Raw genomic sequence first — 56,181 nt, forward strand, 5'->3', positions numbered from 1 at the left:
ACGTCGATTTCTCCTGATCGTATTTCTACGAAATTTCCTCTCACAACCTAGGGTTTCCCTTGCCGCGTTATGAAATCCTATTTTGCGGGCGCGAATATACACTCGAATCGTTCGTCGCTGGCAGGGATGGCGCACCGATGTCGGGAATATCGCATCTTTTTGCCGCGCAGACGACTCAGCATTTCCACGATATCTGCAATATCCGGGCCTAATCTCGCGCCAGGCCCGAAATAAAATTTCCTCGTGACCGCCCCATGACCAATCTCGCCGAGCAAACCACCATGACGGACCTCTTTGATAACCCGATGCAGCTGATGGGATTCGAGTTCGTCGAATTCGCGTCGCCGATGCCCAACGTGCTCGAGCCGCTGTTCGAGAAGATGGGCTTTACGCTGGTGGCGCGACATCGGTCGAAGGACGTGCTGCTGTATCGTCAGGGCGACGTCAATTTCATCGTGAACCGCGAGCCGAACAGCCACGCCGCGTACTTCGCGGCCGAGCATGGTCCGAGCGCATGCGGCCTGGCATTCCGCGTCAAGGATTCGCACCGCGCCTATGCGCGCGCGCTGGAGCTCGGCGCGCAGCCGGTGGAGATCCCGACCGGTCCGATGGAGTTGCGTCTGCCCGCAATCAAGGGCATCGGCGGCGCGCCGCTCTACCTGATCGACCGCTTCGAGGACGGCAAATCGATCTATGACATCGACTTCGAGTTTCTGGAAGGCGTGGAGCGTCGTCCCGAGGGCCATGGCCTGCGCGTGATCGACCACCTGACGCACAACGTCTACCGCGGCCGCATGACGTACTGGGCGAACTTCTACGAACGTCTGTTCAACTTCCGCGAAATCCGCTATTTCGACATTCAAGGCGAGTACACGGGCCTGACCTCGAAGGCGATGACCGCGCCCGACGGCCGCATCCGCATTCCGCTCAACGAGGAGTCGTCGAAGGGCAGCGGCCAGATCGAGGAGTTCCTGATGGCCTTCAATGGCGAGGGCATCCAGCACATCGCGTTCCACACCGACAACCTGCTCGATGTCATCGACCGCCTGCAGCTGGCCGGCGTCGAGCTCATGACCGCGCCGAACGACTACTACTACGAGGCGCTCGAGACGCGTCTGCCCGGCCATGGCCAGCCTGTGGACCAGTTGAAGGCGCGCGGCATCCTGCTGGACGGCACGACGGCCGACAACAAGCCGCGGCTGCTGCTGCAGATCTTCTCCAAGAGCGCGCTGGGGCCGGTGTTCTTCGAATTCATCCAGCGCCGCGGCGACGATGGCTTTGGCGAAGGCAATTTCAAGGCGCTGTTCGAGTCGCTCGAGCGCGACCAGATCGCGCGCGGCACCTTGAAAGTCTGAACGATTTTCGGACGTTGGCACGATCGAGACGGCGAGCGTGCCGGCATTCGGAGTCAGGCGGGGCCCGCGAGACCGGGTAATTCCGGCCTCGCGGGCCGTTCTTGGCGTAAGCTAACGGTTTTTGGCGCTTTCCGGTTACCCATCCCATGTTCGAACATATCGAAGCCTTTCCGGGCGATCCCATCCTCTCGCTCAACGAAGACTTTCAGCAAGACCCGCGCACCAACAAGGTCAACCTGAGCATCGGCATCTACTTCGATGACAACGGCCGCCTGCCCGTCATGAAGTCAGTCGCCGAGGCGGAAGCCGCGCTGCTGGCGGACATGGGCCCGCGCTCGTATCTGCCGATGTCAGGCCTGGTTGCCTACCGTCAGGCTGTGCAGGCGCTGGTGTTCGGCGAGAACAGCCCCGCCCGCGTGGAAGGCCGCATCGCCACGCTGCAAACGCTCGGTGGCTCTGGCGCGCTGCGCGTGGGCGCGGACTTCCTCAAGCGCTCCTTCCCCAATACCGAACTGTGGCTCAGCGATCCCAGCTGGGAGAACCACCGCGTGGTGTTCGAGCGCGCCGGCTTTACCGTCAACAGCTATCCGTACTACGACGCGGCCACTGGCGGCCTGAAGTTCGACGAGATGCTCGCGGCGATCAAGCAGATTCCGCAGGGCGGCATCGTGCTGCTGCATGCGTGCTGCCACAACCCGACCGGCGTAGATCTGAACAAGGAACAGTGGCTGCAGGTCATCGACGTGGTCAAGCAGCGCAAGCTGCTGCCGTTTGTCGATATGGCCTACCAGGGCTTCGGCACCGACCTCGATGACGATGCGTTCGTCGTGCGCGAACTCGCGCGCCAGGGCGTGTCCGCACTGGTCGCCAATTCGTTCTCGAAGAACTTCTCGCTGTATGGCGAACGCGTCGGTGGCCTGAGCGTGATCTGCCAGAGCGCCGACGAGGCCAGCCGCGTGCTGGGCCAGTTGACCGGTGCCGTGCGCGCCAACTACAGCAACCCGCCGACGCATGGCGCGCGCGTGGTGGCTCGCGTGCTGACCTCGCCCGAACTGCGTGCCGACTGGCAAAAGGAACTGGCCTCGATGTGCGATCGCATCGCACGCATGCGTCAGGCGATTCACGATCAGCTGCGCGCGCACGTGACTGGCGAAAAGCTGTCGCGCTACATCACGCAGCGCGGCATGTTCACGTACACCGGGCTGACGGCCGATCAGGTCGATCGCCTCAAGAACGAACACGGCGTTTATCTGCTGCGCTCGGGCCGCATGTGCGTGGCGGGCCTCAACGAACGCAACGTTGGCGTGGTCGCCAATGCGATCGGGCAAGTATTGAAGGGTTGATCACCTTTAGTCACCCTATGGTCACCCTATGGCCGAGGGGAGCTTCATTCGCTGAATTTCCCCTCGCCAGCAAGTCCGTGCGGAACGGTTTACCATCTCGGCCATTCCTTTTCGCATCCGCACGGAGTTTTCATGGCATCAGACCTGGCCTCGCATCCGATTTCCGGCAAGTGGCCCGCCTCGCATCCTGACCGACTGCAGCTTTACTCGCTGCCAACGCCCAACGGCATCAAGGTGTCGCTGATGCTCGAGGAGACCGGTCTCCCGTACGAACCGCACGCGGTGCGCTTCGACAGCAACGACCAGCTCACGCCCGAGTTCATCGCGCTCAATCCCAACAACAAGATCCCGGCAATCATCGATCCCGATGGCCCCGGCGGCAAGCCGCTCGCGCTGTTTGAATCGGGCGCGATCCTGATCTATCTGGCCGAGAAGACCGGCAAGTTCATGTCGGCGGACCCCGCCACGCGCTACGAAACCATCCAGTGGGTGATGTTCCAGATGGGCGGCATCGGCCCGATGTTTGGGCAGCTCGGCTTCTTCCACAAGTTCGCGGGCAAGGACTACGAAGACAAGCGTCCGCGCGACCGCTATGCAGCGGAGTCGCGCCGACTGCTGAACGTGCTGAACGAACGCCTCAAGGGTCGCGCGTGGATCATGGGCGACGACTACACGATCGCCGATATCGCAACGTTCCCCTGGGTGCGCAATCTGTTGGGCTTCTATGAGGCTGGCGATATCGTCGGCATCAAGGACTTCCCCGAAGTCTCGCGCGTGCTGGAAGCGTTCGTGGCACGTCCAACGGTACAACGCGCAGTGAATATTCCGCGCCGCGATTGAGTCGTTTATTCAGCCACCTGCCCCGCCTCGATCCTGGCGATCTTGGTTAGAATCAAAACAAGGCCAAACCATCAACCGGCTTTCTGATCCTTTCACGCACAGCGCCGAGGGACGTTCATGACAAAAGTCAAAGTTGCCGGGTTCGGCGTCTCGTTTGATGGCTTCGGTGCGGGCACCGCTCAAAGCCTGGAGCATCCGCTTGGTGTGCGAGGCGAGGAGCTCTTTCAATGGTTTTTCCCCACGCGGACTTTTCTTCAGATGCTGGGAAAAGAGGGAGGCGAAACGGGCGTTGATGACCGTTTCGCCCGGCGCGCCATGGAAGGTTTTGGTGCCTTCATCCTCGGCCGCAACATGTTCGGGCCTATTCGCGGCGAATGGCCGGATGATCAGTGGAAAGGCTGGTGGGGTGACACGCCGCCCTATCACGCGCCAACCTTCGTACTCACACATCATCCAAGGCCATCAATCGAGATGCTAGGCGGAACGACATTTCATTTTGTTTCCGATGGCATCGAGGCCGCGCTCGAAAAGGCGCGCGAAGCGGCGAGCGGCAAGGACGTCAAGATCGGCGGCGGTGTCGAGACCGTGAAGCAATACGTTCAGGCCGGCTACGTCGATGAGATTCACCTCGCCGTTGCTCCCATTGCGCTTGGGCAAGGCGAAGCGCTCTTCAGCGGCCTGGATCTCCGCGCGCTGGGATATCGGACAGTCGAGCACGTAACGACGGATCGAGCCACGCATATTGTTCTCGCGAAATAGCATTCGCGGTCAGATAAGGAGGCATGATGTCCAACGTTTTCCGGCAAGTTTGCAAAGCAAATCTCACTGTCCTCTGCATCGCGGGCCTGCTCGCTTCCTGTGCCTCAACGAGGGTAGCGGCTCCGCCCGAATTGCAGCCCGCCGACGCGCGTGGAACGATCGCGGTGATGCACGCGTCGGGTGTACAGATTTACCAATGCAAGCGCGCGAGCGACGGTCGGTTGTTATGGACCTTCCTCGCCCCGGAAGCAACGCTCAAAGATGACTTCGGGCAAATCATCGTCAAGCACTACGCTGGGCCGACATGGGAAGCGCCCGATGGCAGCAAGGTGACCGGCAAGGTGTTGAAGCAGGCGCCGAACACACAAAACGCGCAAAACGCGCAGGAGCCGGACAGCATTCCGCTCTTGCTGCTGCAGGCAACGAGCACCGGCGGACCCGGTCTGCTTTCAAACACGCGTTACGTGCAGCGGCTGAATACCCAGGGTGGTCAGGCTCTCCCTCAGGCCTGCACACAGGAGGGACTGGAGAATCGCATGCCGTATCGGGCGGACTACGTTTTTCTGGAATAGCCATGCTTCCCGACAGCGACACTCTGCTACTCCTCGTTTCCCGCGAGATGCCATATGGCAAACATAAGGGGACATTGATCGCCGATCTTCCGGGCAACTATCTGAACTGGTTTGCCCGGGAAGGCTTTCCCCCAGGCGAGATTGGCCGCCTGCTTGCCCTCATGCACGAACTCGATCACAACGGACTTGGGCATCTGCTGACGCCGCTGCGCAAGCGGCGATAGGACATTCGCACGACTGCTGATATATTACATATCTGGTTGAACTGACTGAGGAAGTACAGCCGATATGACAACTACGATCGTCTACACCCACACCGCCTGCCTCGAGCACCGCCCCGGACCGCACCACCCAGAGTCGCCCGAACGACTGACTGCCGTCGTGGAGGCATTGCGAACGCCGGAGTTCGCTTCGCTGGAATGGCGCGATGCGCCGATGGGCACCGTCGAGCAGGTGCAGCTGATCCACGATGCGGACTATATCGACGAGATCGCACAGGGCGCGCCCACCAAGGGCTACGTAGCACTGGACGCGGGCGATACGATCATGTCGCCGGGCTCATGGGAAGCCGTCATGCGCTGCGTCGGCGCGGCTTGTGCGGGTGTCGATGCGGTGATGGACGGCCACGCGCGCAACGTGTTCTGCGCGACACGGCCATGCGGCCATCACGCGGAACCGGCGAAGGCGATGGGCTTTTGCATTTTTAACCAAGCCGCAATCGCGGCAGCCTACGCGTATGAAGTCCACAAGCTCGAGCGCGTCGCTGTGGTCGATTTCGACGTGCATCACGGCAATGGCACTCAGGAAGCGTTCTTCAACCGTCCCGAGTTGTTCTACGCCTCTAGCCACCAGTCGCCCTTCTATCCCGGTACGGGCGCGCGTTCCGAGACAGGGGTGAACCACAATATCGTCAACGTGCCGTTGCCTCGCGGCTGTGACTCGGCGCAGTTCCGTGCTGCGATTTCTGCTCAGATACTTCCCGCATTAAGGGCCTTCGCTCCGGAGATCCTTATTCTCTCCACTGGATTCGACGCGCATCGCTCGGATCCCCTCGCTGGCATGAACCTGGAGGACAGCGACTTCCAGTGGATCACCGAGGAACTGATGCAGATTGCCGACGAGACGTGCGACGGCCGCATCGTGTCGATTCTGGAGGGTGGCTATAGCCTCAACGCATTGGCCACGAGTACCGTGGCGCATGTCAGTGCGCTGATGCAGGCCGAGGGGTCGTCTCCCGCCTGACGCGACGTGCAGTGGGCCACTTACTTTTTTGGAAGTAGCGATCGCCGGCCGCGACTGCGCGGCTTGGCTTCGACGCCAATACGCGGATCGCGCTGGAGAACCAGAGCGACGGCGGCCGCGGCAGTGTCCTCGAACGCGGGGTCGTCTTGCGAGACGTATAGCCACTTGCCGAGCACAGGGTGAGGACGTAACGCGGGCAATTCCTCGACGAGACTCGCATGCTGGTCCCGCGCGGTGCATACCAACAGCCCATTCCACGGCGCGTCGCGATCCGCGGCAACCAGGGATAAGCGGCCGTCGATATACGCGGCATCGCAGCCGAACATCTGCTTTCGGATATAAGTTTGATCCTGATCGAACGCTTCGAAGAGCCAGAGGAGCGAGTTGCGAACGGTGGATGGCATCGCGCTTGAATGAATGAGCAATGCCCGCCATTCTGCTCCTTTGGCAGCAGCACCGCCCCGTCTTACGTCTCGCGCGTTAGCGCTTCTTTAAGCCTCGACGTGAGCGTTTCGTATTTCTGTTGCGAAGTATCTGCCAACGCCTCGTCGCGAGTGGACGGTGTGTCGTCATACGGCACCGGCTCCGCGAACTGGCTCACGGTCAAGTCCCATTTCTTCCCGTCGATCAGATTGTAGAAGTGCGTGCCACCTGAGGTCCGAGTAGTAAGAATCTCCCCACCGAAATGATCCTGGACCACGAGCGAGGTGATGCTGCAATGATTCTGCGCTGGATTCGATGGCGACCAAACGCCTGCCGGGCTAGACGTGTCTCCGGCCCAAACGCGTGAAATCGCTCTGTACAGGTCGAGCGGTGTCGCAAAGGTTCTCGATACAGAAGTCATCTGATTTTGCTCTTTAGGTGAGCCGACGACCGATGGGACATCCAAAAACAAAAGCCCCGTCGTCGCCGGCGGGGCTTCGAAGCGCATGTCGCTTCAATTCCTAGCGTATGCACGTCCCCAGCGGCAGTCCCGAGTGGGAATGCCAATGAAGATGAGTCGCGATGGCGAAGGACGTGTGGGCTTGCACGACAGGAAGTCTGCCTTCAACTTTACAACTCGTCAACGAGTGTCTTGTTGCGCCTGGTCGCTTCGCCTGGGCCGCTTTCGAGCAGAGCTGCTTTGCCGAACAGGGTTGATCAGTGCTGCCCGGCGCAGGTCGAGATATGGCGCCAGGTGGAAGGGGCGGTACGACGCAATACCGCATCGTCAGGAATCCAGTTGTCCGTCTCTAAGGGCTTCGTCACATGCCACACTAATGTGTTGTTCTTCCGGGTCAACATCGCGCGACCCGCCCCGCTTTCGCGTCCGCTGCGAAATTCCACCTGGGCATCGTTCTCTTGCAACAGCGGGCACGACCACGATTCTCACGGATCAAATGAATATCCGTCTGGTAAATGCTTGAACGTCTTCTTCAGATCAAACGTCATGGCGCATTCCCTTGTTCCCGCATAGAGGCGGTTGTCCGTCGTATCGTCCTCCCATTGCACCTGGTATCGCCAGTACTCTGGGACGTTGAAAGGTGGCTGGGAGGACTGATTGACGGACCTCTCGAGAGGTCGGGCTACATCTTCAAGGGTGACGCACGCGTCTTTCGGAAGGACCGATATCTGTACCCACTGAGAGGGTTGCGCGCGAGAGAGAGGACGAATCGTGAAGTTTAGAACTGGACCAGTCCCCTCAGGTCTCCTGAAGTACGATGACCTTCGCTCGCGTTGGCTTTCATCGGAGAATTCATCCAGATGAATACTGAGAGCTTGTACCAAATCTTCCCGCGAGATCGGATGGTCTTGCTTGGCAAGCTTCTCGAGCCCTTGGGCCAGCACTGCTGCGACTTTGCTTGCAGGACTACCTGCCCCTGGGATAAGCCGCTTGCTTACTGTGAATGGGTTCCCACAATTCTTTCCGTCTGCTCGAAGGTTGCTCACCATCGTGGACGTAGCAACGCGGTAGTTATTTGCCCAGTGCTCGGGAATATCAAATATCGGCCGGTAGTACCACCGCTCGAACGTTAGACCGGCATCGCTCGATAGCTGATCTAAGTCCGCGCACATAGAGGCGTTTAGCCTGATCGAGACGAATTGTTCGCTCTGAACCGGTCTGCCAAGAATAATTTCACGGACAATAGAATCTGATTTTGCGCTTCGCCGCAGGCGTAGTATTCCTGGGCGGTCCATCGACCGCGGCTTCTCCAGCTCATAGTCCGCCAGGGAGAAATGGAGTTCTCTGGCGATGTCCTCGAGGGATAGGAAGTGCTGGAGCTTCGTCAGCCGGACGGCTCCGACGCCAACCTGCTCCGTTGGCGACGGGGGCCGTTCCGCTGTGAGATTTGCCTGAGGCTTGGTGTTCGCACATCCTGCTAGACAAGCGGACAGCAACAAAGCCGGCAGCAAGCAGATCGATTTGACTTGCTTAGGCCTGCCCCGGTAACTCTGTCTAAAACCCGCCGATGGCATGTCCACTCCTTGTTACTCTGAGGTAACTGCCTTACTTCGGGAAATCTATCAGCAAAGTTCCGGGTAGATGCCTGTTTTGAAGTTGGGTGTCTAAGCCGTACGACAGAAGTACCCAGCCCTCAAGAGGTAGCGGTTTTCCAGGGTGCGTCTGCGCGGACGCCGATCGCCCGTGTGGAATGAATTCAGGTGGTCAAGAAGCGAGTGACTTCGGCCCAATTGTTGGAGGACAGGGCGACGTCTTCGAAGTCGCCTGCTTCCTCGTCGTAGCGCGAGACGCAGAAGCGCTGGGTCCTGCCGGACTCGCGGTCTGCGTAGTTGGCGTAGTCGACATACACCTTCAAGCCGCGCTCCTCGTTCTCGAACGACGGCGCTGCATCGATGTACTTCGATGTGTCGAAGTAACCTTCGGGCAGGGTCGGCAGAGTGGTGATGTCGTAGTCGGGAAATTCGCGACGCAGTCGTTCGAGGTTCATAAAGAAAGCATGTTGGGGCTAGGAGGCCCGACATTTTACGCTGTTCTGTATCGGCCGCCTATTTGCCTCAGATGCGCCAATAAGACGTATGCATGATCGCCTCAATCCTGAGGATTCTTTTCTGTTGCTCGGTCTTCGACAACAATCAGCGTGCATGTGCGGTATCCCCCGCTTAAATACCAAATAGTATTCGGATACTATGAAGTATGTTACTGTGCGTCTTTTCATTGCCGCTGTCTCCCATGTCTGTGAATCTGCATCTGCGAGCCGCCTGTTACGCGCTGGCGCTGACAGGGCTTGGCGCTTGCGCCGTCGGCCCGGACTTTGAAGCGCCCTCGATGGCACCGCCGGCGCAGTTGCTCGCAACACCCGTTGCCGCGGATATATCCGGATTCTCGAACGCACCCGTGGAGTCTGATTGGTGGGCGTTGTTCAACGATCCGTTGCTGTCGTCGCTCGAGGCGCGTGTTGCGGCCCAGAATCTCGAACTGCAAGCGGCCGAGGCACGGGTCGGACAGAGCCGTGCACGCTTGCGAGTAGTGGGCGCCGACGCTTATCCCACGTTCTCGGCCAATGGCTCCGAGTTACGTGAGCGAGCGAGTCCGAACGGCATTCTCAAATTGACCGGGACGTCTGGCGCGGTCAGCGCCACCGCCGCCAATGGCGCGGATCCGTTCGGCACAAGCGCGCTTAAGGGTGAGATGGGCTCACCGCCGTATAGCTTGTGGCAGTACGGCATTGACGCCAGCTGGGAGATCGATATCTGGGGAAAGGTCCGGCGCGCGAAGGAGTCGGCCAAGGCGACGTCTGATGCCGCGGTCTTTGACAGAGAGGCCGTGCGCGTGCTGGTTTCTGCTGAGGTTGCGCGCACATACCTCGCATTGCGCGGTGTGCAGGCAATGCTGGCGATCGCCCGAAAGAACCAGGACATCGCGCAAACCAGCCTACGGCTCGCCACCCGCCGGCAGGAACAGGGGGTGGCTACGAGCTACGACCCGGCCAGCGCGGGTGCCCAGCTCGCTACTGTTACGGCGTCCATTCCCGAACTCGAGCGCCAGCGCGCAGAGCTTATGAACGCGTTGGCCCTACTGCTCGGCGAAGCCCCGCACGCCCTCGACGACGAGCTTGGCGGAGAAGCGGGTATTCCGGCGCCACCAGCCATAGTTCCTCTAGGCCTCCCGTCGGATCTCGCACGCCGGCGTCCTGACATTCTGCGCGTCGAAGCCGAATTGCATGCGGCGACTGCGGCAATTGGCGTTGCGAAAGCAAACTTCTATCCCAGTGTGAGTCTGACCGGCAGCTTCGGCTTTCAGGCGCTCAAGTTCACCGAAGCAGGTGACTGGAGCGCGCGCCAGTTTGCGATTGGTCCCGTCCTGCACTTGCCGATCTTCGAAGGCGGTCGCCTGATGGGCACGCTCGCCTTGACTAAAGCTCGCCAGCAGGAGGCCGCGATTCGTTATCGGCAGACTGTATTGGCGTCATGGCACGAGGTGGATGACGCCATGACTGCATATCGCGCCGAACAGGCGCGCGACATGCAGCTCGGCGCCGCCGTGGAGAGCAACCGGATCGCGTTCCGAACAGCTCAGCAGCGCTATGCCCAAGGTGCAACAACATTCCTGTCGGTGTTGATCGCACAACGGGATCTACTGGCCAGCGAGAACGCTCTTGCACGCAGCCGTACTGACGTATCCATCTCGATGGTGAAGCTCTACAAGGTGTTGGGTGGTGGCTGGTCGCCCGGCGTGATCAGCGACGCTACCGAATAGAAAACCTGCGAACTCCTGCGGGATACATCGCAGCATATAAATACTATTTGGTATGCAAAATACGATAGCCGACTTTGTGCCGACCGCGGTGCAAACACCAGCGCCCGCCCCGACGGCCGCTACGCCACAACCGTTTAACGCCCGGATCTTTGTCGGTGTGCTCGGGGTATTCGTTGCGGCCATGATGTCCGGGCTGAACAATCGCATCGGGGGGCTTTCCCTTATCGACCTCAGAGGTGCCGCGGGAATCGGCGCGGACGAAGGCAGCTGGATCGTTAGCCTGTACTCGGCATTCGAGCTTGCAGCGATGCCTTTCGCTGCCTGGTTCGCTGTCACGCTGTCATTCCGGCGCTTTCATCTCGGCGTGGTCATGATATTTGCTGCGTTGGGACTGCTGACGCCATACGCAAGCGATATGACGACGTTGCTCGTACTGCGGAGTCTGCAGGGCTTTTCCGGAGGTCTGCTGATTCCTGTGTTGATGGCCGCCGCATTGCGATTCTTTCCGCTGCCATTGCGCCTCTATGGGCTTGCACTGTATGCGATGACAGCCACGTTCTCGCCGAACCTCGCCACATGGCTGTCGGCCACCTATACCGATACGCTGGGAAACTGGCATCTCGCCTACTGGCAGGTGATTCCTCTTGCCATCTTCTCAATCTGGGCCGTGGCGTGGGGCGTGCCACAAGATCCAGTCAGACTCGATCGCTTTCGGCAGATCAATCTTCCAGGCCTTGTGACGGGTGTCGCAGGGCTCGTGATGCTGGGCCTGGGCCTGACGCAGGGCGAGCGGTACGACTGGTTCCACGACACGCGAATCTGCTGGCTGTTCAGCGCTGGCATCGCGTTGACGGTTGTGTTCCTGCTGACTGAATGGTTTCACCCACTGCCGTTTATCAAGCTGCAATTGCTGAGTCGACGCAACCTGGGTCTGGGGTTTTCGGTCTTTTACGTCCTGATCGTGGTGCTTCTGTCCGGGTCACTACTGCCTTCGGCATTCCTCACTCACATCCATGGCTTTCGCACACCGTACATAGCGGTGCTCGGCTTGACCGTCGGCATTCCTCAACTCGTGTTGGGACCGTTCGTCTCGTTCCTGCTTTACAAGCGTTGGATGGATGCACGCTATATGTTTGCGGCCGGACTGCTTTGTATGGCGATGGCGTGCCTGATAGGTTCGCAAGTCACATCCGCATGGATGGCCTCGGAATTCCTTGCAGTGCAAATCCTTCAGGCGATCGGTCAGCCCATGGCGGTCATCTCCACGCTGTTCCTCGCCACGAGCGTGGTTCAGCCCATGGAAGGCCCAGTCATTTCTGGCATCGTCAATGTTCTGCGCGCATTGGGGACCGTTAGCGGCGCGGCAATCGTCGAGCGACTGATCGTCGTGCGGGAGCACGTCCACGCCAATGTCCTGCTCGATCGCGCCGTCCGCGTAGGTGCGGGTGTTGAACCGCTACACGGGGGTGCCAATGGGTCTTTGCCTCATCTCGCGGAACGCATCGTGCACCAGGCGTTTGTGCTGTCGATCGCCGATGCCTACCTTGTGCTCGGTCTGCTGGCGGTTGCTCTGGTCCCGTTCGTCCTGAATCTGCAGTACATCAAGCCGCCAGCACTAAACAAGCCTTCCAACTGAATCATCATGACTCTTCCCCGCCCCGCAAAGATCGCCGCATCCGTAGTCATCAGCTGCGCGATTGGCGCCACAGCCTATCTCTATTTCCGCGATGCGGGTCGTGCCTCGACCCAAACCACCACGGACGCATACGTACGTGCCGACACCACATTCGTTGCGCCCCGCGTCGCTGGGCAGATCGCTCAGGTGCTGGTGGAAGACAACCAAACCGTGAGGCAGGGACAACTCCTGGCCGTGATCGATGATCGAGATTTCGTCGTCGCGGTAGCGAGCGCAACGGCCGATGTAGACAACGCGCGTGCCGATATTCTCCGCCTCAAAGCTTCGCTGCAGCAACAGGGCAGCACGATCAAGCAATCCATCGCGACAATTTCTGCCGACGATGCGGCGATCAACTTCGCTGAGGCCGACGCCAAACGCTACGCCAACCTCGCGCAGGACGGCTCCGGCACTGTGCAGGAGCGGCAGCAGTCTCAGTCGCAACTGCAGGTTGCCATAGCGCGTCGCACCGAACACACCGCCGCACGCGATGCAGCGCAGCATCAAATCGGGGTACTGGAGGCGCAGGAGAAGCAGGCGGAGGCGCGTCTCGAGAAAGCCGTGGCGGCGCTCGCAGCGGCGAAGCTGAATCTGTCCTACACCAAGATCACGGCTCCAATCGACGGCACCGTTGGACAGCGAACACTGCGCGTTGGGGGCTATGTTCACATCGGCGCCCCGCTGCTCGCCGTGGTCCCACTTGGGCAGGCGTATATCGAGGCCAACTTCCGTGAAACGCAGCTCGAACGCGTGCGGCCCGGCCAAGTCGTTACAATCACCGTGGACATGCTGCCAGGGCTTGAACTCCGCGGGCATGTGGAGAGCGTGGCGCCTGCAAGCGGCATCGCGTTCTCCCCAATCGCCCCGGACAACGCCACCGGCAATTTTACGAAGGTGGTGCAGCGCTTGCCCGTAAAGATCAACATCGACAGCGGGCAGGACGCGGCTCGAAGCCTGCGCATCGGCATGTCCGTGGTTCCTACCGTGCACGTGAAGTCGTGACCGTCGGGAGAATGACGCAACACTGAGGCCCCAGGGAAAGAGACTGCATTGATGGCACGATTGACTAGACAGGAAAGCCGGGCGCTAACGCGCCAAAGGCTGATGGCCGCAGCCGGAAAGGTGTTTGCACGCGAAGGCCTTGGTGGCGCATCTATCGATCGAATCGTGGAAGAGGCGGGCTTCACCAAGGGGGCCTTCTATTCGAACTTCGCGTCGAAAGAGGACATTTTCCTGCAGTACGTTGAGGACGTCAGCTTTCGTGATGCAGCCGAACTCGAACACGTGACACTCGGTATCGAGGAGCCCGAGGCGCTGATCACCGCAATCTGTAACTGGGCTACGGCAACCTCACGCGAGCCCGGACCGCGCTCGCTCATCCTTGATCTGATTCGGCATGCCAAGCAGGATGCGGCCCTGACCAAACGTCACACCGAGATGTTCACGTATCAGTGGACCAAAGTCGGCACGGTGGTGTCGCGGATATTTCCAGAAGGGCAAGCACCGGCCACTCCGCTCGAGCTTGGCGCGCTCGTTATGGAGTTGACGTTCGGGATCGCGCTGCAATTCCACGCCGGCCCGTCCGCCGGCGACCTGATCGGCCTGTCGTTGCGAGCATTGCAGCGGGCGTCCGCGCACGGCCAGTTGGAAAAGCGGGACGCCCAGCGTCTTTAGTCGTCCATAAACGATACGAATTCGCTTAGATCGAGCTTGGCAATCGGCAGATTGTTCTCCGGAATACTGTTGTCGGCATAACCAAGCGACATGCCTGCGATGACCATTTCACCCTCCGGGATGCCAAGTTCATCGTGCAACACGGCCGACTGCAGTGACCAGATCTGTTGCGGACAGGTGTCGAGCCCTTCCGCGCGCGCGGCCAGCATGATGTTCTGCAGAAAGCAGCCGTAGCAAAGAAAGCTGGCCCACTCGAGTCGCCGGTCCATCGTGAAAATCAGTCCCACGGGCGCATCGAAGAAGCGGAACTGACGCTCCACGTCGCGCCGACGGCCCGCGATATCACTGCGGTGAACCCCCTGCGCATCGCCCAGCATGCCGCGAAACGTATTGAAGCGCGTCGAGAACGGCGCCGGCAGATCTTTTGGAAAGAACGGGTACTGCAATGGCAGGGTGTCAGGGGTGGCGCGATACGCCGCAACTGCAGCGTCAACAATCGCGTTGCGCCGATTGCCGGTGAGCACGTAGCAGCGCCACGGCTGTGTGTTGCTTGAGCTCGGCGCATGACTAGCGGCCGACAGAATGCGTTGCAATGTGGCAAGCGGAACCGGACGTGGATGAAATCCGCGCTTGCTGTGGCGGCCCCGCATGAGTGCTGCAACCAGCGCGCCCGCATCGGTTTGCATCTCGGGGACTACGTCGTGCTCCGTCCGGCTCTCCATCTCCAGTGTCTCCATGTCACCGCTCTCCGTGTGATGTTGTGTTGATGTACTCGTGAAAAATCATAGACACAACGATGCGGCTGCGGCGTTCAGATTCATGGACGAAACGTTCGCAAAAGCGGCGCGCACGGACAAAGCTGAATGACCTATCTTCTCCTTCACGATAATTGGAGACAGACAGATGGATCAGTTGACATGCCTGCCACAGGAGCATGTGGTGTGGGGCCGCGACATTCTCGCGCATGTGGCCGCTTCGCTCGGCGACTACAGCATCACGCGTCCGATCACCTTCACGGTGAGCTTCCTCGAGGGATTGCATGGAGAGTACCTCCTCCCCAACATGACCGACAGCGCTGGCATCTTTACCGACCTGCCACCGCATGTGCCGGACTTCGCGGTGCAGGCCGGACTGCGGGCCTGCCTGGCGTCGCGTGCGGAATCGATCGTGGCGCTTGGCGGAGGCTCGGTGCTCGATGCCGCGAAGGCCGTCTCCGCGCAACACTTTCGGGAGACTGGCCGCTATCTGCCGATCGCCGCCCTTCCGACCACGCTGTCTGGGTCCGAGTTCTCGCACTACTTCGGCGTCACCGAGACCAGCGGCACGCGCAAGTTCAAACGCAGCTACGCGGTGCGCGAGACGGTGCCGAAGCTCGTGGCGATCGATCCACAGCTGATCGCTGGCACTCCGCGCGAGCTGCTGCTGAGTTCGGCCATCAAAGGCATCGATCATGCCGTCGAAGGTATGCGACGCGTTGGCATCGACCATCCGCACGCGATACTCGCGGCACGTGGCGTGGAGCGCTTCCTTGACGTGCTCGAACGCTGGCCGAAGGGGCTCGAGACGCGTGCCGCCATCGAGCAGGATCTGATTTCCTTCGATGACTTGCTGCAACTCCAGCTAGCCGCCTGGCAGTGCTACTTCTATCCTGCCTCGGTGATCTACGGGCTGAGTCATCGCATCGGCCATATCCTCGGCGGTACCTTTGGCCTGCCGCATAGCATGACCTCCTGCGTCACGCTCGCACCCGTTATTCGTGCATGCGCCGGGACCTATGGCGACAAGCTTGGCATCTTCGGTAAAGATGCCGGCCATGCCAGCGCGGCGAATACGCTGGCCGACCGCATCGAGAGGGCGATCGAGGCACTGGAGCTGCCGAGCCGTCTGCGCGCCTTCGACCTGCCACGTGAGGTCTTGCCCGAGGTGGCGGCCATGTTGATGCAGCACTATCCGGACGAAGTCGCTGACCTCGGCGACGCGCCGGAACCGAAGCTCGCGGCGCTGCTGGAGGGACTGTGGTGATGGCGACTGCGATCGATCGACTGCCCGCCACCGCAAGTCTGCGCGAGTTGCGTCACGCGCTGATGACTGGAGCGCTCTCTGCTACCGCGCTCACGGAGCAGACACTGGAAGCCGCGGAAGCCAGCAAGCGTGACGTCAACGCATTCGCGGCCATCGACTGGGATCGTGCGCTCAGGGCTGCCGCCGATAGCGATCGGCGCTACGCCAATGGCACCGCGCGCGCGCTCGAGGGGTTGCCAATTGCCATCAAGGATCTGATCGACACCAGAGGCATCGATACCAGCTACGGCTCGGCCGCCTACCTTGACCATCGTCCCGACGCCGATGCCGATATCGTGCGATCGCTGGTGGAGCGTGGCGCGATCGTCATCGGCAAGACCACCACGCACGAGTTCGCGTGGGGCGTTACCACCGCAAGCGCGCGTCTGGGCGACACCCGCAATCCACGCGATTTGTCCCGCATTCCCGGCGGATCGAGCGGCGGCGCGGCCGCGGCAATTGCACATGGCGCAGTCACGGTGGGCGTGGGCACCGACACCGGCGGCTCGGTACGGATTCCGGCGGCGCTATGCGGCGTGGTCGGCTTCAAGCCCACGCGCGACACCCTGTCGACGCGCGGAGTGTTCCCGCTAGCCCCCACCTGCGACCACGTCGGCCTGCTCGGTAGGCAGGTCGATGATGTGCTGTGGCTCGCCAACGCGCTGCATATCGACGTGCCCGAAAGCGACGCCTGGCTCTCGGCACGGCTGGGCGTGGTGCGCACGATCGCTCCGGTGCCACTGGCGGCCGAGGTTGCCGCAGCCTTCGACAATGCAACGCGGCGCCTCTCGCACACGTTCGCGAGCATGGAAATCGGCGACCACGGGCTGTTCGACGATGCATTCCAGGCGTTCGCGACCATCGTGCTCGTCGAAGGCGGTATCGAACATTTCCGGCGCAATGACTGGGATCGCATCGCCACGCATTACAGCCCCGAGACCGTGGACCGCCTCGAACGTGCGCAGGGTATGGACCTCGCCAGGTATCTCGCCGCTCAAGATGCGCGCCGCCGTTTGACGGCTGGCCTCCAGGCTGTGATGGCCTCGGTCGACTACCTCGTGCTGCCCACCTGTCCGTGCACGGCGCCGCCGCTCGGTGCGGACAACGTCCGCATCGGCGACTGGACCGGCACCGTGCGCGAGGCGCTGATGACGTATACCGCGCCATTCAACCTTGCCGGCTTTCCGGCCATATCGCTGCCGCTGCCATCCAGTACTACCGATCTGCCAACCGCATTACAGATCGTGGCGCGCCCCGGCGACGACGGCGCACTACTGCAGATTTCGCAGCAGATCGAAGCCCTGCTGCACGATGGCATCGCGCGACAGGCCTGATTACGACCCCCACCCACGAGGAGACCATGATGAGCGACACCGAGCCGGGAATCACGCCCGCAGGGCATACACCTTACAGCGCGTGGATACAGACGGACGTGCTGCACACATTGCAACGCCCTGTCAGCAATCACCCCGGAGAGCACGCGTGGATCACGTCCGTGCAGGTATCCGAGCTGTACTGGATGCTGATCATTCGGGAGATCGAGACCGCGCAACGGCAGTTGCGCGCCGACGATCTGCCGCAGGCCTGTCGCACGCTGGAGCGTATCGTTGCGCATCACGTGCCGCTCAACGCCACGTGGAAGTCGATCGCATGGATGACACCGACCGACCTGTTGTCGATTCTGTCGCGCGCGGTGGAAACCTACGGCAAGGACACCGCGCTACAAGGGTGGACCTACCGCCAGATGGTCTATCTGCTGGGCATTCGGCAAGAGGAACACCTGCAGCACTTTACGCCGCAGCCCGCACGCTGGCAGCAACTGAACCAGGTGCTGAGCGAACCAAGCCTCTATGACGATGTGCTCGCGTACCTCGATCGCGCGGGCTTCGCGGTTCCCGCCGCCGTGCGCGTGCGCGATTACCGGCAGCCGTACGTACCGACCACAGCCGTTGAGCAAGTATGGCGCGATATTTACGGGAACGCCGCGCTCTCTCCCGACCTCCGCCGGCTCGGCGAGACGCTCGCCGATATCGCCGAGGGCTTTGCGGAATGGAAGCATCTGCATCTGATGGCGACTCGGCGCACATTTGGACATCGTGCCGCGTACTTCGGCACCGAGGGCATTGCCTGGCTGCGACCAACGCTGGACGAGCTACCGTTTCCGGAACTGTGGAGCGCCCGCGGAATGATCGGCGATCCGCCCGCCGCCTGTCCGCATATGCACAAACGGGAGCGCACATGAATACGAACGAGTTGAATGCACTGACCGCGCGGGCCCGCGCGGCGATGGCGGATAGCCGGCGTAGCACAGTCGTTGGTGACGACCATGCCCCGCGCTTCGAGCTGTTCCACGCGGCAAGCTCGCTGTGCTCGCAGAAAGTGCGTACGGTGCTGGCGGAGAAGGCGCTGGGATATCGCTCGAATGACATGCTCATTCTCAGTGCGATGGATGGCGACCGCATTGTGCCGGCTGAGCACTACTCGCCGTCCTATGTCAAGCTGAGGCTCTACGCGGGTCGCGAGATCGGCACCACATTCGTCGATGGCTACAGCGGGCGCACATCGGTGGAGACCGAAGGGTTCGACCCGTGCGTAGTGCCGTTGTTGATCGACTATGAAGCCGGGCGCGTTATCGCCGATTCGCTGCGCATCTGCTGCTACCTGGATTCGGTGTCATCCGAGCCGATCCGTCTGGTGCCGGAGGACGCCGATGCGCGTGCCCTAGTCATGCAACAGGCGGCCATCGTCGATCGCATTCCCAACGGCGCGTTGTTGTATGGTTTTCATCCCGATGCCGATCGGCGCCCCGAGGCGCTCAAATCCGTTATGGCTACCGTCTATGATGCCAAGATTCTCGCGCTCGAAGCGATGATCGATATCAATGCATCGGATGCGGATCTCGTGGCCGCTTATCGGGCCAAGATCTCGAAGGAGCAAGGCGGCAAGGCCGTCTGTCATGACGCGGGATTTCAGCGCAGTACGCGCCAGCATGTCATGGATCTGCTTCGCGAGCTCGAGCGCACGCTGGCTGGCCGCGCCGCACCCTGGATCACGGGCCCTTCCTTCTCGCTCGCGGATGTGATGTGGGGCGTCAATCTGACGCGACTCGCCTATCTGGGCCTGGCATCGATGTGGGATGAGCTGCCTGCGGTGAGCCGCTATATGGGCACGCTGCTGAAGCGGCCATCGCTGCGCGAAGAAGTCGTGCAGGCCACGCTCGATTCTCTGCCGCCTTCGTCGTACATGGATGCGCTGAGCGGAGGCGTGCGCTTGCACGTGGCTTGAGTCGTGGCTTGAGTCGCTTCCGGGCTCTCTCCCGCATCCGGGAGAGAGCCTTTTTTATTGCAGATCTACATTCAGGCCGCGACGGCCTCCGGGTGTCCATGCAGCGCGTGCGCGACCTGTGTCACACGACGCCCCTGGAAGCGAGCGACGGCAAGATGATCCGCATCTGGCTTCAGCGAATCCTGCCGCGACACGTGGGTGGCGCCGTAGGGCGTGCCCGCCTTGAACATCGCCGCGTCTGCATAACCCAGCGGCACAATGACCAGACCCAGATGCGCCATGGGCGCATAGATCGACAGCAGCGTTGATTCGTTACCGCCGTGCAGTGACGACGTCGAGCCGAACACCGAACCGACCTTGCCGTTGAGCTTGCCCTGGAACCACAGCCCACCGAGGCCATCGATGAACGCCTTGAGCTCAGAAGTAATCGAACCAAAGCGCGTGGGCGTACCGAACACGATGGCATCGGCCCATTCGACATCGGCTTCGGTCGGCGCCTCGTACTTCGCGTTCATGGCATTGGCGTTATCGAGCCAGCCGGGTACCTGCTGCATGACGTCGGCGCCAACGAGTTCGCGCACGCGGCGCAGTCGTACTTCCGCGCCTGCTTCGATGGCACCCTCGGCAACGGCTCTTGCCAGTTGCTCGGTGGACTGGTTGCGCGAATAGAAGGCGATCAGGACTTTAGGTTTGTTCATAGTCGTCGGGAAAGGAGTTGGACGGGTTCAGACGGAAATTGGCTCGAGACGCGAGAGCAGTTCGTCCTTGCGATCGACTAGCCAGGGCGGCAGCTGGAACTCTTCGCCGAAATGGCCGGGGTCTTCGTCGATCGCAAAGCCAATATCGGTGGTGGCGGCCTCGAAGATCACGCCGCCGGGCATCTTGAAATACATCGAGCGGAAGTAGTTACGGTTCACGGACTCCGAGGTATCGATGTAGCCGAGTCCCATGAACTTGTCCTTTAGCGTCATCTGCTGCTCGATCGTATCCACCGCGAACGCGACGTGGTGGATGGTGCCTTCGCCGTACACCGAGGAACCCTGCAGACGATCCGGCTCATGGAAGAACTCGACGACCATGCCTGGGCCGCCCGTATGCGTCTCGAAACGATGGTAGGGACCCTCGTCGCCGACGAGGCGGAAGCCAATCGCCTCGCTCATAAAGCGCACCGACTCCTCCACCTCGCGCAGCGACAGCGTGATGCTGTGCACGCCGCGCACCGCGTAAGCCTCGGGCACATTGTTCTCCACGCACGGCGGTCGCTGGTCGAGGTCTGACTCCACGAGGTCGAACTCGATGCCGCACGGATGGTAGAAGCGCTGACGCCGCTCGCCAAAGCGCGCGACGATATCGGCGTCATATCGAATGTTCATGGCATCGAAGCGCGCACGCCAGAATTCGAGCGAGCCATTCGGTACCGAGTAGTTGATCACGCGCACCTGTCCAGAGCCAGGACGTGCCACCACGCCGCGCTGCCGAAACGGGAACGACGTCACTAGCGTGCCGGGATCACCGTTCGCATTGCCGTAATAGAGATGGTAGATCGGATCCTCGCCATCGAGCAGGACGGTCTTCTTGACGAGGCTCTGGCCGAGCAGCTTCACGTAGAAATCCACGTCTTCCTGTGCGTGTCGAACGCCGGCAGTGAGGTGGTGAAATCCCTTGATCATGGACATCGTCTTCTCCAGATTGATGTGTTGTACCGGGACAGCCATTGAACTCTCCCTCGTGCAACAGCTTAAGCGCTCGATTTCGTTTGAGAAGCGTCAGAACGTGTACGCAGGGTTCGGCAAAGTCGAACGATGAGCAAGGTATTTCCCGATGCGTCACACGCCTGTCATGGAGTAACATCGATCTGGTTGTTCCCCCTAAAAGACATGGACGCCCCCACAATGCCATGCTGGATTTGAAGGATGTGTATTTCTTCGTTCAGGTTGTCGACCGCGGTGGCTTCACCTCGGCTGGCGATGCATTGCGACTGCCTAAGTCGACGCTCAGCCATCGTGTGAAGGAACTGGAAGCGGCACTGGGCGTGAGGCTGATCAATCGGACCTCGCGCCAGTTCGCGATGACCGAGGTCGGCAAGGAGTTCTATCAGTACGCCATGGCGCTGCTGCGCAGTGCGGAGGTGGCCGAGGAAGCGATGCGGCAACGGCTGGCGGAGCCAAGCGGCGTGATTCGCGTGACGACCGCCGCGGAGATCGCCCAGTTCGCTCTGCGTCATGTGCTGCCGACATTCCTGACTGACCATCCCAAGGTGAAGATCGTCGAGACTGCCACGGATCGTGTGCTCGATATCGTCGGCGACGGTTTCGACCTCGCCATCCGTGGACACAACGGTCTGCTGCAGGACTCGGATCTCGTACAGCATCCGCTGGCACGCGCCCCGTGGTACTTGTTTGCCGGCGCCGAATATCTGCAGCGCATGCCGGCGCCGCGGGAACCAGAAGAGCTGGCGGCGCATTCGATCATCGCGCTAACCGGCAAGTCGGCACAACATTGGAATCTCCAGGGGCCGGACAAGCGTGTGGTGTCGATCCCGTTGGACCCGCGCTTCCAAAGCAACAGCCTGATCTCGCTGAAGGAGGCAGCCTGCGCGAACATTGGCATCGCGGCCCTGCCCGGCTACATCTGCCAGACGGAGCTCAGGGCGGGCGAGTTGCGTCAGATCCTGCCCGATTGGATTGCGGCCGATGCACGCATTACCGCGCTGATTCCTTACCGCACCGGACTTCTCCCAGCGGTGCGGACGCTCGTGGACTACCTGGCGGTAGTCTTGCCGAAGGTCACGGCGTTCGACCGCGCCTGAAGACAGTTTCAGGGCGGTACTGGGTCGGTGTTGATTGTCGCTTTCAAATCAACTTACTGAATACGGCTGGGGTGCTACTGCCCGCCGTCTCCTCTGCCTAAGATGTGTTCCACGATCTGGCGTCACCGAGCGCGAAACGCGCGGATCCGGATCGTGCTTGTGAATCGCGCCTCCCGGCGCGGCTAACCCCCACACATTCTTAGGACTAAAAAATGAGCGCAACAACCCGCAATGTGCAGCCAGTTCTCGCAGCCTTTGGCAAGGAAGGTTCCGGCGAGCTCGTATCCTCCCGATATGGCGTGCGCATCGGTGATGTCGACGTCGTGCTGATCAGCGACGGTGTCCTGCCGCTTCCGACTTCGACGATGTCCACCAACGTGAGCGAAGCAGATCGTAACGAATGGTTCGACGGCCGCTTCCTGCAGCGCGACATGTTCGACTGGGCGCTGAACATCGCGCTCGTGCGCAGCGGCGAGCGTCTGATCCTGATCGATTCGGGCGTGGGCGACGGCTTCGAGTACTTCACGCGCGCTGGCCAGTCGATGATGCGCCTGGAAACCGCCGGCATCGATCTGAGCGCCATCACCGATATCGTGATCACGCATATGCATATGGACCACGTCGGCGGGCTCAACAACGACGGTGTCAAGGCCAAGCTGCGCCCGAACGTACGCATCCACGTAGCGGCTGCCGAAGTCGAGTTCTGGAAGAACCCGGACTTCAGCAGGACGGTGATGCCGGAATCGGTGCCTCCCGCGCTACGCAAGGCCGCGGCGACGTTCGTCGAGCTCTACAGCGAGAACATCATGCAATTCGACCAGACCGTGCAGATCGCGGCGGGCGTATCGGCACGCGTGACGGGTGGCCATACCCCAGGACACTGCGTGGTGGACGTGGACTCGCAGGGTGAGAAGTTGACGTTCGTCGGCGACGCTGTGTTTGAAGTCAATTTCGACAACCCTGATTGGCAAAACGGTTTCGAGCACGACCCCGAAGGCTGCGTTGATGTGCGTATCGCGCTGTTCGACGAAGCCGCCGCAACCGGCTCGCTGCTGGCCGCCGCACACGTTGCTTTCCCCTCCATCGGTCACGTCGCGAAGACCGACAATGGTTACCGCTTCGTCCCGGTGCAATGGGACTATTGATTGATCCTCCGCGGTCATAGAAAACATTTCGACGTAGGTCTTCTTTGGGAAGCCAACCATGCTGTACGGCAATCGCCTGCATTCAACTTTTGTCTCCTTGGCACTTCTGACCGTGATTCCAACCACGGCGTTTGCTAAGCCCTTCACTGTGAATGTTGACGACCTGGGACGGGATCGGGCGTTCATCAATGCGCAGGTCTACGACGGGTTCGGGTGCCACGGCGAGAATATCTCGCCGCGCATTTCGTGGACCCAGGTTCCGCGTGGGACGAAGAGCATCGTTGTCACGATTCACGATCCTGATGCCCCGACCGCTGGGCTTGGCTGGACACACTGGAAGGTTGTCAACATTCCTCCGTCGACATCTTCCATTCCTAAAGGGGCGTCGGGGAACCCATCTCTATTGCCCGCCGGTGCGCTAGAGACAATGACCGATTTTGGAGCATCGAAGTACGGCGGCCCTTGCCCACCACAGGGTGAGTCACATCGTTACGTCGTCACCATTTCGGCGCTCTCTGTCGCGAGTATCGATGTGAAGCCAGAATCGAGCCCCGCGCTTGTCGCATATCAGATGCACGGAAACATCATTGCGCAGGCTCGATTCGTCGCGAGATACCGCAGGACATGATCCCTCCGCCTGAGCGGCTTGGATTCTCCATTTGGGACGCCGATACCGTCACCGATAACCCAAAGGTTGGGTTCAGTTCCGCTCGGATGTTGCCGATATAGAGGTCGGCTACAGGAGCAAGAAGTGAACGTAGAAAGCATCATGTCCAAACGCCTCGCTACGGTGGGGTTCGACGATCTGCTGACGACCGTCAAGGAGATCTTCGACGAGGCGAGTTTCCACCATCTGCTGGTGGTCGAGGATGGCAAGCTGCGCGGGGTCGTGTCCGACCGGGACCTGCTGCGCGCCATGAGCCCTTTTATCGGCAGCAATGTGGAGAACGCCCGGGATCTCGCCACGCTGAACAAGCGCGTGCACCAGATCATGTCGCGTCAGCCACTGACGCTTCCACCGGAAGCCACGATTGCGGATGCCATCGCCTTGTTCCTCGCGAACAACGTCTCGTGCATTCCCATCGTCACGCCTGCGTTTGAACCGGTGGGGATCGTCAGCTGGCGCGATATCCTGCGGGCAGTGGGCGAGCGCGACGGCGCCAACGCCGACTTGTCCTAGAAGCTAGCCTGAAGCTCTTGGACCTTGGTCCAATGGCAGGCGAGCATGAATCGGACTACCGTGTCCCGAACAAATCGGGAGCACCATCATGAAGCGAGTAGCTATTCTTATCGCCGCCATTCTTGCGATGTCCGCATTGCCTGCTACCGCGCAAACGGCGAGCGGATCAAAGTCGCAACCGCCCAGCGACGAGATTGTCCAGATGCGCCAGGAAATCTCTGCGGCGCGAAAGACATACAACGCCAAGGTAGCGGAGGCAAAGAAGACTTACGACGAGGCGAAGGCCGCTGCAGCGAAAGAACGTGATGCGGCGATCTCCGCTGCGCGAGCCACTGCGAATCAGAAGAAGTCGTAACGGCTTCATGGCGCATCATGGCCAAGGCAAGCAGAGTCCGTCGTAATGAGGAAAGCCCTTCTATATCCGTTTACCTCACTGCCGACGAACACGCCGCCAATGGGCGGGCGCTGCGCGATAACGTGCCGCGCTCGTCCCAGGCCGGGTGGAAACCCGCGGACACGCGCCCGGATGCGGTGGCACTGCTGGAGAAATCGAACGCGGGACGAATGCAGGAACTCGTGCCCATTCGCTTCGGCCGAATGTCGAGTTCGCCTTTCGCTTTCTATCGAGGCGCGGCCGCCATCATGGCCGCCGATCTGGCAACCACGCCATCCAGCGGCATCCGCGTGCAGAGTTGCGGCGATGCGCATTTGATGAACTTCGGCGGATTCGCCACGCCGGAGCGCAATATCATCTTCGACATCAATGACCTCGATGAAACCCTTCCGGCTCCTTTCGAATGGGACTTGAAGCGACTCGCCGCCAGCATCGTGATCGCGGCCGATCATCTGGCACTACCCAGGAGCGATGCGGCACGCGTGGCAACCGACTGCGTGCGCGAGTACAGGGAACGGATACATAACTACGCGGGCATGCGCGCGCTAGACGTCTGGTATGACCGTATCGATCTGCAAAAGTACGAAGATCGTACCGGCGATCCGAAGGTCGTCGAGGCCGCACGCAAACGGTTGGCCGAACGCATCGAGGCGGAACGTCGCAAATCAACGCCCGACCACCTCTACCCAAAATTTATCGCTGAAGAAGGATTGCAGCCCAGAATCAAAGACGAGCCGCCGCTGATCTTCCATCCGTCTGAAGAGCTGGCTCCGGGTCTGTCCACTGGCTACAAGCATGCCATCGAACAGTACCGCGAAAGCCTGGCTGACCATACCCGCGTGCTATTCGACCGCTTCCATTTCTTTGATCTGGCCATCAAGGTTGTCGGCGTGGGCAGTGTCGGCACGATGTGCGCCGTCTGCCTGTTCATGGCGGCCGACAACGATCCGCTGTTCCTTCAGGTGAAGGAGGCCCGGGAGTCGGTGCTGGAGCCTTATGCCGGCAAGAGCGCGTACGACAACCACGGCCAGCGAGTCATTGTGGGGCAGCGGCTCATGCAGGCCGCCACCGATGTATTCCTCGGCTGGACCCGCGGCAAGAATGGCCGGCACTTCTACATCCGTCAGTTGCGGGATATGAAAATGTCGGCCGTCATAGAGGACTGGGACAGCGGCATGCTCAGGCAGTACGGCAGAATGTGCGCCCATGCCCTGGCACGCGCGCATGCACGGACGGGAGACGCCGCAATGATGGCGGGTTATATGGGCTCCGGTCAGACCTTTGACGACGCCATCTGTGAGTTCGCGACAGAATACGCGTCCCAGAACCGGAGCGACTTCCGGGCCTTCCTCGCAGCGATTCGGCAAGGGCGGATTCACGTGGAGATCGAGGCCATTTGAGAATGCGGCCCCGATGCACTAAGCAATGATATTGACACCCCCGTCGATATACAGCGTCTCCCCAGACAATCGCGTTGCATACGAACTGGCAAGAAACGCGCAGGTAAAGCCAACGTCCATGATATCGACCAGTTCGCCCAGCGGCGCGCGGTTTCCGGCGTCGTTCAGCATGAGTTCGAAGTCCTTGAGACCCGAGGCCGCGCGTGTCTTGATCGGACCCGGAGAGATCGCATGGACGCGGATGCGCTGCGGACCGAGCTCATAGGCCAGGTATCGTACCGTCGCCTCCAGTGCAGCCTTTACAGGGCCCATCACGTTGTAGTTCGGCACTACCTTGTTGGCACCGTGATAACTCATTGCGAATAGTGCGCCGCCGTCTTGCATAAGCGGCACCGCGCGCCGCGCCAACCGAATGAACGAGTGGCAGGAGATATCCATGGCCATTCCGAAGCCTTCGCCCGAACAGTTGAGCAGCCCTCCCTGCAGATCCTCCTTCGGTGCCCAGGCAATGGAATGCACAACGATATCGAGCTTTCCCCAGGTCTGCGAGATCTGGTCGAACACCGAATCCAGCTCGTCGGGCTTTGTCACGTTAAGTGGCAGGAAGAGCGATGCGCCAAGCTCGCGCGCCACCGGTTCAACATGTTGCCGAGCCTTCTCGTCGGCATAGGTGATGGCGACCTCGGCACCAAGCTCGCGGAAGGCCTTTGCGCAGCCATAGGCGATCGAGCTGTCGTTCGCGATGCCGCAGATCAGTGCTCTCTTACCCGTCAGAACGGCGGGCGGCGCATGGGTGGTCATGGTCAGTCTCCTCTCGTCCCCTATGAGGCGTCTTTGCTGCGAAAGGCGACTGCACGGGTATGTCTGGCGATCATCAGTTCTTCGTCCGTGGGGATCACCCGCACTGCGACGCGACTGGACGCGCTGCTGAGCAACGGTTCGCCACGGGCGTTGGCCTCGATATCGAGCGCCACGCCGAGCCATGCGGCCTGCTGACACACCTGCTGGCGGATGTATGCCGCGTTCTCGCCCACGCCCGCCGTAAACACCAGCGCATCGAGGCCCTGCAGCGCAGCGGCAAGACTGCCAAGTTCTCGACCGATCCGGTATGTGTAGAGCGCGACGGCCAATCGCGCCCGTGGAACATCGCTGGCCAGCAGATCGCGCATGTCGCTGGAGATTCCGGAAACACCGAGCAAGCCGGATTTCCGGTACAGCAGATCCTCTACCGCGCGTACATCGAGCTTCAGTTCATCCATGAGAAAGAGGATGACTCCCGGGTCGAGACTGCCGCTACGCGTGCCCATTGGGAGCCCGTCTACCGCGGTAAAGCCCATCGTACTCGCCACGAACAGCATGGATGTATACGAACGACACGCGGCGAGACGCAGGGGAACGAGTGCGGCGACGTGCCTCGCCTCCGTGACTTCGTGGCTCGCGCTGTGTTCGCAGCTGTTGCTTTCGCAACATGTCATCGGCATGGAATTCAGGCTCTATCATCAGCCCCATATGAATCGACGGCTGATCATCGCAGAGGGACCGATACGTGCCGGTGACGCATCCGCGTTTCTCACGTTTGCAAACAGCGCCGACAGAGACAGCGAAGGACTCGTCACCGTCATCCTGAACAGCCCCGGCGGCAAGGTCGAGGCCGCATTTCGCATGGTCGATGCCATGGACAAGGTGCGCGTATATACCGTCGTGCCCAATAGCGCGAAGTGCGCTTCCGCGTGCGCGTCGATCCTATTTGCGTCTGGCGCGCGGCGAAGCTTGCTTGGCACGGGGATGCTCGGCTTCCATAGTTGTTATCGGCGCAAGGGTAGCTTTGCTGTGGACGATTCGCTTTGCAACGAGGTCATCGCGGCTAACGCCATGCAGCGCGGGATAACCTACTCGGCCATCAACCGCTTCGTCAAGGACCATGGTGCCGATAGCCTGGCATGGATCGGCGCCCACGACGCCTGCGGATCCTTGAGCGGGCTCTGCCGGCCCGGCTTGCTCGAGATGGGGTTCGAGAACAAGGCGGCGTTGGCGCGCAGTCTAGACTGCAGCAGACTCGCATCTCCGCCATCGCGGCTCATCTGCGGAGACGTCGAGCTTTCGCGCCTCGACGCCGTGCTGGCTGGACGCTATCGGCAAGCGCTGAGTACGACCGCCAGCAAGAAGCGCCTGCAGGATTCGCAACGAGCATGGCTCCAACGTGATCGGAATCGATGTAGCGACAAGCCCTGCCTGCTGCGCGTCTATCAGGAGCGAATTGAGGTTCTGACACGCACGCGATAGGTTCGATGGGCTCAGCCAGTTGATGTCTTTAAGTCGACACGATGGATCCTACGCGCGGCGTCCTACGCCGCTGTAGGACTTTGCCGCAATGGCACACATCGTGCACGTTCCTGAGCAGGCTACTCAAGGAGAACGCAAGATGCAGAGCGACGTGCAAGAACAACGCGAGAAGATGGAGCGGATTCGTGGCAAGCGGCGCTTCGTCTGGACCCATCCGATCTTTCTCATTGCGATTGCTTTGATCATCGGGGCGTATATGGCCACGTACTGGTAAGCATGACGTGGGCGCAGTAAAAATTGCCGGCGGAGGCATATGTCACCGCCGGCAATTTTTTCTCAATGAAAATCGCGGCTACCTACCATAAGCCGGCCCAGCAGCGGACTCAGGTCCACCAACTCCTTCGCCACGAGGTGCCTCACCTCGCCCTGCCGCTGCCACGTGCCAATGACGCCGATCAGCGTCGCGCCCAATACCTCCTTGCGCTGGTTCTCCACCAATGACGGCCATATGATCACGTTGACAGGACCGGTCTCGTCCTCGATCGACATAAAGATCGTGCCGCTGGCCGTCGATGGCCGCTGCCGCACCGTGACGATGCCGCAGGCGCGCACCAGACGCCCATTGGCCATGCGGTTCAGCTGCGCCGCGCTGACGTACTTCATCGCGGCCAGCCGCTCGCGCAGCAGCGTCAGCGGATGGCACTTGAGCGAGAGGCCGAGGCTCGCGTAATCGGCGGCCACATCCTCGCCGAGGCGCGGTACCGGTAGCGCGAGCATGTCTTCTTCCGGCGGCGCCTCGTAGAGCAGGTCCCGGTGCGCGCTTTGCAAGGCGGCCCCTCTTGCCTGCCAGCGCGCCTGACGGCGATTTCCAGCCAGCCCCGCCAAGGCATCGGCGGCGGCCAGTACGTCGATATCGTGCGCATCGAGTTCGGCGCGACGCGCCAGATCCTCCACGTTCGCAAACGGCTGCGCCGCGCGTGCCGCCTCGATGCGATGCGCGGCCCCTTCGCGCATGCCCTTGACGCGATCGAGGCCGAGCCGCACATCGCGATATTGCCGGCCCGGGCGGCGAGCTTCGAGCGTGCTTTCCCAACTGCTGCATGTCACGTCGGCGGGCAATGTGATCACGCCATGCCGGCGCGCGTCCTGCACCAGCTGCGACGGCGAATAGAACCCCATCGGCTGGCTATTGAGCAGCGCGCACAGGAATGCATCGGGATGATGGCACTTGATCCACGCGCTTACGTAGACCAGCTTGGCGAAGCTGGCCGAATGACTTTCTGGAAAGCCATACTCGCCAAACCCTTCGATCTGCCGGCACAGCGCCAGCGCGAACGACTCGGGGTAACCACGCGCTACCAGCGCGTTCATCAGCGCGTCCTGATGCTTGCGCAAATTGCCATGCCGGCGCCAGGCCGCCATCGAGCGCCGCAACTGATCGGCCTGTCCCGCGGTAAAGCCCGCCGCGTCGATCGCGAGCTGCATCACCTGTTCCTGAAAGATCGGCACGCCGAGCGTGCGGCCCAGCACGCGGCGGATCACGTCGTTGAAATACGTCGGCAACTGCTGCCGCTCGCGCAATGCCTCGCGCCGCTCCAGATACGGATGCACCATGCCCCCCTGAATCGGGCCTGGCCGCACGATCGCTACCTCGACGACCAGGTCGTAGTACTGGCGGGGCTGCAAGCGCGGCAGCATCGACTGCTGCGCGCGCGATTCGATCTGGAACACGCCGATCGTATCGGCCTTGCAGATCATGTCGTACGTGGTGGGATCTTCCTCGGGCAGATCCTCCATGCGGTACGGCGCTCCCGCGCGCGCGGGATCGGGGTTGGGGATCATCGCGAGCGCGCGGCGGATTGCGGTCAGCATGCCGAGCGCGAGCACATCCACCTTGAGCAGGCCCAGCGATTCGAGGTCGTCCTTGTCCCACTGGATCACGCTGCGATCGGCCATCGCGGCGTTCTCGATCGGCACCAGCCGCGACAGCTTGTGCCGCGCGATCACAAAACCGCCGACGTGCTGCGACAGATGGCGTGGAAAACCGCGCAGTTGCTCGGTCAGGCTCGCCCATTGCTGCACGGCCGGCGCGTCGGGATCGAGGCCATAGCGCGCGAGCCGCTCCATGAATGCCTTGCCGCTGTCCCACCAGGCCTGGCTCTTGACCACCTGCTCCACCACGCTCGCGTCGATGCCGAGCGCACGCCCCACATCGCGCAGCGCACTGCGCGAACGGTACGAGATCAACGACGCCGCCAATGCCGCGCGATGGCGTCCGTATTTCTCGTAGATGTACTGGATGACTTCCTCTCGGCGCTGGTGCTCGAAATCCACGTCGATATCGGGCGGTTCATCGCGCTCGCGGGACAGAAAGCGGCCGAACAGCAGGTTGGCCTGCGCGGGGCTGACCTCGGTGATATGCAGGCAGAAGCAGACCAGCGAGTTCGCGGCCGAGCCGCGGCCCTGGCACAGGATGCTCTTGCTGCGTGCAAAGCGCACGATGTCGTGCACGGTCAGGAAAAACGGCTCGTAGTGTTTCTCCTCGATCAGCAGCAGTTCTTCCTCGAGCTGCTTCTCCCACGCTGGTTCCATGCCATAGGGAAAGCGTTCGCGCATGCCGATCTTGACCTCCGCGCGCAGATAGCTGATTGGCGTATGGTCATCGGGCACGAGCTCCTCGGGATATTCGTAGCGCAGCGTGCCGAGCGAGAAGTCGCATTGATCGGCAATCGTCAGCGTGTGGGCGAGCGCTTCGCGCGGGTAGAGTCGTGACAGCACCTGGCGCATGCGCAGATGTGCCTCCGCATTTGGCGCGAGCACGTGGCCGCAGGCATGCAGCGGCTGGCCCACGCGAATCGCGCCGAGCACGTCGGCCAACGGCTTGCGTGAACGCACGTGCATCATCACGGCGCCGGCCGCCGCCAGCGGCACGCCGGTTTCGTCGGCCACCTGCTGCAGTCGCGTACGGTGCAATGCATCCGCATGGCCTTGCAGCAGTTCCAGCGCGATCGAGACGCGTGACCCGAACGTGCGCTGGCACCACTGCACCTGTGCGCGCAATACGTCGGGATCGGGGCAATAGTCAGGCAGCAGCATCACGAGGCAATCGGGCATGCCGCGCAGGTGCGTCTGCTCCGGTTCCGGGTCGTTGAAGTCCGACGGGTACAGCAGATAGCTGCCCTTCTCCGCGCGTCGGCGGCCGAGCGTGATCATCTCGCTGAGATTGCCGAACCCTTCGCGATTGCGCGCGAACACGACCAGCCGGGGTGGTGGCATGGCGGGTTCGGTGGCGAGCATCGTGGGTTCGGTCGCGAGCGTGAAGCGGCTGCCGATGATCAGGTTGAACGCATCGGCCGCGGCTGCGCGCGCGATCAGCCAGTTGCGTTCTTCCCATGCTGCGTTGTCGCCCTCTTCCGGGTCTTCCGGGTCTTCCGGGTCTTTCTCATCGTCAGGCTCGCGCTGCGTTACGGCTTGCTGCGCCGCGCGGGCCGCCTCTCGCGCTTCCTCGCGCAAGGTCTTGAGTGCATGGTGCGCGCGCGCGGTGCCGGCCACCGAGCATTCGTCGGTCAGCGCCAGGCCGCTGTAGCCAAGCTGGAACGCGCGTTCGATCAGCTCGGCCGGATGCGACGCGCCGGTCAGGAACGTGAAATTGGAAATGCAGTGCAGCTCGACGTAGTCAGGCAGCGACGGCAGTAGCGGAAACATCGACATCAGGCAAACAATCCATGCAGGAACCAGCGGTACTCGTTGTTATCGCCACCCTTGCTGTCTTCGTCTCCATCGCGCGCGGGATGGCCCGGGCGCTCGCGATATACCCAGCAGCGCACGCCATCGGCGCGCTCGGCGATGAAATAGTCGCGCGTGGCCAGGCCACCATCCCACCAGCCGGCCTCGATGCGCTCCGCGCGCGTGAGCATGGTCAGCGGGCCCTCGTATAGCGGGCGATGGCGTTCCACGCGCAGCGGCTGCGGGGCTTCCAGCAGCCATAACGGCCGCTCAGGACGATCGCCATGGCCTGCGTTGTCTTCCGTCTGACGCGCGGTCCTGGGACTCACCGCGCGGGTGGGGGCCTCATCGATGGGACACCAGCGATTGGCGCGCTCGGGCCGATGGTCGGCCAGCGGGCGTGGCTGCAATACGTTGTCGCGGCCCAGGCGCGCCATCAGTGTGTCGAGCAGGCGTGCGAGTTCCGCGGGCTCGCCTGCCGGATCCGGAAACAGTGCCTCGCTGCGCGGCAGACAGGCGGCCATCGTTTCCACGTTGAGTGCCAGTCCGCCCACTGGCGCGTGGAAGCGCACCTTGTCGAGCTTCTCGCGCAGCAACTTCGACAGGTGCACGGGGTCGCGGCTCGGTTGCGCGAGCGCCAGAGGCACCGGCGTGCAATCGACCTCCACACCTAGCCGATAACGTTCGTGCTCAAGCACCAGTACGCAGCGCGTGACGCCGGCCTGGTGGGCGGCGAGCCAGCCTGACATCGCCAGCAGCAGGCGCTGCGCGCCGGCCAGTACGCCTTCGGCCACCTCGATGCGGCCGGGCAATTCCATGCGTTGCGAGAACGTTGGCGGGGCTTCGAACCACGCAAAGCCTTCGCGTGCATCGCCATAGGCCTGATCCAGCCGCGCCAGCAGCGCCGGGCCGAGCCGCCGCGACAAACCCGCGCGCGGCAGGCGGCGGACCTGTGCGAGCGTGCGGCAGCCGATGCCATCGAGCCACTCGGGATCGACCAGGCTGTGCAGGCACTCCACGGGCAGCCGATCGAGCAGGCGCTTCATGCGCGCGGGCTGCACCGCGCGGCGTGCTGGCCGTACGATGGCGCCACGCGCGTTGCGGCGTAGCGGCTGCCGCGCGAGCCAGGCAGCGCCATGCGCGGTGGTGCCGGTGCCGATCTGCGCGATCGTGCCCAGTTGCCGCACGCGCGCGCGCACCGCGCGGATGAGCGCGCGATGGCCGCCGAACAAGCGCAGGCTGGCGGTGACGTCGAGCATCACGGTGGCGGCTTCCGGCGTCTCGTCGACGGTCACCGCCGGCGTGAAATGCAGCAGCGTCAGCGCTACCGTGGTCATCAGCGCAGCTTCGGCCTGCACGTCGCGCTCGAGCTGCACCACTTCCGCCGAGAGCGCCTGCACCCCGCCGCGCCGCATGCCGTGGCCGACGCCGAGCGCCATGGCCGGGCCGTTGGCCAGCACCACGCGCTCATGCTCGAACACCGCTACCGGCAACGCATGGAAGGCCATGGACCCCGTGATGCCCGCCGTTGCTCCACCCGCGACCGGACTCGCCGCCGGGCTCGCCGGCTGCGCCACTGCCTCGCGCTTCGCGTGAGCTGCTGCCTCACCCGTTGCGTGGCTGGCTGCGTGGCTGGCTGCTTCAGGCCAGTTCGGTTGCAGCGCGTCCAGCGACAGGCGCGGCAGATGCACCGCGATCCAGTGTGTCGGCAGCATGGGTAAGACTCTTCTCAATGACCACATCAGGCATGGATACGGCGGGCGCAGGGCGTCCAGGCACGTGGGCCATGCCCGTGAGCGGCAGCAACAATGGCGTGTCCCGTACGGGACCCCGCCGCTTGTGAAACGCGATCGACAACACGTTGCCGGGCAGCGGCGATAGCGACAACCGCAGCACCGCGGGCGACGACTCGTGCAGCGCCTTGCGCGGCCGCAGCACCCAGACCGCCGTATCGCCCGCATGCGCCAGCACCTGCAGCCGGCGCATGGCCTCGGGCCGCGCACCTGTCAGCCACACCAGCACGGCACCGAATGCCTGGCTGCGCAGCATCTGTTCGGCGGCCCACAGCATGTCCGTGCGACGCGCGGCCTGGGTAGCGCCGACGGGGGGCCGCACCCAGAACAGCTGGCTGGCCGGCAGGCTGTCGGCCAGCCCCGGTGCATTGGGTAGATACGGCGGATTGACGAACCCCACGCGGCGCCCCGTCGCGGCAATCGCGCGCAGAGCCGGCAGCAGCAGACGCAATTCGCCGGCGCCGTCCTGCGCGAGCAGCAGTTCGGTCACGGCGGCGGCCGGCCAGCCGCCACCGGGCAACTCGGCCGAGAGCGCGTCATAGCCGGTCGGCCAGACCGGCAGGCGGCCGAGGTGACCAAGCTGACCGGCCCGCCAGAGCCCCGGATAGCGATGCTCGAGCTCGGCCACGGCGGCGCGCCGATCCGTGGACGTGGGCGTGCCTGCGACAGCAGACGCGTCAGGTCCCTCAGGCGCGGCAGACATGGCAAGCGACCCTGCGTTCGACCCAAGGGGCGCAGGTGACGCGGGCATGGACCCAAATAGCGAGGGCGGCAGATCCTCCGCCGGTGGCGGGGCTGCGTACGATTGCGCAGGCATTTTGTGCTGTAACCATCCCATTCGGGCGGGACGGCGTCTTGGTTTCTCTCAATAACTGTATATTTATACAGTATCGAAGGCCGCGCAAGCTTTCAATGCACCAGTGCCTATTAGTCAATATTTCGCGCGTGCCTGCCATGTCCGCCTTGAGGCGGCCAGCAACGGAATGTGAACAAATGTCAGGCAGGATTGGCTAACCGTCACGGGTACGGAACAATCCTTGCTATGAAACGGAATACGCGCGAATGCGTGCATCTTCTGGTTAGCGGCCTCCAGCGCGAGGGCCCGCTGCGACGCGATCAGCTTGCCGACGCAAGTGGACTGACCGCGGAGGAAACCACGCGCGCGCTCAAGGCGGCGCGGCAAATGTGCGTGGTCGATCATGTCCCGCACGAACCCGACGCGCTGGACGGCTCGATCTTCTACAACCTGACCGGACGCCCGTTGCCACCGGCCCGCCGCAGTACGCGCATCCCGCCCGCACCGGCGGACCGCTTCCAGGCGCTGCTAGAGGCCTGGAACTCGCCATCCGAGGCGTAACCGCTCCGTTCAGCCCTTTCAGTCGACTGGCAGCACATGCAGCGTCGAGCTGCCCTTGCCGTACTCGACCGCGAACAGCCGCCGATGACCGGCGTCGAACGACACGCCGCGAATCGACTGGAATCCCCGCGCGAACACGCTGACCTCGCCGGTCGCCGTGATGCGCCGGATCGCCCCATCGCGTCCGCCCGTGAACAGCTCACCATTGGCGCCCAGCGCAAACTGGTCGCTATCGGCCACCGCCAACACGCGCAACGTCTCCGCGCGCACCGGCGCCGCCGTCAGTTGCGCGAGATCGCCCGTGTAGATTTTGCGCGTGGCCTGATCGCCGATATACAGCACGTTGCCGCGCACCGCCACGCCCACCGGCTTGTCCAGACCCGTCACCAGATCCTGCTCGATACCGCGCAGCGGAGTGGTCTTGGGATCGATCGTCAGCAGACTCACGCCGCCCTGCCGTGCTGCCTCGCCTTGCCCTTCCTGCTGCACGAACCAGCTCACCACATAGGTATTGGCTCTAACCGGCCACAAGCCGATGCGCCGCCGCGTGGGCGACAGGCCCTCCACCACGTCGGTGCTGCCACGTGGATCGACGTAGGCCACGCCGCCGGTGCTTCCAAACCCGAAGCGCGGGACGAGATAACGGCCATCGGCATCGCGCACGACCTGCCCGAGGCCTGGCCCGCGTGGCGGCGTGGAAGGCAATACCGGTGTCAACGTGGCCAGCGCCTGCATGCGGCCGTCGTTGGCGCGGGACTGCAGTCGATTGCCCGTGTCGTCGGTGATGATGGCCACCTGCGTGGGCTCGCTCCACCAGACCCCATTGGCATTGCCCGCAAGGGGTTCGTGCACGGGCTGGCGATCAACGGGCGGCGCCGCGCAGGCGGCCATCAGGACAGCAGTCAGGGCGATAAGGATGCGCATACCGTTGGCGAGGGAAATTGGCATGACGCGATGATAGAAGAACTACGTGTGATTGAGCCCCGCTGGCACCATCAATCGCACGCTGACAGGCGAACTCATTGACGCCGGTATGTCGCCTGCATGATCTGCGTCCACTTGCCGTCAGCGCCCTGCACGAACGAGGTGAGTGTGCGCAGGTTGTCGTCCTGGAACGCGATGACATCGCGATATTTCGCCGTCTTGCCTTCGACGACCTTGCCTTCCGGCGAGAACGCGGGACCATCGGCACGCAGCGTCAGCGAGCGGCCATCGGACTCGAGGTCGCCTTCATAGATCCACATATGGGTCATCATCGAGGCGACGAACGTACCGACGAAGTGCTTGCGCGCGGCGTCGTAGCCGAGCGTCATCACCGTGATGCCATGCCCGCAGCCCGGCATGTCACCCTCGCCGCGGCATTGCACCCACACGTCGCCGATCGCGCTGACCTGCTCGGGCATCTTCCATTTCTCGGGCGGCGCGTCCGGGCCCATCTGCGCCTCGCCCTCCGCCATCCAATTGCCAATGAGTTTCTTGAGCCAGCGGTGTTCGGGGGTCGTTTCCGTCTGCATGGGGGATCTCCTTGATTTGTGTACAGCGTACACAACTCTAGGAAACCCAACGCCCGAAGTCCAGCAACATGACAGCATTGTCATGTCACCGCGCCAGATCTAAGGCAGGCGGATTTTCGGCACGATGTAAGTATTACCGGGCGCGCGCATGACGTCGCACTGCGCATCGCCCTTACGCGCCTCGCCCGCGGCCGTCACGAACTCGATACTGCCGACCACGCTATACGCGTCCTCGGCCACGCGGCGCGTGGTGCTGCGCGTCCAGCGGAAGCCTTCCGCATTGGGCAGCTTGGCCTTGACCGCATCTCGACACGCGATGGGCGCACCGGGCGCCTCGGGCTTGCCGCGTTGGCCGAGTTCGTAGTTGACGCCATCCACCGTCGCCTCTACGACGGCAAACGCTGTCACAGGCAGCATCATGGCGGCGAGAGCCAGCGTAGGGGCCAACTTACGGACCAGCGATGTCATGTTCAGGACTCCAATAAAAAAGGCCGGCGCACAACGCCGGCCTCGAAGATTATAGCCACATGGTCGCTATCAGACCGAGAGATCCTTCTGCTCTGGTTTCTGATCGTCGAACCAGCGATACAGCACCGGCACCATCACCAGCGTCAGCAGCGTCGACGTAATCAGACCGCCGATCACCACCACCGCGAGCGGGCGCTGCACCTCCGAACCGGGGCCGTCCGAGAACAGGAACGGTACCAGGCCCAGCAGCGCGATGGTCGCGGTCATCATCACCGGCCGGAACCGCTGCGTGGCACCGCGCACCACGCTGTTGCGCAGCGACATGCCCGACTCGCGCAGTGTGCGGATATACGACACCAGCACCACGCCGTTCAGCACCGCGATGCCCCACAGCGCGATAAAGCCCACCGACGCCGGCACCGACAGGTACTCGCCCGTGACGAACAACCCGATGATGCCGCCGATCGATGCGAACGGCAGCACCAGAATGATCAGCGTGGCGTATCGCAGCGAGTTGAACAGCAGGAACAGCAGGAAGAAAATCGCGGCAATCGTCAGCGGCACGATGATCTGCAAATGACCCATCGCGCGTTCCATGTTCTGGAACTGCCCGCCCCACTCGAAGTAATAGCCTTCGGGCAGCTTGACCTTGCTGGCCGCCGCACCCTGCAGCTCGGCCACAAAGCCGCCAAGGTCGCGATCCTTCACGTTGATCATCACCACCACGCGACGCTTAGCCATCTCGCGGCTGATCTGTGCGGGACCATCGGTCACCTCGATCTTGGCCACGCTCTGCAGCGGTACCTGCACGCCCGACGGCGCCGACACCAGCAGCTGGCGAATCGCCTGCACGTTGTCGCGGAAGTCCTCCGGCAGACGCACGGCCGCCGCAAAGCGCCGCTCGCCCTCGAAGATATCCGTGGCGCGCTTGCCGCCGATTGCGATCTCGATGATGTCGTGGATATCCGAAACGTTGAGCCCATAGCGCGCAATCGCCTGACGATCGATCTCGATCTGCAGGTACTGCTGGCCAGAGATCCGTTCCACCCGTACATCCTGCGAGCCCTTGATACCGCCGGCCACGCGCGCCACCTCGCCCGCGAGATCGCGCAGCTTGTCGAGGTCGTCCCCGAAGATCTTGACCGCCACGTCCGACCGCACCCCGCTGACCATTTCGTCCACGCGGTCCGAGATCGGCTGCGCCATCACGATCTGCACGCCCGGAATGGCCTTGAGCTTGTCGCGAATCGCGTTCTGGATGTCGTCCTGGGTCCAGCCGTCGGGCCACTCGTCACGATCCTTGAGGCTCGCGATCGGCGTCGATTCGTTCTGGCCCTGCGGATCCGCCGGGCTTTCGCCGCGGCCCACACCGGAGACGATGCCCTTTACGCCGGGCACGGACAGCACCAGCTTGTTGGCCTCCTTCTCGAGCTTGATCGACTCTTCCAGCGAGATGTTCGGCACACGGTCCAGCGCCGGCACGATCGAGCCTTCCTTCATCTCCGGAATGAACGACGTCCCGAGCATCGGCACGATCGCCACCGTCAGGAAAAACGCCACCACGGCGCCGATCACGGTCTTCTTGCTGTTGGTCAGCGACCAGTGGAGCATGCGCAGGTACCCACGCTTGAGCACCGCGATGACCTTGGTCTCATGATCCACGCCACCCTTGAGCAGGTACGACGACAGCACCGGCGACAGCGTCAGCGACAGGAACAGCGAAATGGCGAGCGCGATCGAGATCGTGAACGCGAGCGGCGCGAACATCTTGCCTTCCATGCCGGTCAGCGTCATCAGCGGCAGGAACACCAGGATGATGATGCCCACGCCAACGATCACGGGCGTGGCCACTTCCTTGACCGCACCCACCAGAATCTCGGTCTTGCTCAGGCCACTGTCCTTGGCGTGTCCCAATCGCTCGAACGAGTTCTCGACCACCACCACCGACCCGTCCACCATCAGGCCAATGGCGATCGCCAGCCCTCCTAGCGACATCAGATTCGCCGACAACCCCATCCGGTTCATCACGATGAAGGTCAGTAATGGTGTCAGCACCAATGTGGCCAGCACAATGAGCGACGAGCGCACGTCCCCGAGGAACAGGAACAGGATGATGACCACCAGCACCACGCCTTCGAGCAGCACCTTGGTTACAGTCCACAGTGCCGAGTCCACCAGTTCGCTACGATCGTAGTACGGCACGATCTGCAGCTTGCCGGGCAGCATGCCGGAGCTGTTGATCTCCGCCACGCGCTTCTTCACGCGGCTGACCACCTCCTTGGCATTGCCGCCGCGCATCATCATGACGATGCCACCGACCGCCTCGGTCTGGCCGTTCTTGATCAGCGCGCCCTGCCGGACCTCATGCCCGATCGTGACTTCCGCCACATCGCGCAGGTACACCGGCGTGCCGTTGACCTCCTTCATCACGATGGTCTGGATGTCCTCGATGCCACGCGCGAGACCCACGCCGCGAATCAGGTACTGCTCGGCATAGTGCGGCAGCACGCCGCCGCCCGAGTTCGCGTTGTTATTGGCCAGCGCCTGATACACCTGCTGCAGCGTGATCTGGTAGTGGCGCATGCGGTCCGGATTGACCAGCGCCTGGTACTGGCGCACATAGCCGCCCTGCGAGTTGATTTCCGCGATACCGGGGATCGAACGCAGCAGCGGGCGTACCACCCAGTCCTGCACGATGCGGCGCTCGGAGAGCTCTTCCTGCGACAGTTCCTTGTCGCCATCGTCGGCGCGGTCCAGCGTGTACTGGTACACCTCGCCGAGACCCGTCGACACCGGGCCGAGCACCGGCGTCACGCCCGATGGCATGCGCCCGCCCACTTCGATCAGCCGCTCCATGACGAGCTGCCGCGCAAAGTAGACATCGGTCTTCTCGGTGAACACGAGCGTGATCAGCGACAGGCCCGCCTTATTCAGCGAGCGCATCTCTTCGAGCCCGGGCAGGCCCGTCATCGCCATTTCGATCGGCACCGTGACAAAGCGCTCGACCTCTTCGGGCGAGCGTCCGGTGGCTTCGGTGGCGATCTGCACCTGCACGTTCGTGACGTCCGGGAACGCATCGACCGACAGCTTGCCGGCCGCGCGCAACCCGAAGAAGAACAGCACGACCGCGATCACGCACACCACCAGCCGCTGTTTGATGGCGGCTTCTACAAGGGAAGTCAACATGGTCGCTTATCCCTGTTCGAGGCGCTTGCGCTCGTTGTCCAGATGGAACGCGCCCTCCACCACCACGCGGTCTCCCGGCTTCACACCGCCGAGCACCACGCGCATGCCGTCGCTTTCGGCGCCGAGCTTCACTTTGGTCAGGCGGTATTGATGGTTCGGCATCTCGACGTACACGCATTCGTCGTTGCCATCGCGCACCACGGCGGACTCCGGCACCACCAGTTGCTCCACGGCCTTGCTGGCGATCAGCATGCTGGCGAGCATCGCGGGCTTGAGGCGGCCATCGCGATTGTCGAGTTCGGTCCGCACGAGCACCGTGCGCGTCTGCGGGTTCACGGTGCGGCCCACATAGATCAGCTTGCCAGTGATCGAACCATTGCCGCCGCCAAGCGATGGCACTTCGATATTGACGCTCTGGCCTTCCGCCACCTGCGCAGCCTGCTGCTCGGGCACTTCGGCCACGACCCACACGCGCGACAGGTCGGCCACGGTATAGAGCGCGTCAGCCGGCTGCACCACCTGGCCTTGCGCGACATTGCGCTCGACCACGGTGCCGCTGATGCTCGAATACACCGGCGAGTACGAATCGATGCTGCCGCTCTTGGCGAGCGTGGCAATCGCGGCCGGCGACATGCCGAGCACGCGCAGCTGGTCACGATAGGCGCGCATCTCCGCGGTCGCGATCGCGAACTCGCTCTCGCGGCGTTGCAGTTCGCCGCGGCCAATCACGTCGGCGGCAAACAGCTGGCGCGCGCGCTCGGCATTGCGGGACTGCAGGTCGCTCTGCGCTTCGGCCTTCAGGAACGACATCTGTATCGCGCCGAGTTCGCTGCTGTGCAGGCGCGCGAGCACCTGGCCCGCTTTCACTTCCTGCCCGAGGATGGCGTAGAGGTCGGTCACGCGGCCAGTCACGCTCGCGCCGATGCGCGAGACGCGTTGCTCGTCGAAGTCGACGCGGCCGGACACACGCAGGATCTCGGCGAACGGAGACGTGGCGATTGGCGCGATCTTGAGCGTGGCCAGCAGGTTCTGCTCGGGCTGGACCAGTCCCGGGGGCAGCTTGGCGGGCGCCGCTTCGGTTTCCGCCTCCTTGGAGCAGCCGCTCAGCGCGAGCACCATCACTGCGGCAGCCGTGAACGAATAAAAGAAATTGGGGCGCATGATCAATTCGGAATCTGGGACGTGGGCATCGCGGACGGCATCGGACCGGTAACGCTACCGGGCGCCGCGGACATGAGCTTTTCGATCTGGATGGCGGCAACCTGCATCTCGTACTGCGCGGTGATCAGTTCATTGCGCGCATTGCGCAGCACGCGCTGCGCGTCGATGAAGTCCAGGATGCCGCGCTCGCCGAAGCGATACGCGGCCTCCGCCACACCGAGCGCCGACTCGGCTTCGCGCACGATGCCCGATTCGAGCGCCGTGACCTGCGCCTGCGTGATCTCGTACTGACGATAGGCGGTATCGAGTTCCTGCATGAGCTCGAACTGGCGCGCCTCCAGCGCGGTCTGGGCCTGCGTGGCCTGCGCGGTGGCTTCGCCCACGGGACCATTGCGGCGGTCCCATAGCGGAATCGTCATGACCAGGCCGATCTGCGACACCTTGTTGTCAGGCTGGCGATCGGTCTGCGCGCGCACGGATACCTCGGGCCAGCGCAGCGAGCGCTGGTAATCCACGCCCAGTCGCGCGCGCTCGAGTTCCATGCGACGCTGCGTAAGTTCCGCGTTGTTGTTGAGCAGGGTGTCGTGCAGCACGCCGAGCGCGGGCACGTCAGGCGATGTCCGCAGCGTGCCCGCGACGTCGAACAACGACGGCATGCCGCCGCCCACCTGCTGGCGCAGGCCGGCCTTGGCCTGATCCACGCGCAGTTCCGCCGTCTGCATGTTCTTCTGCGTGGTGAGCAGTTCGGTCTCGGCCTTGATCAGTTCATAGCGCGGGGCCTCGCCCACTTCCACACGCAGCCGCGCGCGGGAATGGATCTGCCGCATCATCTCGAGGTCGAGCCGCGCGGAATTGAGCTCCGACTCGCGGCGCAGCACCTGATAGAACGACGTCTTGACGCGCGCCGCGAGGTCCGAACGGAACCCCTGCCGCTGCGCCTGCGATGCCTCGAGCCCGCGGCCTGCCATCTCCTGGCGCAGGCTGCGCTGCTGTGGGTAGTCGAACTTCTGCACCACCGCATAGGTGGGCGCGGCGCCGCTCGGCACATCTGACTGGCGACCCTGCAGGCGGCCATACATCAGCTCGACCTGCGGGTTCGGATAGGCGCCTGCCGAGGTAATCGCGGCGGAGGCGGCATCCACGCCGGCCTGCGCGGCGTCCACGCCCTTGTTGGTGGACTGCGCCAGCGCGAGCAGCTGCTGCAGATCGAAAGTCGAGACCGATTGGGTCGTATATGCGGGTGGTGTCCGGACCGCGGCCGGTGCGGTGGCTGCTGCTGGTTGCTGTGCCCAGGCGGACACGGTCACCAGCGACAACGACGCCGCCCAGGTCAGCGTTATCTTGTTCTTCATGTCGAAAGCAATCGAGCGAAACGGTTGCCCCACGCCCGCCAAACGGCGGATGACGTCCAGGATGCCAAGGCATCTGCACGAGAGCATGGCGCCATACAGGCGCTAAGGGCAAGGATGCGACCCGCCGTGTCCGGGCGTTACCGGACAGACGGCGGATGCCGAGAAGACGTCAGACGCGGAAGTCGGGAGGGCGGAGCAGGCTCGCGGGACGGCCGAAAGCACGGCCACCGGAGGGTGCCACGTAGGTGGCAACGGAGAATTGGACGGGTGGTACCGGCGGTAGCAGGAACAGCGCGCTCGACTCCTCGATCTCGTCGAGCATGTCGAGCGGATCGAGCAGATCCGCGGACCAGATGTTGCAGTAACCGGGCGGCGGCGCGTTATCGACGAAGACTTCGTCCACCTCGAGCGGATCGTCGCCGGGCAGGATGATCTGCTCGGCTACAGCGTCGGCGTCATCGAAGAAACCGGTGGCCATCGCCGTGTCAGCCTGCACCGCCGTCTGTGCCGAGGCGTCTATCGCAGGTGCGTCAGCGCGCACGTTCGCCGCTGCCGAGAACGACAGCGCGGACAGGCACAAGGCAGCCAGCAAGTAGACGACAAAACGCATGAATGGGGGGCGCGTGCGTTGGGGGCGAACGAATCAGTGAAGCGGAGTAGTCACAAACAGCGGCGAAAAACGGCGCCGCAGGATGAATTGCTGCGACACAGCATTGTAACCGAACGAAACATGGACCCCGCAGATTCGTCGGAGTTCCATATCCAGGTGACGATTGATGGGGTATGAAGCGAGTCGAGAGGCCGCACACGTCGGCCAAATTGATTAACCTCGCACCCAGTGCTATGATCTGAGCTTAGCAATCCCATGACAGAACTCGCATATCGCGTCTTCAAGACGCGATGGTTCACCAAGGCAGCGAGAGACGCCGGAATCTCGGACCAAGAGTTGTGCAGAGCGGCCGAGCAGCTTTTTGCAGGTCAAGCCGACGATCTGGGCGGCAACGTCTGGAAAAAGCGACTGAGCAAGAACACACACCGCTCGATTGTCGTCAACAAGGTGGGCGAGTTCTGGGTGTTCGTCTTCCTGTTCGCCAAGGCGGACATGGAAAACATCGATGCGCGTGAGCTGAAAGACTTCAAGAAGCTCGCCAAGGATTTTCGAATGCTCACGCGGGCTGAACTCGATGGGTTCGTCGAATCCAGGACGTTTATGGAGATTTTCAATGCCTAAGACAAGGTACAAGAGCGCAGCATCCGAAGCCATCCACAGTGCGGCATCGGACCTCTACGATGCCAAGGTCATCAGCAAGAAGACCATGCGCGAGTACGACGAACTGTGCATCGAGAAGGCTCCCGATTTCGATGCTAAGGCGATCGCCCGCATCCGCAAAGACGTGAAGGTTAGTCAGGCGGTATTTGCGCACTACCTGAACACTAGCCCTTCGACAGTCCAGCAATGGGAGCGCGGGGACAAGAAGCCGAGCGGCATGGCGGCTCGGCTCTTGCAGATTGTTAAGAAGCACGGGTTGGCGGTGATTGCTTAAGTTCGACGGGTACCTGGAAACTCGGCCCTGATATAGCCGCCCCGCCATCAACATTCAAATTTTCCGCCGCCTCACCATCCCTGCCGACCAGCTTGATGCGCAGCAAGATTCCGCGCTTATGCCTCGAATACCTCGCGGTTCGTCTGCACGAAGGTGCTGACGGTCTGCGGGGCCTGGCCGGTGACCTTGGCGATGACGCCATCGACGCCGGCGAAGATCCCGTTCTGATAATCCACCGCGGTCGCCAGGAAATGCTGGATCAGAAATTCCGGCAGGTTGTACGTTTCCAGATGCGCGCGGTATTGCTCCAGCGTCGAGGGCGCGTAGGTGATCTTGCGACCCAGCACCTTGCCGATCTCATCGGCAATCTCCTGCTGATTGAGCTCGACGGGGCCGAACAGCGAGTAGATGCGGCCGATATGGCCTTCCGGGTCCGTCAAGACGCTGGCGATAAAGCGTGCCTGATCGTCCGCGGCAATCGGCGCGTGGCGGCCATCGCCATACGGAAGTGTGATCTTGCCCTCGTTCACGATGGGGTCGCGTACCCACGGGAACGTGAGCCACTCCGAGAAATACGTCGGGCGAATATGCACCGTGGGAACGCCGGACCAGTCGAGCACGCGCTCGGCAATCCAGTGATCGCGCGCGGCATGGCTCTTCGAGTCCTCACGCGCCGAAATTTGCGACATCTCGATCACGACTTCCACGCCCGCGCGCTTGGCCGCATCGGCGAAGTAAGAGGTTGCCTGAATGTAGCCCGGCCGCACCGGGTAGCACAGGTATGCGCCGGACACGCCCACCATCGCCTGAATAATGTCGTCGTGCTCGAGCAGGTCGCCCACGAAGATCTCGGCACCCTGTGCGCGCAGTGCTTCGCTGCGTTCGTCTTCGCGATGCACGAATGCGCGCACCGCGTGCCCCTGCTCGAGCAGGTAGCGAATCGTATGGACGCCGGTCTTGCCCGTAGCGCCAGTGATGAGGAATTTACGTTGTGCCATGCGTGACTCCAATTCTTGAAAATGTCCGACCGGTGTGTATCGCGACCAGTGGTTCAGATCGAACCCAGGTGTCGCCTCACATCCTCCAGAAGCGTCGTTGAAGCGTCGGCATCTTCAATGACACGTGACATCGTGACGGCGCCGATCATGGCCGCTAGCGCGAACGCCGCCGCCGATCTCGCCTCACGCGGAGTTTTGTCCGTCATGCGTTTGGCCAGCGCGTCGCGCAAATCGTCGAACCCCTGCGCGGCGGCCTTGCGCGTCTGAGTGTCGGCATGCGCGAGTTCGCTGCCCATGGCCGTCAGCGGACAACCGCCGGTAGTCGTATCACGATGCGCCACCGAGACATACGCCTCGACGAGCGGCGCGATACCGCGCTTTGCGCCCTTCTTCGCCAGTGCCGCCTCTAGCTCGCCGACCACCTCGTCCATCGCCTGCGTACAGGCTTCCGCGACGAGCTGATCCTTGGACGCGAAATGCCGATAGAAGCCACCCTGAGTCAGGCCCAGCGGCGTCATCACGTCGTTCAGCCCCGTCGCCTGAATCCCTTTGAGCCGGAACTCACGCGCCGCAACCTCGACGATGCGGCGGCGTGTCTCAGCCGTTTCCGCTTTGGACTTTCTCATTTGCGCTCCATGTTTGTGGTCGCCAACCATCTTAATTAGATGGTAGTCACCCGCTAATTGGAAGTCAAGGAGGTTTTTCGCCGGCATGGCAAGGATGGATGAGTGGGGGTATGGTGAGAGGCGGCTGCAAAACAACATCCTTGAAAGGAGATTCGCATGGCGGTAGACATGACCCGGCGCGTAGATGCGCTGGAACAGCTCGTCAAGGCGCATGGGCTGATGGATGAGGAGACGGTGCCGGCGTATCAGCGCCTGCTCGATGAGGACTGGTTGCCGAACAATGGCGCAAGGCTGGTCGCGCGCGCGTGGGTCGATCCCGCTTTCAAGCAGCAGTTGCTGACCGACGGCAAGGCCGCGGCCGCGTCGATGGGCTTCGGTATGCCGGAGCATCACGGCAGTCTGGTCGCCCTGGAGAATACGGCCAATCTGCATAACGTGATCTGCTGCACCTTGTGCTCGTGCACCGCGTTCACCATCATCGGCATGGCGCCGGGCTGGTACAAGGACCTCGACTATCGCGCGCGCATCGTGCGTGAAGCGCGCACCGTGCTGCGTGAACTCGGCTTGATCCTGCCGGAGTCGGTTGATATTCGCATCTGGGATACCACCTCCGATACGCGCTATATGGTGTTGCCGTTGCGGCCGCCGCATACCGAGGGATGGACCGAGGCGCAGCTTGCGGCCCTGGTGACGCAGGACGCCATGATCGGCGTGACGCGTCTGGAAGCGCCCTACTCCACCGCGGCTGCCTCCGGCGCCAGCGGCAATTCCTGAGCGGAGGCATAGCGATGGATGGCATGCACGATCTCGGCGGCAAACAGGGTTTTGGCCCCGTCTCAGCCGAAGGCAACACCAAGTCGTTCCACGACGAGTGGGAGGTGAAGGTCAACGCGATCAGCGGCAAGCTGGTTGGCCAGCGCATCTACAACATGGATGAGTACCGGCATGCGATCGAACGCATGGATCCGCGGCACTATATCGCGGCGTCGTACTTCGAACGTGTCTTTACCTCGGCCGCGACGTTGTGCGTGGAGAAAGGTATCTTTTCGCACGAGGCGCTGAACAAGGCCGCGGGTGAGTTTGTTCCGCTGTCTCAGCCAAGCAAGCCTGGTCGCGCTGCGGCTCCCGATTTACCGGAATTGGCCATTGGCGATCTGGTAAGAGTGAAGACTGATTTTGTTGGCGGTCATATCCGCATGCCGGCTTATATTCGCGGCAAAACTGGACGTGTGGTGGGGATGTCGCCGGTGTATCCGTTTCCGGATGCCGCAGCGCATGGCATTGCCTCACCCAAGGAACGAACGTTCGACGTCCGCTTTCGCTCCGCCGATCTGTGGCCGGATGGCGCGGAGGATGCGGAGGTGCATGTTGGGGTGTTTCACAGCTACCTGGTGAAGGTCGAGTGATGAAGGTGGCGTGATGAGGGTGGAGTGACGGGGGTGGAGTGATGGGGGTGGAGTAGTCGCCCCGGGACCCGGCGATCGTCGGGTCTCCTTTTGGCGCAGCCAGCGTTGATGGCTAGGGTCTTTGCCTGATGATGACGGGCCGACAGACATGAAACGCCACCCGTTTCTCTGCGATCAGCGCCCTCTCCACTGCATCTCGCCAGTCCAGCCATGCAACGGGATCCATGGCCCTCTCCGTGCGGAGAATGTCTTTGGATGGCGAACCAAGTATCGCCTTCAGATCATCGCTTTCGGTCATCTCGTACTCGTGCTCGAGAAAATAGGCCATCGCACGGTACGCCTGTTCGATTGTTAGCATCCTGTCGTTCAATTGATCGTCTCCACTTCGTGTCCACAGGCGTGGCGATTTTGGTTGAGAATCTTTAGTACCGTGCCTGTAGCGGGTCAAATCGGCCTGCGGCCGGTTATTGATCTCCTTCCCTGAAATCCGCAACGTCAAATCGACCGGGCCAATCTCCGCCATGGGTAACCGCGTCGAGCTCGATGACGCCCTTCTCTTCCAGCCAGCACGCAAACGACCCGCCATCTTCAAGCTTGCTGTGCTTGAAGCTCCAATCCCACTCGCGTCGGCTCATGCTGTCGAGTGGTGTACGGAGTGTGATCCGCGTCAGAAACCCGACTTTCGTTTCAATCCGCTGGCTCGCGCGTAAGCCATTTATCTGCGCACGAAGCGCAACACTTGCGGCATCGTTATCGCGAAAAAGATTGGAAAGCGCGTACTGTTCTAGAGGAGTAAGTCGCATAGAGGAGTGTGTGTTGTGCTGCGTTAAAAAGACAGCCCGGTCGCACGAGGGAGCGAAGCGCTACGCCCGCCCAGAGAGCATCGCATCCACGGTGCGCCGGACCGAAACACGTCGCGGTCCATTCGCAACGGTCGGCCCGCTCTTCCACCTAGTTTTTTGTTCCGAACCGACAGGAGCAAATTTAGAGCTCCCCGTCGAAACCATCTATAGCAATCCATCGAAAAATTGTGGTTTTTTATAAGTTTTTTCACAGGTTTTTATGATTATTACGAGACAAACATTTGTTTTAATTTTCCGTTTTTTATCGGATGAATCCGAGCTACCTGTGGCAGCCAGATCGAGCTGCCACTCGGCATAGTGATAGTTTTTTTCAGACGTTTCCGATATAGAAATCGGATTGGCGGATCGAAGGCCACGCCGGAGCGAGTCAACTCGATGAGGGCGTTCCGACCGTGGTGTGGTCGAGCACATGACGCTGATTGACTTGGGGCGAGCGCGTGCTGCGCAAGTGTTTGGCGCGGATACCAACACCAGCCAGAGCTGGCCGCCCGGGCGGGCGGCCCACCTTCCTCAAGAATGTGGCTCTCGCCACTCCATTAGATGCGCTGTTGATAGCGGGCCGAGACAACCCTCTATCTGCTTCCATCGTCCAGCGCGCAACGCCCGCGAGTACAGAGCTTCCAGCAATCCTGTTGCGACGTACGCTTTGAACACCTTCTCGCTGCTGGCCATGCCGTTTTCGATAACCTGAAAAACGTGGGCGCGATCGTCGGCATCGAGTTCTTCAGTGTGGTCGGCGAGAACGCGTCCAAGTCTGCCGAACAGAACCGTAATGGGGATATCCTTCCCATACTCCTCGAACGCAAGCGTCCTAGCAGATCTAAGTACGTCACATCGGTCTAATTCGAGAAGAAATTCTTGCCACGTGATCACAGTACTCCTGGATGTCATCCGACAATGGAAAAGTCCTCGAGATCAATGTTGGTGATCTCTCCGGGAGTATGGTGCAGCCAGCATCCCTATAGATCTTCGAGCCAATCTCGGGACGAACAGGGACGTGATCCGAATGGATAAGGCCCACGCTCCCTCACGTATCTCTGCACTGCCGCCTGGTTAAGATCGACCCGATCATAATGGCCAGAACCACGATTTACCTCCACATACATCGTCTCGACAAGCAGTGAGAACGGGGGCAAACCAATCAGCATGCCGGCCAGATTTGACTTGTAAAAAAGAAGAGATCGCCCACCCACTAGCGAAGGTACGCTCGCGAGGATCGCGTACATGATCCCGTCGTTCTCTATCTTTATCCTGCATGGATGATCATAGTTCTCTGGAGAATGATCAGCCAAAAGATAAAGCCCCGCTTCTCGATCCACCAACCATCCGGATAATTCAATCCGCGATATTTCAGTGGCGGCTTTTATCCTCGATAAGAAGCCAACGTCCATAGTTTCCACCTAACATCATTGCATCTATCTTGCAAGAACGCGCCCGACATACTCGCGCTTATTCGTTGATGCCCACCGGTCCCCGTACAGCTCGGGGAGAAACACTACCTGTTGCTCACGCTGGGACCAATCGTCGCCGCCCGAAGACGTTCGGAGATACTTCCGAGGCGACGCAGCGCCGACCATGGGTTCGACACAAGCTCCTCGGGACTTACATCGAGCAAATGAGCGTACCCGTCCGCAATCTTTCCCAATGTTCCGTCAATGACCAACCAAAGGTCTTCTGGACTTCCATTGCCGTCAATAACACGTCTCAATGCGGCATAAAATCTCGAATTATAGGGAGATAGATTGATGAGCCCCACAACCATTCGTGTGCTGGTGGCTTTGATTGGAGCGCCAGCAGCCTCCTCGCGCGTCACGCGCCGTTTGCGATCTATACAAAATCGGGCCGAGGAACCGATGGCATATTCTCGTAAGCCTTGAGTAACGTTTCCACTGGACTCAGTTCCTGCGGGCAGTATTCATACACGATCTTTAGCCATGTCGCTCCCCTGATGAATTGTCCGCATCCAAGCCAAGTGTCTTGAAGCTTGGCTTCGAGCACTCGCTTCCCAGCCTCGAACAAGACAGCTCCATCAAACTGATGCATACCGGCTCTATCAAGGCAGATAGCGTAGCCAAGATGACTAGGCTGAGTGATCTTCGACGGTGAAATTTTTCGCCCGGAAAACCAGCGCTCGTACATTTCGACTCCTGCCTCCGGCCTCTCACTCTGACAGGCAAATGCCATGTAGTCGTGAATGCCCCACTTCAAAATCTCGGATCTTGGCCACGGGCGTTCTGCAAACGTCCACCTAGCTTCCTCATGATCGCGCGCGGCGCCCCACATCCCCTCGTTCCTCGCCCCACTCTCAAACCAACAGCCCAACGCATTCGCCCAATGTAATGCTGTGCGATGGGCATTACGGTCAACTCCGAACAGTTCATCGACTTCGATGGCCTTCTGGATCCAGGCCAATGCACGTGGAAGCACTGTATCAAGTACCTCATGCACGCCGACCAGCGACGCATAAATTGCCGTCTCGATCTCGGTTATTCCAATATTTCCAACCGGCGCTTTCACATCGTATCTATCAGAAATAAAGTATTTGATCATTCCTTCCGTGAATGCGTTGCTTCTTCCTCTAATTGGATCAAACACAATCGATCGTAGCCTACACAAAATTTGGACGGGAAACCAACGGCATATTTTCATATGCTCTTAGTATTGTTTCCAAAGGACTTATTTTATCTGGGGAAAATTCATAAACAATCTTGAGCCATGTCGCCCCTCGGATAAATTGCCCACCTCCAAACCACTTTTCTTGTAAATTGTCTCGCAATACTCGCTTTCCTGCTTCGTGAAGCGCCTCGTCATCAAAGCCTTGCCTCCCTACCCTCTTTAGACATATAGCATAACCTAGCTGTTTGGGTTGAATAATTTTTGAAAGAGATAGACGACCACCCTTGAACCAACGCTCGTACATTTCCACGCCGGCTTCTGGGTTCTCGCCCTGACACGCAAAAGCCAAGTAGTCTTCGACACCCGACCTCATGATCTCAGACTTTGACCACGGTCCCTTCGCAAATGTCCAACTCGCTTCCTGCTCGATACAAGCGGCATCCCAGATGGCTTCTTCGATTGCTCCATCTTTGAGCCAACGCGCCACGGCTTTCGCCCACTGCAGCCTGGCTCGATATTGGCTCTGATTGAACCCAAATGACTCATTATCATCGATGGATCGTTCAAGCCAATGCAGAGCACGCGATATACTCGACTTGAACTCACTATGCAATCCCACCAGCGAGGCGTGAATTGCCGTCGATACCTCGGAGATAGCGATGTTTCCGTACACCTGATTCGGCACATAGTTATCTCTCAAGTAGAATTTGACCATATCGGAGTCGAACGACCGCGACCTATCTACAACGGGATCAAAAAGCATAACTCTTCCCTTAACAAGGCGTTCCACCACAGAATCTAACTGCCGTCGAGTTTTTCGTCGCTCCTGCGCCAACAGTATTCGTCATAAAGTTTCCTTGCCTTAAATTGGCAATAGCCTGCTCTCGGGCTGCGCTCGACAGGTTAGATCTTCCAATTGCACTTGTTGCCTCCTCGATGGCCGCGTTCAGCGCAGCAGATCCGGGATTGAAAGTTGTCGACGTCTGGATATTGGCTGAATTGCTGCGGAACTTGCTATCCCAAAGCGTCACCTCTCCAGTAGCAGCGTTCACAGATATCACATCGGCCCCGTGCCGCCCGATGGCATCACCGTACTTCACAACAACTTGGTCGGGCAACGCGGCAACAGTATTGGCGAGCTTTAGTTCCGCTTGATATCCATTGACCTGCGAGTTCGCGACATTCGGATTCGATGAACTCAATACCGAGGGCTTATAGTCCGGCCCAGCTATCGGGTCTGGCAACCTTGGATCCAATTCCACGCCATTGAAGATGCGAGGCGTGCCAGCCGTACCGCCGCCACTCGGCAAATCGCCGGCAGTATAGCCCGGGCCTGCTGGCGTGGTTGCGCCGGGAGTGCCGCCACCAGAGGTCGGCGAATAAGGCCCAGATTCATTGGTGGCCGTGGGCAACTTGCCCGGGCTTCCCGACGTGGCGCCGCCTAACAGGCTCCCCGTCCGTCCCAGCAGCCATTCGGCAGCAGAAAGCAGATTCTTCGCGAGGCTGCCAGATGCTATCGATCCCTCGTAGCCGGCTAGCGCAGTGCCAATCTGCATGTAAACGTTGGCAAGCGATTCCCGCTGGGCCGGTGTCAGATCCAACGGCGCGCCCGAGTTTGCCGCCGCCTGCTGCATAGCCAGGCTGGCACTCATCAAGGCTCGACCGACTGACGTCATGCCTCCAGTGTCACCACTGGAACGGAACTGGTCGTAGAGTGAGGAGGCCGAATCAACCGCCGACTTCAGCTTTCCGAGAGCGGCCGCCTGTTCCTCCGCTGTCGACGCCTGATCGAGCAGCCCCTTCGCATCGGTCAGGTCCGTATAGACCTTGGTTTGCGTGCGATCAAGGTTATCGAATTTCTCGTTGATCGCCTGCCGCTCTTCAGGCGACTTGGCCGCCGCCAACGCCTTGCCTTTTTCGGTAAGCTGCTTGCCGGAGAGGGCATTGTTCAACGCCGGGTTCTGCGCCGCGAGCGCTGCTGACGTTGCGTCCGTGCCCAGCAACGCGCCTATCGAGCCGCCGATCAGCGAGGCCAAACCGACCGTGATGCCTTGCAGGATCTTGTCGTCGCTGTAGTTAACGACATTCGTCCCCGCATAAACCACATCTCGAATCAGCGGAGCAGTCAGCGCGCTGACTGCTCCACCAATCGCCCCACCCGCGCAATCCCCTCCATTCAGGCTCTGGGCCGCGCAGCCGATCAGCGCGTGCGCTGCCGCGTTGGCGATGATGCTGTCGGTCGTTGCATTCTCGGTACCGATGCCGGGCAGCTTTACCCCTGCGGCGTTTGCCGCCAGTGCCGCCGCGTCGCGAACCAGCCCGCCTGCGAATGCCTGGCCGAAGCTGCCGCCATATACCGCCGTGCTGATCCCCGCGCTGATGACCGAGCGCACCACCGTTGCCTGCGCATAGTTGCCAAGCTGGCCGGCCGCCTGAGTCCAGTCGCCCTTCGCGAGGTTGTCCCCCAGGCTGTTGATGCCCGCGTTGTTGACGTTCAGCGCCCCCATCGCGCCGTGCGTCAGCCCCGCAGTCAAACCAGATACCGCGCCCGCCTTGAGCGCAGCGCCAATGTTAAGCGTGCCGGTGGTGATGATCTGCGTCACCATGCTCGATAGCGTGCCCGCCACGAGACCGCTGAGGCCAGCAGCGATGGCAGCACCAATCGCCGATGTCGCAAACGCATTTCCCGCGACAACGGCCAGCAGCGCTGTCCCCGAACCCGCTGTCATGATCGAGATCGCGACCGCCGCCGCCATCGCTATGATCTGACCCAGGATCCCGAGCCCCTTCTTCTCCTTGATGAACTGCGTATGTATGTCGTCGGCAACCGTGCCTTCGACGTAGTTCAGTCCGAGGCTTTCCTTGAGCTGCGCCACCAGCGCCGCGCTGGCGTCCGCGTCCACCGAACCATCCGCGCGCGTAATGCGGAACGCGTCGTTGATCGCCCGGATGCTGTCGGCTTCGATGTCCATGTGCATCGCCGACAGGAACCCGCCGGGCTGCACCACCGTGCCTGTGACGACGTTCCACCCGCCCTGCGCCTTGTATGCATTGGTGCCAATCGACACCACGTTCGGGCTGAGATCGATGCTTCCGGCTTTTACCGTCAGCGTGTCATTCGCGACGACCTGGCCGGTATTGCGTAGCTGACCATCTACAGCGATCTTGATGTTGTCGCCGCTGATCGTGCCGCCCGTGGGCAGCGACAGGGCCTGTGCGTAGCCCTCCGGCAGATAGACCTGCGGCACCAGCGCGTTGACGCTCGGGCAGACGCTGCTGGCTGCGGTGCATCGGGGGTCGGGCACCGCCTGCTCGACGTACCACAGCATGGGCGCGTCGAGCGCCTTGACCTGGTCGTCGGTCAGCGCCTGACCGAGGGCAATGTGGTTGGCCTTGGCGTAGTCAGCCGCGTTGTTGTACAGCGCCAGCTTCTGCTGGTCGTTGACCGAGAGGTTGTTCTGGCTGTCCCACGCCAGTCCGTTGATAAAGCTCTGCTGACCGGTCTGGGCCAGCGCGGCCTGCTGCAGTTGCTGCGATTCGCAAGTTGAGTCCGCCGGGACGCTAGCGAAGATAAAATAGTTTTGCGGATGGCAACGGGCACGGCGAACGTGGGTGTCTAATTCCTTGACGGGAGCTTTGACTCTAATCCGCGTCTCGCGTCAGGAGCGCGTCTCAGCAGACAGATGGGTGTTTTGAACATCGGTTCGGTCAATCCACCCCCCCTAGCTTTCAATGAAGTCCTCCACATGAAAGCTGAGCGGCCAATCGCCGTTGTGAGATACCACCTCTAGCTCAAGCAGCGCTTACCGCTAGCACTGTCAACTTTATGTTCGTCGCCATAAATCCAATACTGTAATGCCGGATATCCCTTGAATACTCAAAATATTTACGCCAAGCCATAGCAGCTTCTGAATCTGGGTACTCAATCAGAGCCCCTCGCAACAATAACTCGACATCATCCTCACCGATGCCCAGCATCGATGGACCAGGAAATACTTGCGAATGAAACCAACAGACCGAGTTGAACCGCAACTCACGCACACACATGCCGACGTCACAGTCATACGCTATTGCAACTATCAGATCGGTGCCTTCGGTACGAAGCTCTACCGAGGTCTCCCCATATGGAGGAAGCCACTCGTATGGATTCATAACTTCGACACCTCGCCCGACCCAAAAGCTCATTCTCTCTTCTCCCGTCAATAGCGATTCCAAGATTCCCACTCTTCGATTGCTGGCGATCCCTTGCGCAAACTCATCCTCACTATCGGACTTCCATTACATCATGGAGCTGCCTGCTATACCTGCGCGCATCCGTTCTGCTCACGGGTCCTCATTCAGAATGAGATTTTTTTCGCGCTCGAAAATGGGATACACAGCGAGATCTCGATCGCAGAAATCAGCAAAGAACCTTGACACTTGCCAAGCTTCAGGCGCGATTATTATTACGCCATGCTCATTTACTATTGGACGCCAGTTCGATGGCACTATCGTGCTTACGATCTCAAAGCATTCAGCTTGATGTCCACCCATGCTCGGCCACCCTCCTTCTCGATCAGAAGTCACTACCCCATAACTGCGCTTTCCATCCTTTCCGATCTCGATACTCATCACATGATAGACACGTCCGAGAGTAAGCCATGGAGAGAACTCTACCTCTCGGCCAAAGACATCGAGCAAGCGGATACATTTAACCTTCATTGTTTCTTGCGCTCCGCCGATTCAACGCTGACGACATCGTCGTGAGCAATATTCCCTCGCGGAAAATATCATTACTTTTAGTTCGAACGAAACTAGCGAGAGTCCTCAGGCAAGTCCTGACTGAATCGGACCCCAGAATCCTCGGAACGGGGCT

General features: G+C 61.3%; 54 protein-coding genes and 1 pseudogene (2 of these 55 running past the window's edge). 28 read left to right on the plus strand and 27 right to left on the minus strand.

All coding sequences use genetic code 11. The features are described from left to right. Positions 1-2 carry a 2-nt sliver of an Lrp/AsnC family transcriptional regulator gene (locus LDO41_RS31770; protein WP_223995449.1) on the minus strand. Its footprint begins 472 nt before the window's first position, so only 2 of the gene's 474 nt are visible here; its start codon straddles the left edge of the window (only 2 of its three bases are visible, at positions 1-2); its stop codon lies beyond the left edge, outside the window. A gap of 279 nt (positions 3-281) precedes the next feature. Here LDO41_RS31770 and hppD point away from each other — a divergent pair, with 279 nt between their 5' ends. The 7 genes from hppD (at position 282) to LDO41_RS31805 (ending at position 6,111) form a co-directional block, all read left to right on the plus strand. After that, positions 282-1,355 (plus strand): 4-hydroxyphenylpyruvate dioxygenase, encoded by a 1,074-nt coding sequence (gene hppD / locus LDO41_RS31775; protein WP_223995451.1) that lies wholly within the window; start codon positions 282-284, stop codon positions 1,353-1,355. Positions 1,356-1,501: 146 nt separating this feature from the next. Then, complete coding sequence (locus LDO41_RS31780) at positions 1,502-2,698, plus strand: amino acid aminotransferase (protein WP_223995453.1); 1,197 nt, start codon at positions 1,502-1,504, stop codon at positions 2,696-2,698. 132 nt (positions 2,699-2,830) lie between these two features. Continuing rightward, a complete protein-coding gene (locus LDO41_RS31785; protein WP_223995455.1) occupies positions 2,831-3,538 on the plus strand; it encodes a glutathione S-transferase N-terminal domain-containing protein in 708 nt (235 codons plus the stop codon). A gap of 117 nt (positions 3,539-3,655) precedes the next feature. Further along, entirely contained in the window at positions 3,656-4,297 is a 642-nt protein-coding gene (locus LDO41_RS31790) for a dihydrofolate reductase family protein (RefSeq protein WP_223995457.1), read from the plus strand. A 23-nt stretch (positions 4,298-4,320) separates the two neighbouring features. Beyond that, on the plus strand, positions 4,321-4,869 hold the full coding sequence (locus LDO41_RS31795; protein ID WP_223995459.1) for a DUF3455 domain-containing protein: 549 nt from the start codon (positions 4,321-4,323) through the stop codon (positions 4,867-4,869). Positions 4,870-4,871: 2 nt separating this feature from the next. Next, a complete protein-coding gene (locus LDO41_RS31800; protein ID WP_223995461.1) occupies positions 4,872-5,093 on the plus strand; it encodes a DUF3820 family protein in 222 nt (73 codons plus the stop codon). A 64-nt stretch (positions 5,094-5,157) separates the two neighbouring features. After that, positions 5,158-6,111: a histone deacetylase family protein gene (locus LDO41_RS31805; protein ID WP_223995463.1), complete on the plus strand. Its 954-nt coding sequence runs from the start codon at positions 5,158-5,160 to the stop codon at positions 6,109-6,111. 20 nt (positions 6,112-6,131) lie between these two features. Here LDO41_RS31805 and LDO41_RS31810 read toward each other — a convergent pair whose 3' ends face one another. The 3 genes from LDO41_RS31810 to LDO41_RS31820 form a co-directional block, all read right to left on the minus strand. Further along, positions 6,132-6,515: a hypothetical protein gene (locus LDO41_RS31810; protein WP_223995464.1), complete on the minus strand. Its 384-nt coding sequence runs from the start codon at positions 6,513-6,515 to the stop codon at positions 6,132-6,134. Positions 6,516-6,577: 62 nt separating this feature from the next. Continuing rightward, positions 6,578-7,042, minus strand: a complete 465-nt coding sequence (locus LDO41_RS31815) for a YunG family protein (protein ID WP_223995466.1) — start codon at positions 7,040-7,042, stop codon at positions 6,578-6,580. Between the two features lie 1,708 nt (positions 7,043-8,750). Further along, entirely contained in the window at positions 8,751-9,041 is a 291-nt protein-coding gene (locus LDO41_RS31820; RefSeq protein WP_223995468.1) for a hypothetical protein, read from the minus strand. A gap of 242 nt (positions 9,042-9,283) precedes the next feature. Between LDO41_RS31820 and LDO41_RS31825 the strand changes: the two genes are divergently transcribed. The 4 genes from LDO41_RS31825 to LDO41_RS31840 all read left to right on the plus strand — a co-directional run bounded on the left by LDO41_RS31825 (position 9,284) and on the right by LDO41_RS31840 (position 14,159). After that, positions 9,284-10,810: an efflux transporter outer membrane subunit gene (locus tag LDO41_RS31825; RefSeq protein WP_223995470.1), complete on the plus strand. Its 1,527-nt coding sequence runs from the start codon at positions 9,284-9,286 to the stop codon at positions 10,808-10,810. Positions 10,811-10,886: 76 nt separating this feature from the next. Beyond that, complete coding sequence (locus LDO41_RS31830; protein WP_223995472.1) at positions 10,887-12,446, plus strand: MFS transporter; 1,560 nt, start codon at positions 10,887-10,889, stop codon at positions 12,444-12,446. 6 nt (positions 12,447-12,452) lie between these two features. After that, positions 12,453-13,487 carry an HlyD family secretion protein gene (locus LDO41_RS31835; protein ID WP_223995474.1) on the plus strand — a complete coding sequence of 345 codons (1,035 nt, stop codon included), beginning with the start codon at positions 12,453-12,455 and terminating at the stop codon, positions 13,485-13,487. A gap of 51 nt (positions 13,488-13,538) precedes the next feature. Continuing rightward, the gene (locus LDO41_RS31840; RefSeq protein WP_223995477.1) at positions 13,539-14,159 is read left to right on the plus strand and encodes a TetR/AcrR family transcriptional regulator; all 621 of its coding nucleotides are present in this window, start codon (positions 13,539-13,541) and stop codon (positions 14,157-14,159) included. On the opposite strand, the gene LDO41_RS31845 is transcribed toward LDO41_RS31840, so the two are convergent. Beyond that, positions 14,156-14,845, minus strand: a complete 690-nt coding sequence (locus LDO41_RS31845) for a nitroreductase (protein ID WP_223995570.1) — start codon at positions 14,843-14,845, stop codon at positions 14,156-14,158. The two genes, LDO41_RS31840 and LDO41_RS31845, sit on opposite strands and share 4 nt — an antisense overlap. Before the next feature lie 217 nt (positions 14,846-15,062). Between LDO41_RS31845 and LDO41_RS31850 the strand changes: the two genes are divergently transcribed. From LDO41_RS31850 to LDO41_RS31865, 4 genes are read left to right on the plus strand one after another with little or no spacing between them, the layout of a single operon-like run. Continuing rightward, entirely contained in the window at positions 15,063-16,181 is a 1,119-nt protein-coding gene (locus tag LDO41_RS31850; protein ID WP_223995479.1) for an iron-containing alcohol dehydrogenase, read from the plus strand. After that, on the plus strand, positions 16,181-17,554 hold the full coding sequence (locus LDO41_RS31855) for an amidase (protein ID WP_223995480.1): 1,374 nt from the start codon (positions 16,181-16,183) through the stop codon (positions 17,552-17,554). Before LDO41_RS31850 ends, LDO41_RS31855 begins: the two co-directional genes overlap by 1 nt. A gap of 29 nt (positions 17,555-17,583) precedes the next feature. Next, on the plus strand, positions 17,584-18,462 hold the full coding sequence (locus LDO41_RS31860) for a tryptophan 2,3-dioxygenase (RefSeq protein WP_223995571.1): 879 nt from the start codon (positions 17,584-17,586) through the stop codon (positions 18,460-18,462). Then, positions 18,459-19,505 carry a glutathione S-transferase family protein gene (locus tag LDO41_RS31865; protein WP_223995482.1) on the plus strand — a complete coding sequence of 349 codons (1,047 nt, stop codon included), beginning with the start codon at positions 18,459-18,461 and terminating at the stop codon, positions 19,503-19,505. Before LDO41_RS31860 ends, LDO41_RS31865 begins: the two co-directional genes overlap by 4 nt. 71 nt (positions 19,506-19,576) lie before the next feature. Here the strand turns inward: LDO41_RS31865 and wrbA are convergent, their stop codons facing one another. Further along, on the minus strand, positions 19,577-20,203 hold the full coding sequence (gene wrbA, locus LDO41_RS31870; RefSeq protein WP_223995485.1) for an NAD(P)H:quinone oxidoreductase: 627 nt from the start codon (positions 20,201-20,203) through the stop codon (positions 19,577-19,579). 27 nt (positions 20,204-20,230) lie between these two features. Continuing rightward, positions 20,231-21,181 (minus strand): ring-cleaving dioxygenase, encoded by a 951-nt coding sequence (locus tag LDO41_RS31875; protein WP_223995487.1) that lies wholly within the window; start codon positions 21,179-21,181, stop codon positions 20,231-20,233. Positions 21,182-21,402: 221 nt separating this feature from the next. Here LDO41_RS31875 and LDO41_RS31880 point away from each other — a divergent pair, with 221 nt between their 5' ends. The 6 genes from LDO41_RS31880 to LDO41_RS31905 all read left to right on the plus strand — a co-directional run bounded on the left by LDO41_RS31880 (position 21,403) and on the right by LDO41_RS31905 (position 26,433). Then, the gene (locus tag LDO41_RS31880; RefSeq protein ID WP_223995489.1) at positions 21,403-22,314 is read left to right on the plus strand and encodes a LysR substrate-binding domain-containing protein; all 912 of its coding nucleotides are present in this window, start codon (positions 21,403-21,405) and stop codon (positions 22,312-22,314) included. A 212-nt stretch (positions 22,315-22,526) separates the two neighbouring features. After that, on the plus strand, positions 22,527-23,459 hold the full coding sequence (locus LDO41_RS31885) for an MBL fold metallo-hydrolase (RefSeq protein ID WP_223995491.1): 933 nt from the start codon (positions 22,527-22,529) through the stop codon (positions 23,457-23,459). 58 nt (positions 23,460-23,517) lie between these two features. Then, positions 23,518-24,087: a YbhB/YbcL family Raf kinase inhibitor-like protein gene (locus tag LDO41_RS31890; RefSeq protein WP_223995493.1), complete on the plus strand. Its 570-nt coding sequence runs from the start codon at positions 23,518-23,520 to the stop codon at positions 24,085-24,087. Positions 24,088-24,228: 141 nt separating this feature from the next. Then, positions 24,229-24,639, plus strand: a complete 411-nt coding sequence (locus LDO41_RS31895) for a CBS domain-containing protein (protein WP_377743973.1) — start codon at positions 24,229-24,231, stop codon at positions 24,637-24,639. Positions 24,640-24,727: 88 nt separating this feature from the next. Further along, complete coding sequence (locus LDO41_RS31900; protein WP_223995497.1) at positions 24,728-24,994, plus strand: hypothetical protein; 267 nt, start codon at positions 24,728-24,730, stop codon at positions 24,992-24,994. Between the two features lie 17 nt (positions 24,995-25,011). Further along, entirely contained in the window at positions 25,012-26,433 is a 1,422-nt protein-coding gene (locus LDO41_RS31905) for a DUF2252 domain-containing protein (protein ID WP_223995499.1), read from the plus strand. Positions 26,434-26,451: 18 nt separating this feature from the next. On the opposite strand, the gene fabI is transcribed toward LDO41_RS31905, so the two are convergent. Beyond that, entirely contained in the window at positions 26,452-27,234 is a 783-nt protein-coding gene (gene fabI / locus LDO41_RS31910) for an enoyl-ACP reductase FabI (RefSeq protein ID WP_223995501.1), read from the minus strand. A 20-nt stretch (positions 27,235-27,254) separates the two neighbouring features. Then, a pseudogene (locus LDO41_RS31915) lies at positions 27,255-27,782 on the minus strand (acetate/propionate family kinase); the annotation flags it as partial. A gap of 73 nt (positions 27,783-27,855) precedes the next feature. Between LDO41_RS31915 and LDO41_RS31920 the strand changes: the two are divergent. Together LDO41_RS31920 and LDO41_RS31925 are read left to right on the plus strand one after the other, a co-directional pair. After that, positions 27,856-28,716: a lysozyme inhibitor LprI family protein gene (locus LDO41_RS31920; protein ID WP_223995503.1), complete on the plus strand. Its 861-nt coding sequence runs from the start codon at positions 27,856-27,858 to the stop codon at positions 28,714-28,716. An 88-nt stretch (positions 28,717-28,804) separates the two neighbouring features. Then, positions 28,805-28,990, plus strand: a complete 186-nt coding sequence (locus LDO41_RS31925; protein ID WP_223995504.1) for a hypothetical protein — start codon at positions 28,805-28,807, stop codon at positions 28,988-28,990. 62 nt (positions 28,991-29,052) lie between these two features. On the opposite strand, the gene LDO41_RS31930 is transcribed toward LDO41_RS31925, so the two are convergent. From LDO41_RS31930 to imuA, 3 genes are read right to left on the minus strand one after another with little or no spacing between them, the layout of a single operon-like run. Beyond that, positions 29,053-32,427 carry an error-prone DNA polymerase gene (locus LDO41_RS31930; RefSeq protein WP_223995506.1) on the minus strand — a complete coding sequence of 1,125 codons (3,375 nt, stop codon included), beginning with the start codon at positions 32,425-32,427 and terminating at the stop codon, positions 29,053-29,055. Further along, on the minus strand, positions 32,427-34,157 hold the full coding sequence (locus LDO41_RS31935; RefSeq protein WP_223995508.1) for a Y-family DNA polymerase: 1,731 nt from the start codon (positions 34,155-34,157) through the stop codon (positions 32,427-32,429). The genes LDO41_RS31930 and LDO41_RS31935 overlap by 1 nt, the downstream gene beginning before the upstream one ends. Further along, entirely contained in the window at positions 34,084-34,938 is an 855-nt protein-coding gene (imuA, locus tag LDO41_RS31940) for a translesion DNA synthesis-associated protein ImuA (RefSeq protein ID WP_223995510.1), read from the minus strand. Before imuA ends, LDO41_RS31935 begins: the two co-directional genes overlap by 74 nt. 363 nt (positions 34,939-35,301) lie before the next feature. Between imuA and LDO41_RS31945 the strand changes: the two genes are divergently transcribed. Beyond that, positions 35,302-35,592 carry a hypothetical protein gene (locus LDO41_RS31945; RefSeq protein ID WP_223995512.1) on the plus strand — a complete coding sequence of 97 codons (291 nt, stop codon included), beginning with the start codon at positions 35,302-35,304 and terminating at the stop codon, positions 35,590-35,592. Between the two features lie 18 nt (positions 35,593-35,610). On the opposite strand, the gene LDO41_RS31950 is transcribed toward LDO41_RS31945, so the two are convergent. The 7 genes from LDO41_RS31950 to LDO41_RS31980 all read right to left on the minus strand — a co-directional run bounded on the left by LDO41_RS31950 (position 35,611) and on the right by LDO41_RS31980 (position 43,883). Further along, a complete protein-coding gene (locus LDO41_RS31950; protein WP_223995514.1) occupies positions 35,611-36,540 on the minus strand; it encodes a hypothetical protein in 930 nt (309 codons plus the stop codon). Positions 36,541-36,611: 71 nt separating this feature from the next. After that, the gene (locus tag LDO41_RS31955) at positions 36,612-37,106 is read right to left on the minus strand and encodes a DUF1579 domain-containing protein (RefSeq protein ID WP_223995516.1); all 495 of its coding nucleotides are present in this window, start codon (positions 37,104-37,106) and stop codon (positions 36,612-36,614) included. Between the two features lie 99 nt (positions 37,107-37,205). Then, complete coding sequence (locus LDO41_RS31960; protein WP_223995518.1) at positions 37,206-37,574, minus strand: DUF2880 domain-containing protein; 369 nt, start codon at positions 37,572-37,574, stop codon at positions 37,206-37,208. A gap of 69 nt (positions 37,575-37,643) precedes the next feature. Next, positions 37,644-40,760 carry an efflux RND transporter permease subunit gene (locus LDO41_RS31965; RefSeq protein WP_223995520.1) on the minus strand — a complete coding sequence of 1,039 codons (3,117 nt, stop codon included), beginning with the start codon at positions 40,758-40,760 and terminating at the stop codon, positions 37,644-37,646. 6 nt (positions 40,761-40,766) lie between these two features. After that, positions 40,767-41,921, minus strand: coding sequence for an efflux RND transporter periplasmic adaptor subunit (locus LDO41_RS31970; protein ID WP_223995522.1), 1,155 nt, complete (start codon positions 41,919-41,921; stop codon positions 40,767-40,769). A gap of 2 nt (positions 41,922-41,923) precedes the next feature. Beyond that, entirely contained in the window at positions 41,924-43,273 is a 1,350-nt protein-coding gene (locus LDO41_RS31975; RefSeq protein WP_223995524.1) for a TolC family protein, read from the minus strand. Between the two features lie 169 nt (positions 43,274-43,442). Next, positions 43,443-43,883, minus strand: a complete 441-nt coding sequence (locus LDO41_RS31980) for an auxiliary protein of the heavy metal cation-transporting efflux system HmyCBA (RefSeq protein WP_223995526.1) — start codon at positions 43,881-43,883, stop codon at positions 43,443-43,445. A gap of 255 nt (positions 43,884-44,138) precedes the next feature. Here LDO41_RS31980 and LDO41_RS31985 point away from each other — a divergent pair, with 255 nt between their 5' ends. Further along, positions 44,139-44,504: a type II toxin-antitoxin system RelE/ParE family toxin gene (locus tag LDO41_RS31985; protein WP_223995528.1), complete on the plus strand. Its 366-nt coding sequence runs from the start codon at positions 44,139-44,141 to the stop codon at positions 44,502-44,504. Continuing rightward, positions 44,497-44,817 carry a helix-turn-helix domain-containing protein gene (locus tag LDO41_RS31990; RefSeq protein ID WP_223995530.1) on the plus strand — a complete coding sequence of 107 codons (321 nt, stop codon included), beginning with the start codon at positions 44,497-44,499 and terminating at the stop codon, positions 44,815-44,817. Before LDO41_RS31985 ends, LDO41_RS31990 begins: the two co-directional genes overlap by 8 nt. Positions 44,818-44,933: 116 nt before the next feature. Here LDO41_RS31990 and LDO41_RS31995 read toward each other — a convergent pair whose 3' ends face one another. Beyond that, positions 44,934-45,815, minus strand: a complete 882-nt coding sequence (locus LDO41_RS31995) for an NmrA family NAD(P)-binding protein (protein ID WP_223995532.1) — start codon at positions 45,813-45,815, stop codon at positions 44,934-44,936. A gap of 53 nt (positions 45,816-45,868) precedes the next feature. Next, positions 45,869-46,528 carry a TetR/AcrR family transcriptional regulator gene (locus LDO41_RS32000; RefSeq protein ID WP_223995534.1) on the minus strand — a complete coding sequence of 220 codons (660 nt, stop codon included), beginning with the start codon at positions 46,526-46,528 and terminating at the stop codon, positions 45,869-45,871. 69 nt (positions 46,529-46,597) lie between these two features. Between LDO41_RS32000 and LDO41_RS32005 the strand changes: the two genes are divergently transcribed. Further along, positions 46,598-47,215, plus strand: coding sequence for a nitrile hydratase subunit alpha (locus LDO41_RS32005; RefSeq protein WP_223995537.1), 618 nt, complete (start codon positions 46,598-46,600; stop codon positions 47,213-47,215). Positions 47,216-47,229: 14 nt separating this feature from the next. Next, entirely contained in the window at positions 47,230-47,847 is a 618-nt protein-coding gene (gene nthB / locus LDO41_RS32010; protein ID WP_223995539.1) for a nitrile hydratase subunit beta, read from the plus strand. A 112-nt stretch (positions 47,848-47,959) separates the two neighbouring features. Here nthB and LDO41_RS32015 read toward each other — a convergent pair whose 3' ends face one another. The 6 genes from LDO41_RS32015 to LDO41_RS32040 form a co-directional block, all read right to left on the minus strand. Continuing rightward, on the minus strand, positions 47,960-48,370 hold the full coding sequence (locus LDO41_RS32015; RefSeq protein ID WP_223995541.1) for a hypothetical protein: 411 nt from the start codon (positions 48,368-48,370) through the stop codon (positions 47,960-47,962). A gap of 2,167 nt (positions 48,371-50,537) precedes the next feature. Next, positions 50,538-51,260, minus strand: a complete 723-nt coding sequence (locus LDO41_RS32020; RefSeq protein WP_223995542.1) for a hypothetical protein — start codon at positions 51,258-51,260, stop codon at positions 50,538-50,540. A gap of 58 nt (positions 51,261-51,318) precedes the next feature. After that, positions 51,319-52,041 carry a hypothetical protein gene (locus LDO41_RS32025; RefSeq protein ID WP_223995544.1) on the minus strand — a complete coding sequence of 241 codons (723 nt, stop codon included), beginning with the start codon at positions 52,039-52,041 and terminating at the stop codon, positions 51,319-51,321. A 58-nt stretch (positions 52,042-52,099) separates the two neighbouring features. Then, entirely contained in the window at positions 52,100-54,655 is a 2,556-nt protein-coding gene (locus LDO41_RS32030) for a DUF637 domain-containing protein (RefSeq protein WP_223995546.1), read from the minus strand. Between the two features lie 463 nt (positions 54,656-55,118). Beyond that, a complete protein-coding gene (locus LDO41_RS32035) occupies positions 55,119-55,511 on the minus strand; it encodes a hypothetical protein (protein ID WP_223995548.1) in 393 nt (130 codons plus the stop codon). Positions 55,512-56,132: 621 nt separating this feature from the next. Then, positions 56,133-56,181, minus strand: the end of a protein-coding gene (locus LDO41_RS32040; RefSeq protein ID WP_223995550.1) for a hypothetical protein. Its footprint extends 224 nt past the window's final position; 49 of the gene's 273 nt are visible here — the last part of the coding sequence; its start codon lies off the right edge, out of view; its stop codon occupies positions 56,133-56,135.

Source organism: Cupriavidus pampae (genome assembly GCF_914271485.1).
In the GTDB taxonomy this organism is placed as follows: Bacteria; Pseudomonadota; Gammaproteobacteria; order Burkholderiales; family Burkholderiaceae; genus Cupriavidus; species Cupriavidus pampae.

What these genes read in the sequence shown, in the direction of transcription:
- hppD (WP_223995451.1), top strand. Translation starts at nt 282, where the DNA reads ATGACGGACCTCTTTGATAACCCGATGCAGCTGATGGGATTCGAGTTC.
- LDO41_RS31780 (WP_223995453.1), top strand. Translation starts at nt 1,502, where the DNA reads ATGTTCGAACATATCGAAGCCTTTCCGGGCGATCCCATCCTCTCGCTC.
- LDO41_RS31785 (WP_223995455.1), top strand. Translation starts at nt 2,831, where the DNA reads ATGGCATCAGACCTGGCCTCGCATCCGATTTCCGGCAAGTGGCCCGCC.
- LDO41_RS31790 (WP_223995457.1), top strand. Translation starts at nt 3,656, where the DNA reads ATGACAAAAGTCAAAGTTGCCGGGTTCGGCGTCTCGTTTGATGGCTTC.
- LDO41_RS31795 (WP_223995459.1), top strand. Translation starts at nt 4,321, where the DNA reads ATGATGTCCAACGTTTTCCGGCAAGTTTGCAAAGCAAATCTCACTGTC.
- LDO41_RS31800 (WP_223995461.1), top strand. Translation starts at nt 4,872, where the DNA reads ATGCTTCCCGACAGCGACACTCTGCTACTCCTCGTTTCCCGCGAGATG.
- LDO41_RS31805 (WP_223995463.1), top strand. Translation starts at nt 5,158, where the DNA reads ATGACAACTACGATCGTCTACACCCACACCGCCTGCCTCGAGCACCGC.
- LDO41_RS31810 (WP_223995464.1), bottom strand. Translation starts at nt 6,515, where the DNA reads ATGCCATCCACCGTTCGCAACTCGCTCCTCTGGCTCTTCGAAGCGTTC.
- LDO41_RS31815 (WP_223995466.1), bottom strand. Translation starts at nt 7,042, where the DNA reads ATGCGCTTCGAAGCCCCGCCGGCGACGACGGGGCTTTTGTTTTTGGAT.
- LDO41_RS31820 (WP_223995468.1), bottom strand. Translation starts at nt 9,041, where the DNA reads ATGAACCTCGAACGACTGCGTCGCGAATTTCCCGACTACGACATCACC.
- LDO41_RS31825 (WP_223995470.1), top strand. Translation starts at nt 9,284, where the DNA reads ATGTCTGTGAATCTGCATCTGCGAGCCGCCTGTTACGCGCTGGCGCTG.
- LDO41_RS31835 (WP_223995474.1), top strand. Translation starts at nt 12,453, where the DNA reads ATGACTCTTCCCCGCCCCGCAAAGATCGCCGCATCCGTAGTCATCAGC.
- LDO41_RS31840 (WP_223995477.1), top strand. Translation starts at nt 13,539, where the DNA reads ATGGCACGATTGACTAGACAGGAAAGCCGGGCGCTAACGCGCCAAAGG.
- LDO41_RS31845 (WP_223995570.1), bottom strand. Translation starts at nt 14,845, where the DNA reads ATGCAAACCGATGCGGGCGCGCTGGTTGCAGCACTCATGCGGGGCCGC.
- LDO41_RS31850 (WP_223995479.1), top strand. Translation starts at nt 15,063, where the DNA reads ATGGATCAGTTGACATGCCTGCCACAGGAGCATGTGGTGTGGGGCCGC.
- LDO41_RS31855 (WP_223995480.1), top strand. Translation starts at nt 16,181, where the DNA reads ATGGCGACTGCGATCGATCGACTGCCCGCCACCGCAAGTCTGCGCGAG.
- LDO41_RS31860 (WP_223995571.1), top strand. Translation starts at nt 17,584, where the DNA reads ATGAGCGACACCGAGCCGGGAATCACGCCCGCAGGGCATACACCTTAC.
- LDO41_RS31865 (WP_223995482.1), top strand. Translation starts at nt 18,459, where the DNA reads ATGAATACGAACGAGTTGAATGCACTGACCGCGCGGGCCCGCGCGGCG.
- wrbA (WP_223995485.1), bottom strand. Translation starts at nt 20,203, where the DNA reads ATGAACAAACCTAAAGTCCTGATCGCCTTCTATTCGCGCAACCAGTCC.
- LDO41_RS31875 (WP_223995487.1), bottom strand. Translation starts at nt 21,181, where the DNA reads ATGTCCATGATCAAGGGATTTCACCACCTCACTGCCGGCGTTCGACAC.
- LDO41_RS31880 (WP_223995489.1), top strand. Translation starts at nt 21,403, where the DNA reads ATGCTGGATTTGAAGGATGTGTATTTCTTCGTTCAGGTTGTCGACCGC.
- LDO41_RS31885 (WP_223995491.1), top strand. Translation starts at nt 22,527, where the DNA reads ATGAGCGCAACAACCCGCAATGTGCAGCCAGTTCTCGCAGCCTTTGGC.
- LDO41_RS31890 (WP_223995493.1), top strand. Translation starts at nt 23,518, where the DNA reads ATGCTGTACGGCAATCGCCTGCATTCAACTTTTGTCTCCTTGGCACTT.
- LDO41_RS31895 (WP_377743973.1), top strand. Translation starts at nt 24,229, where the DNA reads ATGTCCAAACGCCTCGCTACGGTGGGGTTCGACGATCTGCTGACGACC.
- LDO41_RS31900 (WP_223995497.1), top strand. Translation starts at nt 24,728, where the DNA reads ATGAAGCGAGTAGCTATTCTTATCGCCGCCATTCTTGCGATGTCCGCA.
- LDO41_RS31905 (WP_223995499.1), top strand. Translation starts at nt 25,012, where the DNA reads ATGGCCAAGGCAAGCAGAGTCCGTCGTAATGAGGAAAGCCCTTCTATA.
- fabI (WP_223995501.1), bottom strand. Translation starts at nt 27,234, where the DNA reads ATGACCACCCATGCGCCGCCCGCCGTTCTGACGGGTAAGAGAGCACTG.
- LDO41_RS31925 (WP_223995504.1), top strand. Translation starts at nt 28,805, where the DNA reads ATGGCACACATCGTGCACGTTCCTGAGCAGGCTACTCAAGGAGAACGC.
- LDO41_RS31930 (WP_223995506.1), bottom strand. Translation starts at nt 32,427, where the DNA reads ATGTCGATGTTTCCGCTACTGCCGTCGCTGCCTGACTACGTCGAGCTG.
- LDO41_RS31935 (WP_223995508.1), bottom strand. Translation starts at nt 34,157, where the DNA reads ATGCTGCCGACACACTGGATCGCGGTGCATCTGCCGCGCCTGTCGCTG.
- imuA (WP_223995510.1), bottom strand. Translation starts at nt 34,938, where the DNA reads ATGTCTGCCGCGCCTGAGGGACCTGACGCGTCTGCTGTCGCAGGCACG.
- LDO41_RS31950 (WP_223995514.1), bottom strand. Translation starts at nt 36,540, where the DNA reads ATGCCAATTTCCCTCGCCAACGGTATGCGCATCCTTATCGCCCTGACT.
- LDO41_RS31955 (WP_223995516.1), bottom strand. Translation starts at nt 37,106, where the DNA reads ATGCAGACGGAAACGACCCCCGAACACCGCTGGCTCAAGAAACTCATT.
- LDO41_RS31960 (WP_223995518.1), bottom strand. Translation starts at nt 37,574, where the DNA reads ATGACATCGCTGGTCCGTAAGTTGGCCCCTACGCTGGCTCTCGCCGCC.
- LDO41_RS31965 (WP_223995520.1), bottom strand. Translation starts at nt 40,760, where the DNA reads ATGTTGACTTCCCTTGTAGAAGCCGCCATCAAACAGCGGCTGGTGGTG.
- LDO41_RS31970 (WP_223995522.1), bottom strand. Translation starts at nt 41,921, where the DNA reads ATGCGCCCCAATTTCTTTTATTCGTTCACGGCTGCCGCAGTGATGGTG.
- LDO41_RS31975 (WP_223995524.1), bottom strand. Translation starts at nt 43,273, where the DNA reads ATGAAGAACAAGATAACGCTGACCTGGGCGGCGTCGTTGTCGCTGGTG.
- LDO41_RS31980 (WP_223995526.1), bottom strand. Translation starts at nt 43,883, where the DNA reads ATGCGTTTTGTCGTCTACTTGCTGGCTGCCTTGTGCCTGTCCGCGCTG.
- LDO41_RS31985 (WP_223995528.1), top strand. Translation starts at nt 44,139, where the DNA reads ATGACAGAACTCGCATATCGCGTCTTCAAGACGCGATGGTTCACCAAG.
- LDO41_RS31990 (WP_223995530.1), top strand. Translation starts at nt 44,497, where the DNA reads ATGCCTAAGACAAGGTACAAGAGCGCAGCATCCGAAGCCATCCACAGT.
- LDO41_RS31995 (WP_223995532.1), bottom strand. Translation starts at nt 45,815, where the DNA reads ATGGCACAACGTAAATTCCTCATCACTGGCGCTACGGGCAAGACCGGC.
- LDO41_RS32000 (WP_223995534.1), bottom strand. Translation starts at nt 46,528, where the DNA reads ATGCCGGCGAAAAACCTCCTTGACTTCCAATTAGCGGGTGACTACCAT.
- LDO41_RS32005 (WP_223995537.1), top strand. Translation starts at nt 46,598, where the DNA reads ATGGCGGTAGACATGACCCGGCGCGTAGATGCGCTGGAACAGCTCGTC.
- nthB (WP_223995539.1), top strand. Translation starts at nt 47,230, where the DNA reads ATGGATGGCATGCACGATCTCGGCGGCAAACAGGGTTTTGGCCCCGTC.
- LDO41_RS32015 (WP_223995541.1), bottom strand. Translation starts at nt 48,370, where the DNA reads ATGGCGGAGATTGGCCCGGTCGATTTGACGTTGCGGATTTCAGGGAAG.
- LDO41_RS32020 (WP_223995542.1), bottom strand. Translation starts at nt 51,260, where the DNA reads ATGATCAAATACTTTATTTCTGATAGATACGATGTGAAAGCGCCGGTT.
- LDO41_RS32025 (WP_223995544.1), bottom strand. Translation starts at nt 52,041, where the DNA reads ATGGTCAAATTCTACTTGAGAGATAACTATGTGCCGAATCAGGTGTAC.
- LDO41_RS32030 (WP_223995546.1), bottom strand. Translation starts at nt 54,655, where the DNA reads ATGCTGTGGTACGTCGAGCAGGCGGTGCCCGACCCCCGATGCACCGCA.
- LDO41_RS32035 (WP_223995548.1), bottom strand. Translation starts at nt 55,511, where the DNA reads ATGAGCTTTTGGGTCGGGCGAGGTGTCGAAGTTATGAATCCATACGAG.